Origin of the sequence: Eisenbergiella porci, assembly GCF_009696275.1 — a bacterium.
Lineage (GTDB): Bacteria > Bacillota > Clostridia > Lachnospirales > Lachnospiraceae > Eisenbergiella > Eisenbergiella porci.
The window spans coordinates 57,672-115,342 of sequence record NZ_VUMI01000012.1; the positions used below are offsets into that span (position 1 = coordinate 57,672).

Genomic DNA, 57,671 nt, shown 5'->3' on the forward strand with positions numbered 1-57,671 from the left:
GCAGCCGCTTTTTTCTGAATATGCAGTCAGGCGGGGATTAGCAGCCAGTCATGGATCAGCAGTCGGGTGGATTAGCAACCGTCTGGGATATCAGCAGCCAGGCATGAATTTTTCAATCGCTTCCGTCAGGCCGTTATGCTCATTGTCCAGTGAAGTGACAAAATCGGCAGCCTCTTTTACGCCTGGCCCGGCATTTGCCATGGCTACGCCAATTCCTGCGGCCTGCAGCATGGAAATGTCATTGGGTGCGTCGCCTGCGGCGATGCTGTTTCCCACAGGAATATTGAAATGACGGCATACGGCCAGGATGGCGTTTCCCTTACCGGCTTCATGATTGTAGAATTCCAGATATTGATCATTGGAGAACTGTGCGGTAATTTCCGTCCCGTATTTTTCCTCCACTCGTCCCTTCAGCTTAAGCAGCAGTGTTTTGTCCGTCAGATGAATGGTATGGAGTTTATAGGGCGGCCGTTCCAGTACGGATAAAATATCAGGCGCTGTAATGAGGGGAAGATGAATGCGCTTACGGTAATAAATTACCTCTTCGTCTTCTTTTTTACATACGATTTCATGATCGGTGTAGGTCTGTATATGGATTCCCAGTTCCTCCGCTTCCCGTATGATGCCGGAGGCAATGGGGAAGGGGATCGTTTTTTCCATGAGAGGAGCCCCTGCGGTGCAGTCGTAAATCAGGCTTCCGTTGTTGGAAATCACCAGGGTCCCCGGGTAAAACAAATCGGAGGCCTGCATGACTTCCAAAATACTGTCCAGGGGACGGCCTGAGGTAAGGACCAGTTTGTGGCCGTTGCGGATGAGCCGGTCCAGCGCTGCTTTCATTTCATCGGAAACGGTGCTGTTTTTAAGCAGCAGGGTACCATCCATGTCTGTAAAGAGAATTTTTATGGAATCATTGGGGTTATGCATGAAAAAGTTCCTTTCTTTTCTGACGGAGTTTTTCCAGGATATCAGCCGGTATCAGGAGCTTTCCGTAACCGGTGGCCATTTCAAGTCCGGGCTTGTTTTTGCCGTGAAAGTCGGAGCCGCCTGAAATCAAAAGGCCGTTGTGCTCCGCCAGCTGGCGCATTTCCCGTTCTTCTCCCGCATTATAGGTGGAGTAGACTGCTTCGATGCCGATAAGGCCTGCCTCCTTCAGACGGGCAACCAGCTTCTGCAGCGCGTCCTTTCCCATATGGTAGAGAGTGGGATGCGCCAGCACGGGCAGACCCTTCGCATCAAGGATAAGCCGGACCGCCTGCTCAGGCGTTACTTTTTCACGGGGGACAAAATATTTGCACCGGTCGCCCACGTAGCGGTCGAAGGCTTCGGGCATGCTTTTGACATAGCCGTGTTCCAGAAGATATCTGGCATAATGGCCTCTTGTTATCACGGAATCAGGAAAGGCTGCGGTGAGTTTTTCATAGGAAATATCAATGCCCGCCTCCTGCAGGTTGGCGCACATTTTCTGGTTCCTCAGGATCCGGGAATCCACGAAGGCCTGGATTTTCCGGCTGAATTCCGGATTATCATAATCGATAAAAAGCCCCAGGATATGAACGTCCTTTCCCATATATTCCGTGGAAAATTCAATGCCGGGAATGACTTCAATATTTTTCCCGGCAGCGTAGGAAATAGCTTCCGACAGTCCTGCGGTGGTATCGTGATCCGTGAGGGCGAAGGCGCTGAGCCCCTTTTCCAGGGCCAGGTCAACCAGTTCGGGGGGACTCATGCTCCCGTCGGATTTATCGGAGTGGACATGTAAGTCAACTGTTTTCATCTGTTACCTCAATTTCTGCGACAACAGGCCGCATTCATTTTTACTCCGGAGCATAGGGTGAAAGCCGCCGGAAGGAAACAAAAGAGGGAAGCACCTTTTCCATGATTCACGGCAGCCTTCCCCCTTTATATGCCGGGCTGCCGGATTTAACAGGCAGCCCGTTTCCAGGGGCATCCGCATGGAATACCATCCTGGTTAATTTTCATCGTCTTCCTTATTGGCAGTATAAACAGTACGTTTTCTTGCCATGGCATCGCTTGCAAGGTATTCGTCGTAGGTTGTGATCTTATCGATCATGCTGCCGTCAGGAAGGATTTCCATAATTCTGTTGGCCGTGGTCTGAACGAACTGGTGATCGCGGCAGGCAAAAAGTGCAACGCCGGGATACTTGATAAGTCCGTTGTTCAGTGCGGTTATGGATTCCATGTCCAGATGGTTGGTAGGCTCATCCAATATCAGGCAGTTGGCGCCGGAAATCATCATCTTGGAAAGCAGGCAGCGGACCTTTTCACCGCCGGACAGGATTTTGACCTTTTTCACTCCGTCTTCCCCGGCAAAAAGCATACGTCCCAGGAAGCCGCGGACATAGGTGATATCGTCCACTGGGGAATAGCCCATCAGCCAGTCGGCAATGGTGTAGTCATTATCGAACTCTTTGGAGCTGTCCTTGGGGAAGTAAGCCTGGGAGGTGGTAACACCCCATTTGAAGGTTCCTTCATCCGGCTCAATTTCACCCATGAGAATCTGGAAAAGCGTGGTTTTTGCCAGCTCGTTGCTTCCCACAAATGCAATTTTATCATTGTGCCCCACAATGAAGGAAATGTTGTTGAGCACCTTTTCCCCGTTAATCGTTTTGGAAAGCCCCTCTACAGTCAGCACTTCATTGCCGATTTCACGATCGGGACGGAAATCAATATAAGGATATTTTCTGCTGGAGGGTCTGATTTCATCCAGCTCTATTTTTTCCAGGGCACGTTTCCTGGAGGTGGCCTGTTTGGACTTGGAAGCATTGGCGGAGAAACGGGAGATGAAGTCCTGCAGCTCCTTGATTTTCTCTTCCTTTTTCTTGTTGGCTTCCTTCATCTGCTTGATGAGCAGCTGGCTGGATTCATACCAGAAATCGTAGTTGCCGGCATACAGCTGAATTTTGCCATAGTCAATGTCCGCGATATGGGTGCAGACCTTATTCAGGAAATAACGGTCATGGGATACCACGATAACCGTGTTGTCAAAATTGATGAGGAATTCTTCCAGCCAGGCGATAGCATCCAGATCCAGATGGTTGGTAGGCTCATCCAGGAGCAGTATGTCGGGATTGCCGAACAGCGCTTTGGCAAGAAGGACCTTTACCTTCTGGCTTCCGTTCAGATCCTTCATCAGGGAATAATGGTAATCGGTTTCAATTCCCAGGCCGTTTAAAAGGCTGGCGGCGTTGGATTCGGCTTCCCAGCCGTCCATTTCGGCGAATTCGCCTTCCAGCTCGCTGGCGCGGATGCCATCCTCATCGGTGAAATCTTCCTTGGCATAAATGGCATCCTTCTCCTTCATTATTTCATAAAGGCGGGAATTGCCCATAATTACGGTATCAAGAACCGTATAATCATCGTATTTGAAGTGATCCTGTTCCAGGACGGAAAGCCGCTGGCCGGGAGTGATTACCACATCGCCGTTGGTAGGCTCCAGCTGCCCGGAAAGAATTTTCAGAAAGGTGGATTTACCGGCGCCGTTGGCACCGATCAGGCCGTAACAGTTGCCTTCCGTAAACTTGATGTTAACTTCCTCAAAAAGCGCCTTTTTCCCGAGACGCAGGGTAACGTTGTTTGCACTAATCATTTTAATCCTCCATGTTTTGCGGAGCAAAATGCAATTTCTTTAGAAATTTGCCCTTTGGCGGGCAGGGGATTTTCCTCCGAATGCCGAAAAGCGGCGGTAATGACTGAAAAAGCCGGCAGAATAAGGAATCGGATTTCCTTTACGGCGACCTGCCATGGCGGCTTTCTTCTTATTTTAATTATGTCCTGTTTCATGTCGCCTTTACCTATTTTACAGAAAAAACGGGAATTTGCAAGCTATTCTTTAAAAATAGTGAGAAAATCATAACAGGGCTGCAACAGAAATTGCTGCAATATGTTGACAGACGACATATGTCGTGCTACGATATAAAAAAGTTAATATATCGTAAGACGACATAACGGAACACGATATAGTTCTGTGAGATGCACAGGCAGGACTGTGAAAGGAGAAAGGGATGGAGCCTAAGAAGGAACCGCTTACAGAGAGTTATTTTTATATACTGCTTTGCCTGTACCGGCATGCGAATCACGGATATGGGATTATGCAGGAGGCCGGGGAGCTGTCGGGCGGCCGGGTCAGGATTGGTTCGGGCACCATGTACGGAGCGGTCAGCAATATGATGAAAAAAGGCTGGATTGCGGAATGTGACGCAGAACCGGAGTATGGAACGGCAGGGGGAAGCAGGAATACAGGAGTGAGGAAAAAACTGTATGTTCTGACGGATACCGGCAGACAAGCTCTGGAGGCAGAGCTTGTCCGGCTGATTGAGATGCTCAAAAGCGCGGAAAAGATTATAGGCCGGCCGTCTGAACTTTTACTGAAAAAGTAGATTAGGAAAAATTTTCATTGAAAAAGTGGATTGGGAAAATTTTGGCCCGCAGAAATACATATCCGGCAGGCTGATGCGGAAAGGAGAATTTATGGATACCAAAGTATCATTCAGAGGTTATATGGCATGGAATTATGACAGGGAGGAGCAGGACCTTGACAGAATGTCGGAACAGGGCTGGCAGCTGATAAAAGGAGGCTGTTTTTTCAGTATTTACACCAGGCAGCCGGGAATCCTTTATCGTCACAGGATTGATTACAACCCGGACGTAATGAACGACCCGGAAGAGAAAAGACGTTATCTGGAGCTGTTTGAGGAACAGGGCTGGGAGTTCGTTGGGAAAACCTTCAATGGGTGGATTTACCTGAAAAAACAGTACATTCCGGGAACGCCGGAGGAAGAATATGAAATTTATACGGATTCAGAATCTCTGGCGGAACTTGTAAAAAGATGGAAAAAGCTGGCCTATCTGCTGAGCGCCCTGGCAATTTCACAGCTTGGGCTGTATGTGGCGCTGGGAATAAACGCTGGTTATTTAAGCCCCGTTCTCATCATAATCTTTGTAGGGATGTTCTGTTGGATTCAGTGGGGAATACACCAGCTGAAGAGGAAGCTCCTGGGAGATGGGATAAATTAACTGAGACGGGAGGCGGATGGATGAACGCAGGCATTATTGAAATCGATCTTCATGGGAAAAATGTGCTTCAGGCAAAAGCTGAGGTAGATGCCGTGCTGAAAAGGACGGACAGCAGTGTATACAGGCTGCGGATAATTCACGGGTTTCACGGAGGCACGGGCATACGGAATATGCTTCAGGAGGAATATGGCTACGGCAGAGAACCGAAAATTATCCGGGTGCAGGGAGGAAATAATCCGGGCATCACGGAGCTGGTTCTGAGGGACTACTAAATTTTCCCGTCCTGCAAATACTGCAGTAAATCATAAAAACCTGTAAAAATACTGCCTGGAAAACGAATGGGACAGAGCCAAAGTCCCGATTATCGGACTCACTATATGCTATTCTTAGACTATGGAAGGGCTCACAGAGACCTGACATTGGAAACAGAGAAACGTTTTAGTTGAGATAGCAGAAAGGAGCCGCGGTATGAAAGGTTTTTATGTTGGTGAAGGTTACATGGGATGTGTGAACGGACAGTATATGCTTTTTGCAGACGAGGCTGACTATATGGATTATGTAGAGGAGCAGGCATGATAAATGCCTGCTCCGTTTTTATAATGTAACAGTTCGGGACGGCGGGAATATTGGGCATTATAATATCAAAAGCCATTTTATGCGTCTTAAAAATTTACAAAGGAGCGGCTGTAACGATAATCAAACTATAACAACACTTCAGCCATAAGCCGGTTGAAACGGTCATTCTCGCTCCATTGCGGAAAATGACAGGACTTTTCAAACCAGAAAAACTGCTTTTCGGTTTCTATGGTTTCAAAATATTCCCTGGCTAATTCAGAGGATACATGGCTGTCATACCTGCCTTCTATAAATATGACAGGTGTGCCGAAACGGGTCATGCCTTCAAAATCCGTCTCCATCAGTTCCGGCCACAGATGCCGGATTGCCTGCAGGCTGCCTTTCTGCCGGCGGAGTAGATCGGGAAGGGAGTAGCACCCGGAAAAAAGGAAGGGAGTGATCAGCTTGTTGTAATTGGTTTTTCCATAAAGAGAACCTTTGTGCTTTACCACCTGCTTCGTAACAAAAAGCAGATCGGAAAGCCAGTTGTCACCGGTGTAGGCGCAGTCTGTTGTCCGAAGCCGTTCCAGGGCCTTACTGTCGGCATGTGCCAGAGCGTATTCATAGGCTGTGCGGCAGGATTTCTTCATGTTGACTACCTGGCCGCAGCCGATGTAGGTTTTCACCAGCTCAGGATGCCGCGCGGTGAAGGTAAGACCCAGAACGCTGCCCCATGAATGGCCCACAAGATACAGGCAGTTCTGACGGAATCGTTCCAGCAAAATGGTAGTAAGCGAGAGGAGATCCTGAAGAAAGGTTTCCATGGTGACCGCGCCGTCCTCAAAACGGTAATAGGATTTGCCTGCACCGCGCTGCTCCCAGACAACGACGGTGAAGTTCTCCTCCAGCCCGCGGTTGAATTTCATGACCAATGGAAGCGCGGCATCTCCGGAACCGCCGTGAAGATAGAGCAGCAGCGGCGCATCCTTTTTCTGTGCGCGTATGGAAACATACTGGGGCATGCCGTTGAGGCCTATTAAGGACTGTTCGTTGATAAACATATTCCCTCCCGTAAAACTATTTATTTTTATTCTAACGTCTGGAACAGGCCGTGTCAAACGGGAGAAAATCAACCGGACAAAAATCAATTTTTTCTCCCATTGCCCGGAACTGGACAAAAAGCAGGAAAAAAAGTATAATAATTTTGGCTGTACTGCTGCGCGGAAATGCTTCGTACAGCCGCGGTAAAATAACAGCAGAACGCGGGCATAAGCCGGCAGAAGGAAGGGCGAGGGTATGGCATACGGTTTGATTTCCCTGGAAAAAAGATTAAAGGAAAACATAAAATACTACAGTCTGGAAAATTTATATGATCTGGACGAGATACAAAGGCTCTTTTGCAGTTTGTGCGAGGCGCTGGGCACAGAGCTGCTGCTTACAGAGCGGCACGGGGAAAAGGTGGTTTGCGTTGGTGATTTCTCCGGATTTGAACCGGATGTGGTAAGCGATCCGGGGCGGAAGATCCGCGTGGCGGACAGAACCGTCGGCCATCTTTATGCAAAGCTGAATCAACAGGCCGCCGGACAGACGGCAGAAGCCGTTCTTGACAATGTCGCAAAGCTGTATTCTTCTTTGGGAGAAAAGCAGTACAGATTCCGGGAAACTGCCATTTATGCGGATGAACTGGAGGAAGCGCTGGAGAAGGACAGATATCAGGCAAAGCATGGGGAGCATGTGGATGCGCTGACAGGACTGCTGAGCAGACCAAGCTTTGACAGCAGGCTGAAGGAGCTGGCTGAGACGGGGACTGCGCCGGATGCGCTGATTTGTGTGAATATCAATGACTGGAAGTTTGTAAACGAAAACTACGGCGATGAAGAAAGCGACAGATTGATAAAGACTGTGGCAGGAATTCTGAAACAGGAAGCAAAACCTGAGTATGTTATGGGCCGTGTGGACGGCGATGTTTTTTATGTGGTGATAGAAGTGCCGGAGGATGGTGAGGCAGAAGCCTACTGCCGGCGGGTCAGGGAGGCCTGCAGGGCTTATGAGGATGCCATACTGGCGCCTTCCGTTGCCATTGGCATGGTAAACAGGGCGAGCGTGGAAGAGGATTTTACGGCGCTGTTTTCCGAGGCGGAGTATGAGATGTTCCGGGATAAATTTGATGAAAAGAATATGCCGGGATACAGGGAGCGTCTGGAGAAGGGGCTGCAAAGATAGGAATATGGTAACTGTGAGGGTACAGGGCAGTTATGGAATATATTAAAATATAGCCGCGGCCAGAGCAGATTTTTTTCTGCCGGCCGCTTTTTTTTGCAGGACTGCGGCAGACGGCCCGGACAAAAGCTTTGCTGCCGGAAAATAAAAGAATAATCCTCATTGTATTAAGGTTTGAAAACACCGGAATTTGTTTATAATAAATTTATAAAAAACGATGAAATTAAGAAAAAGAGAGAAAACAAGAGATAAATTAAGATATGTTGAGTAAACAACATTTTTAGTCTTGTGAAGGGCGTTGCATAAAATAAACCAAAAACATAATATATGTATAGTGTTTAGCACTCAAACAAGATGAGTGCTAACAACAAAATAAAACCGGTGAAAGAAAGAATTCATTAAGGAGGCATTTTTATGAAATTAGTACCTTTAGGTGACAGAATCGTTTTGAAGCAGTTAGAAGCAGAAGAGACAACAAAATCCGGAATTGTTCTTCCCGGACAGAACAAAGAAAAACCCCAGCAGGCAGAAGTAATTGCAGTAGGCCCCGGCGGAGTAATCGATGGAAAAGAAGTTAAGATGGAAGTGAAAGCCGGCGACAAGGTAATCTATTCCAAATATGCCGGTACGGAAGTTAAGCTGGATGACGATCAGGAATACATCATCGTAAAGCAGTCCGATGTTCTTGCAGTAATTGAATAAGCAGACACGAAACCAAAATCATAAATTCAGGAGGCGTTTGAATCATGGCAAAAGAAATTAAATACGGCGCAGAAGCCCGTGCAGCTCTGGAAGCCGGCGTAGATCAGTTAGCAGATACCGTCAGGGTAACACTTGGACCGAAAGGAAGAAACGTAGTTCTTGATAAATCCTACGGAGCTCCCCTTATCACAAACGACGGTGTAACCATCGCAAAGGAAATCGAGCTGAAAGATGCTTTCGAAAACATGGGTGCACAGCTGGTAAAGGAAGTTGCCACCAAGACCAATGATGTAGCAGGCGACGGTACCACGACAGCAACCGTCCTGGCTCAGGCAATGGTAAACGAAGGAATGAAGAACCTGGCAGCAGGCGCTAACCCGATTATCCTCAGAAAGGGTATGAAGAAAGCTACCGAATGCGCAGTGGAAGCTATTGCTAAAATGAGCGCCAAGATCAACGGCAAAGAGCAGATCGCAAGAGTTGCATCTATTTCCGCAGGAGATGACGAAGTTGGGGAAATGGTAGCAGACGCTATGGAAAAAGTTTCCGGAGACGGCGTTATCACCATCGAAGAAAGCAAGACCATGATGACAGAACTCGACCTGGTAGAAGGTATGCAGTTCGACAGAGGATATGTTTCCGCTTATATGTGCACAGATATGGACAAAATGGAAGCAATTCTGGAAAATCCCTATATCCTCATTACAGATAAAAAGATTTCCAACATCCAGGAAATCCTTCCTCTGCTGGAGCAGGTTGTACAGAGCGGCGCCAAGCTGTTAATTATTGCTGAAGATGTGGAAGGCGAAGCGCTGACCACCCTGATTGTAAACAAACTGCGCGGAACCTTCAACGTTGTAGCTGTTAAGGCTCCCGGCTATGGCGACAGAAGAAAAGAAATGCTTCAGGATATCGCTATCCTTACAGGCGGCAAGGTAATCAGCGAGGAACTGGGCCTTGATCTGAAAGAAACCCAGCTCACAGATCTGGGACGTGCGAAATCCGTTAAGGTACAGAAAGAAAATACGGTTATCGTTGACGGCGAAGGCAGCAAGGATGAAATCCAGGCAAGAATCTCCCAGATTAAGAAACAGATCGAAGAGACCACTTCTGATTTTGACAGAGAGAAGCTTCAGGAAAGACTTGCGAAGCTGGCTGGCGGCGTAGCGGTTATCCGTGTGGGCGCTGCAACCGAGACAGAAATGAAGGAAGCGAAGCTGCGTATGGAAGACGCTCTTGCAGCTACAAGGGCAGCAGTTGAGGAAGGCATTATCGCAGGCGGCGGATCTGCATATATCCACGCATCCAAGGAAGTTTCCAAACTGGCTGAAGGAATGGACGGAGATGAAAAGACAGGCGCAAGAATCGTACTCAAGGCTCTGGAAGCACCTCTGTACCACATTGCTGCAAACGCAGGCCTGGAAGGCAGCGTTATCATCAACAAAGTAAAAGAAATGGAAGTAGGCATGGGCTTCGATGCTCTGAGGGAAGAGTATGTAAATATGGTAGAAGCAGGTATTCTTGACCCTGCCAAAGTTACCAGAAGCGCACTGCAGAACGCAACAAGCGTTGCATCCACATTGTTGACAACAGAAACCGTTGTTGCAGACATCAAAGAGGATATTCCCGCAGCACCTGCCGGAGCAGGCGGAATGGGAATGATGTAACTGAACAGTTACCCTATAAGTTTAAATCCGGTCACAGAATTTTCTGTGGCCGGATTTTTGTGGTTTACGGGAATTTTAGAAGATAGTTTTTATGTAGCTGCCTTTTCCGTTTTTCTTTGCCTGGTACATGGCTTTATCAGCCGCCCGGTAATAATCAAAATAAGAAGGGGCATACTCTTTATTGATTGCGGCGCCGATGCTTACGCTGACGGGAACACAGCTTCCGTTCAGTTCCCTGGTGCGCAGAAGTACTTCTTTGCAGACACGTTCCACAAGCCCTTCGTCACAGGTCTGGTATGCGAACAACCCGAATTCGTCCCCTCCTATGCGGAAAACAGTATCTGTACGGCTGCATACATTCCGCAGAATGGATGCAAAACGGAACAGTACCTCATCTCCCTGGCAGTGTCCGTAGGTATCGTTGATGCTTTTAAAGTTGTCAACATCAAAGACGAACATGGCATTGTGCGTACAGGGGCTCTGCTGCATCAGCAGGCTCTGTATGAGCTGTCTGCCGGCGGCCGCATTGTATACTCCCGTGTGGCCGTCCATATTTGCCAGATGCTGCAGCTTCAGCCTGTGCTGCACCTCGCTGTCAATATCCTGAAAAAAACCCACTGCCTGCATATTCCCGGCATCGTCCAAATAAGAGGTAAAAACCGCCCGGTACCACCGGTAATCCCGACAGGCACCAAGCCTGGAGAGAAGCTCCGCCGACAGTGTGCATTCCTGGGACTCCAGCGAGCGGAAAACATGGGAAAGCGACGGCAGATAATCAGGATGCAGGATGCCCGACTGAACAAGCCCCTGCGCCCCGTTATGTATGACAGGCGGCAGGCCGAAGCGCTGCGCGCATTCCGTTTCCGGATATAGATCCTTTGCCTGTGTATCGTATTCCCATATTATATCTGCAAAATTCTGCAGAAGGATTTCCAGCTTCTGTGGGTTTTTCGTCCATTCCCGGCTCATTTGTCTGTACCCACCGCCTTTCTTGTTATTTCCGACACTATACATGGCACGTACATATCATAATGTTATCATTGACGCAAGCAGCAGACAACGCGTTACAGAACGTATTTTTATGACAAAACAGGACAGGAAAGGACAGAGTGTGTTAAAATAAAAAGGCCATAAAGGAAAAGATAAAAAGGAGTGTAAATAAAAATGACATATATTTTTTTTACTGTGGGGATATTGTGCCTGCTTTACTGTGCGGGAATTCTGATATCAGGAGTTTTCGGTTCCTGGTTTTTCCTGATCTGGGGAGCGGCCGGCGCGGGCTTTATGGCACTGGCCTGGATGTGGAAAAATAATATAATAAGCCGTCTTCCGGCAGCGGTAAAGCTGCTGCTTGTAATCGTGCTAGCGGCCGGAATTCTGGTGTTCCTTTTTATTGAAGGCCTGATTATCAGCAGGTTTCACAGCAAGGGGGAGCCGGGGCTGGATTATCTGATTGTCCTCGGGGCCCAGATGCGGGACAGCGGCCCGAGCAAAGCGCTTGCGCTGCGGCTGGATACGGCGGTGACCTACCTGGAAGAAAATGAAGCTACGCTTGTGGTGGTTTCAGGAGGGAAGGGAAGCAATGAGCCGGTGAGCGAGGCGCAGGGAATGTTTGATTACCTTGTTGCGAAAGGAATTGCGCCGGAACGGATTGTGATGGAGGACAAGTCCACGAATACCAAGGAAAATCTGGAATTCTCCCAAAAACTGATTCCCGAAGCAGCCAGCGTGGGGATTGTTACGAATAATTTCCATGTCTACCGGGGAACGCGGCTTGCGGTTAAGCAGGGCTTTTGTACCGTATGCGGACTGGCGGCGCCTTCAGATATTCCTATGCAGGCGAACAACATGGTCAGGGAATTTTTTGGCGTAATGAAGGACCTTCTCTATGGTAATATGACGCTGTGACAGGTCAAAAACCCTGTAAATACAGGCATTTTGGGCGGTTGACTTATACAAGGATAAATAATATAATAAATAATAGTTTTTTAGGGAAAAATGACCAGAAGGAAAAAGTCTTTCAGGAAAAGACATAAAGGGCAGGGACAATTCGGCAGCCCAGTAAAAGAAAGGCCGGTTTGCGGCGGAAAGAGGACAGAATGAAAAAGCTGGAAGAATATGTGAGATGTATTCCGGATTTCCCGGAGGAAGGGGTCATGTTCAGGGATGTGACCAGCGTTCTGCAGGATGCAGACGGCCTGCACCTGGCGATTGATACCATGCAGGAGTTAGTTAAGGATCTGGATTTTGATATTGTGGTGGGGCCGGAATCCAGAGGCTTTATCTTCGGGACCCCTATAGCCTATAATAATCATAAGCCCTTTGTGCTCATCAGAAAGAAAGGGAAGCTCCCCTGTGAGACGGTTTCCATGGAATATGAGCTGGAATATGGCACTGCAGTGATCGAGATACATAAGGATGCGATCATGCCCGGCCAGAAGATTCTGATTGTGGATGATCTGATTGCGACAGGAGGCACCACGGAGGCAATGATCCGCCTGGTGGAATCCCTGGGCGGCGAAGTGGTCGGAGTAGTGGTACTTATGGAGCTTGCAGGGCTTAAGGGCAGGGAAAAGCTGAAGGGCTACCGTTTGGAGTCCGCAATCTGCTATGAAGGAAAATAATAGAACAGGATTTAACATGTGAAGACCTTGTACATCAGGGTTTTTGGCTATAACAATAAAAGTGGCGCCGGTGATGATATGAGTATGACGGAAGAAAAGACAACGGATAGAATGCAGACCGGACTTCAGAAAGAAGCAGCGGTGCAGCCGGAAGAAAAAAGCAAAATCGTATACGAGGGCGGCGGAAATCTTGCCCGGCAGCAGAAGAAAGGAAAAAGCCTGGTGCTGGATGATGGACGGATTGAGGCCATGAAGGAATATTTAAGTCCTGAGGAGCTTTATCAGGACCTTATTTCCCGTGTGCGCAGATACCACCCGTCAGATGATATTTCCATGATCGAGAAAGCGTATAAAATTGCCTATGCCGCCCACGAAGGGCAGGTGCGTAAGTCCGGCGAGCCTTATATCATCCATCCTCTCTGCGTGGCCATTATCCTGGCGGATCTGGAGCTGGATAAGGAAACGATAGAAGCAGGCCTTCTTCATGACGTGGTGGAAGACACGATCATGACCGAAGAGGAAATCGAAAAGGAATTCGGCCCTGATGTGGCCCTTCTGGTGGACGGCGTAACAAAGCTCCAGCAGATTAATTTCCCCAGTGATAAGGGGAACGGGGACAATAAAACCGCGGATCAGCAGGAAATGCAGGCAGAGAACCTTCGTAAAATGTTCCTTGCCATGGCAAAGGACATCCGCGTCATTATGATAAAGCTTGCCGACAGGCTCCATAATATGCGTACCCTGAAGTACCAGCCTCCGGCGAAGCAGCAGAAGATAGCCAGGGAAACCATGGAAATCTATGCGCCCATCGCACAGCGCCTGGGCATTTCCAAAATCAAGGTGGAGCTTGACGACCTTTCCCTGAAATATCTGGAGCCGGATGTATACTATGACCTGGTGGATAAAATCGCAGTACGCAGAAGCGAAAGGGAAGAGTACATCCAGCAGATTGTGGACGAAGTGACCGAACACATGAAAAATGCGGGAATCAAATCCCAGATAGACGGCCGTGTCAAGCATTTCTTCAGCATCTATAAGAAAATGAAGAACCAGAGCAAGACACTGGATCAGATTTATGATCTGTTTGCCGTGAGAATTATTGTGGATTCCGTAAAAGACTGCTATGCGGCGCTCGGCGTCATCCATGAAATGTATAAGCCCATTCCGGGGCGTTTCAAGGACTACATCGCCATGCCCAAGCCCAACATGTACCAGTCACTGCACACCACGGTTATCGGCTCTTCGGGACAGCCCTTCGAAATTCAGATACGTACCATGGAAATGCATAAGGCGGCGGAATACGGTATTGCCGCCCACTGGAAATATAAGGAAGCCTCCGATGGCAAGAAGGTGGCGGCCCAGGAGGAAGAAAAGCTTGCATGGCTGCGCCAGATCTTGGAATGGCAGCGTGACATGTCGGATAATAAGGAATTTATGAATCTGCTCAAGAGCGATTTGGATCTGTTTTCCGACAGTGTATACTGCTTTACGCCCACAGGCGATGTGAAAACGCTTCCCGCGGGCAGCACGCCCATTGATTTTGCCTACAGCGTACACACGGCGGTGGGCAATAAGATGATAGGCGCCAGGGTAAACGGCAAACTTGTGACTATAGATTATGAGATCCAGAACGGCGACCGTATAGAGATACTTACTTCCCAGAATTCCAAGGGACCCAGCCGCGACTGGCTGAACCTGGTCAAGAGCACTCAGGCGAAAAACAAGATCAACCAGTGGTTCAAGAACGAATTTAAAGAGGAAAACATCGTCAAGGGCAAGGAAATGCTGCTTGCCTACTGCAAGGCAAAGAGCATTAATATTTCCGAAATCATGAAGCCTCCCTACATGGAGGCGCAGATGAAAAAGTACGGCTTCAAGGACTGGGAATCCCTGCTGGCAGCCGTAGGGCACGGCGGCCTGAAGGAAGGCCAGATTCTGAACCGCATGCAGGAGCTGTATGATAAGGATCATCCCAAGGTATTAAGCAACGAAGAGGTTCTGGCCAATGTGGCTGAAAATGCCCAGGCCAGGCAGATGCTGCCCCGCGCCAAGAGTAAAAACGGCATTGTGGTGAAGGGCATCCATGATGTGGCGGTCCGTTTCTCCAAATGCTGTTCGCCGGTCCCCGGGGACGAGATCATCGGCTTTGTTACAAGAGGAAGAGGAATTTCCATCCACAGGACGGACTGTGTGAATGTGATCAACCTGCCGGAGTCTGAGCGTGCCAGGCTGATTGATGCGGAATGGGAGGCTTCCCAGGAAAACCGTACAGATGAAAAATATCTGGCGGAAATCAATATTTACGCCAACAACCGAAGCGGACTCCTGGCCGACATTTCCAGGGCGCTCACGGAAAAAAACATCGATATTCTCGCCATGAATACACGTACCAACAAGCAGGGAATGGCAACTCTGTCCGCCTCCTTTGAGATAGCAAGCAGAGATGAATTAATCCGCATCATTGATAAAATAAGGACCATTGACAGTGTTATCGATATAGAAAGAAGTTAAATATATGGCAAAATTAAAAATTGGGCGCATGGTGCTGAGCATGTGCCAGACGAACTGCTATTTTGTTTCCCTGGAAAATCAGAAGGAAGTGGTCCTCATTGATCCTGCGGATCAGGGCGGTCAGATCTATGAAGCGCTGAAAAGCAAAGGGCTGCAGGTGGCCGCTATCCTCCTGACCCACGGACACTTTGACCATATCTGGGGCGCAAATGAACTGCGCAGGCTTTCCGGCGCGCCGATCTATGCATATGAAGAGGAAAAAGATGTCTGCGAGGACGCTTCGAAAAACGTCTCCGATCAGGCCGGACGTCCGGAAACCGTGGCGGCGGATAATTATCTGAAGGACGGCGCGCAGCTGGATCTTGCTGGTATGCATTTCCAGCTGATAGCCACTCCCGGCCACACCAAGGGCAGCTGCTGCTATTACATGGAAAAGGAAAAAGTCCTTTTTGCGGGAGACACTCTTTTTGAAGGCTCCGTGGGACGGACCGACTTCCCCACAGGAAGCATGGGACGCCTGGTTCACTCCATCAAGGAACGCCTGCTGGTGCTTCCTGAGGACACCATCGTATATCCCGGACACGGCGATGAAACTACAATCGCGGACGAGAAGAAGTATAATCCTTACTGCCAGTAATCGCTTCGATAATAAAATAAACGGAGATGTCTATGCATTATTTTAGGCAGGGACATCAGCAAAGACCAATCGGCCGAAGGGCTGGATTGGTTTTACTAATCTTGGAAAGGGTCGGACAACATGCTTGCAGTCAGACTGAACAAACCGCAATTTGAATACGACATCCATTCCATCGTCAAAGCTTTTTATCCGGCGGAGACGGTGAAGGTGTTTGAAGAAGGAACAAAAGATTTTGAATCGGACGGGGATAACCCATCCATAGCCATATGGTTTGAAGAAAGGGCTATCCGGGTAAATTTATCCGGTACGGAGCATGAGGCTGTCCTGAGCAGGCCGGAGGAACGCCCGATTGTGAAGAATGAGCTGAAACAGCTTCTTTACCGCGTACTTTCCGCCCATACGGGAAAAGAACTTCCCTGGGGCACGCTGACCGGTATCCGCCCTACTAAGATAGCCATGCAGTTCCTGGAGGAAAATGCGCCGGGGACGCAGAATCCCATGACGGACGCGGATATCCTATCCTACATGCAGGAAACCTACTATTGCAGCGAGGAAAAAGCCCTGCTGGCCATAGACATAGCAAAGAGAGAAAAGCGCATTCTGGCGGATATCCATTACGAAAAAGGCTACAGCCTTTATATAGGCATTCCGTTCTGCCCCACCACCTGCCTTTACTGCTCCTTCACCTCCTTCCCCATTTTTTTCTGGAAGGACAGAGTGGGAGAGTATCTGACAGCGCTGGAAAAAGAGATTGATTTCGTCAGGGAAGCCTGCCAGGATAAAATCCTGGACAGCGTATATATCGGCGGGGGCACCCCCACCACGCTGGAGCCGGAGGAGCTGAGAAGACTGCTGTCAAAAGTGAGAGCCTCTTTTGATTTTTCCCAGGTAAAGGAGTTTACTGTGGAGGCCGGACGCGCCGACAGCATCACGAGAGACAAGCTGAGGGTTTTAAAGGAGTTTGGCGTGACACGTATTTCCGTCAACCCCCAGACCATGAATCAGGAAACTCTTAACATAATCGGCCGCCGCCATACGGTGGAACAGGTGGAAGAAGCCTTCCGGCTGGCCAGGGAAGAAGGCTTTACCAACATCAATATGGATCTCATCCTGGGGCTTCCCGGAGAGACAAAGGAGCATGTGGAGCGGACCATGGAGGCGGTAACCAGGCTCTGCCCTGACAGCCTGACAGTCCACTCCCTCGCCATAAAACGTGCCTCAAGACTCAGCCTGTGGATAGAAGAAAACGGCATTGAGACCCTTCATAATACGGACGAAACCATGGAAATAGCAGCAGAGGGCGCCGCCCGTATGAACATGAAGCCCTATTATCTCTACCGCCAGAAGAATATGTCCGGCAACTTTGAAAATGTAGGCTATGCTACCGAGGGCAACTATGGTATTTACAACATCCTCATCATGGAAGAAAAACAGACCATCATGGCCCTGGGCGCCGGTACAATTTCCAAAGCCGTATACCCCGACGGCCGCATCGAACGCTGCGATAACGTGAAGGACGTTGCCCTCTACATCGAAAAAATTGATGAAATGATAGACCGAAAACGAAAACTCCTCGGCGGCTGATATGTAACTGTTCAGGTTCTCCAAAGCTTCAGCCTCCGGGTGGATTTCCAATTCCTCTTGAAAAGAAAAGGAAAAAAGTGTAGAATCAAAATGCTGTCTGGAAGGTTTGCGCACTTGCTGCGCGAACCGTAAAAAAACGTGGGGCACGGCAGCAAAAATCCATCGCCGAAGGCGATTTGCATGGATTTTTGCATAACTGAGAACGAAGTGAACAGTTAGAATCGAAATTGCTGCCCGGCAGGTTAGCGCACCAGCTGCGCAAACCGTAAAATGGCAGCAACAGAATGGACAGCCGCGGCAGGCGGCGGGAAAGGAATACAGGAAAATGGCTTTAAGTAAAAAACCGGTAACCGGCATGAAGGACATTCTGCCGGCTGAAATGCAGCTGAGAGATTATGTAATCAGCGTAATAAAGGATACTTATGGTAAATTCGGATTTACCTCCATCGAGACGCCCTGTGTGGAAAATATTGCAAACCTGACAAACAAGCAGGGCGGAGATAATGAAAAACTGATTTTCAAGATTATGAAACGGGGAGAGAAACTGAACCTGGAAAATGCAAAGGAAGAAGCTGATCTGGTTGACGGCGGCCTGCGCTACGACCTGACGGTGCCGCTGGTCCGTTTCTATTCCAATAATGCCAGTCAGCTGCCCACGCCCTTCAAGGCCTTGCAGATGGGGAATGTATGGCGTGCTGACAGGCCTCAGAGAGGACGCTACCGTCAGTTTATGCAGTGTGACATAGATATCCTGGGAGAGCCCTCCAACCTGGCTGAAATCGAACTGATTCTTGCCACCACAACCACACTGGGAAAGCTGGGCTTCCGCAATTTCCAGATCCGCATCAATGAACGCAGAATCCTGAAGGCTATGGCGGCATACAGCGGCTTCCCGGAGGAAAGCTTCGACACGGTATTCATTATTCTGGATAAAATGGATAAAATCGGCCTTGACGGCGTAGCGGCAGAACTGAAGGAATGCGGCTTCTCAGAAGAAAGCATAAATAAATACCTGGATTTGTTCCGCGGCCTGGAAACAGCGCAGGACGGCCTGGGATATCTTGCCGGAAAGCTGGAGGGCGTACTGGAAGCGGAAGTTGTAAACAACCTGCGTGAAATTTCGGACAGCGTGAGCGCTACCAAGGCAGCGGAATTTGAAATGGTATTCGATCCTACGCTGGTAAGAGGCATGTCCTATTACACAGGGACTATTTTTGAAATCGCAATCCCTGAATTTGGCGGAAGCTGCGGAGGCGGCGGACGCTATGATAAAATGGTTGGTAAATTTACGGGCAGCGATGTGCCGGCCTGCGGATTTTCCATTGGTTTTGAACGCATCATCCTTCTGATGATGGAAAATGGTTTCCAGATTCCGGGCAAGCCGAAGAAAATCGCTTACCTTATTGAAAAGGGTGTTGCGGGAGAAGAATTGTGCAGAGTCATTGCCGAGGCGCAGTCGCAGAGGGCGGACGGCATGCAGGTGCTGATTGCCAGAATGAATAAAAATAAAAAGTTCCAGAAGGAACAGCTGATGAAGGAAGGCTGGGAAGAATTCAAAGAGTTCTACCGGGAGCCTTTAAAGTAAATATCGGCAGCTGTGAAGGTACGGGACAGTTAAAATATTTGAGACAGAAAAAACAAAGGAGGCACATCATGTCTGAGTCAATGAAGGGGCTGAAAAGAACCCACAGATGCGGCGAATTATCCGCTGCCAATGTGGGAGAAACCGTAACCGTTATGGGTTGGGTTGCCAAGCAGAGAAATAAAGGCGGTATCATTTTTGTGGATTTAAGGGATCGTTCCGGGATACTGCAGGTTATATTTGAAGAAAGCGACGCGGGCGCAGAGGGCTTTGCTAAGGCGGAAAAGCTGCGCAGTGAATATGTGGTTGCCGTTGTGGGAAAAGTAGAAAAGAGAGCCGGTGCGGTCAATGAAAACCTGGCTACCGGAGAAATCGAGGTCAGGGCGTCCCAGGTACGTATTTTATCCGAAGCGCTTACGCCTCCCTTCCCCATAGAAGAGGACTCCAAAACCAAGGAAGAGCTTCGCCTGAAATACCGTTACCTGGATTTGAGAAGACCTGATCTGCAGAGCAAAATCATATTGAGAAGCAAGATCACCATGGCGATCCGGGAGTTTATGTCCAGGGAAGGCTTCCTGGAAATTGAAACTCCCATGCTCACCAAATCCACACCGGAGGGGGCAAGGGATTATCTGGTGCCCAGCCGTGTGCATCCCGGGAATTTTTATGCGCTTCCCCAGTCCCCTCAGATTTTCAAGCAGTTACTGATGTGCTCAGGCTATGACCGGTATATCCAGATCGCAAGATGCTTCCGTGATGAGGATTTGCGTGCGGACAGACAGCCCGAATTCACACAGGTGGATATGGAACTGTCCTTTGTGGATGTGGACGATGTGATTGCAGTGAATGAAAAGCTGCTGAAATATATCTGTAAGGAAGCAATCGGTCTTGAGGTGGAGCTTCCAATCCAGCGTATGACCTGGCAGGAGGCCATGGACCGTTTTGGATCCGATAAGCCGGATACCCGTTTTGGCATGGAGCTGACGGATGTTTCCTCCGTAGTAGCGGGCTGCGGTTTCGGTGTATTTACCTCCGCATTGGAAAAAGGCGGCTCCGTCCGGGGCATCAATGCCAAAGGACAGGCGGAAATGCCCAGAAAGAAAATTGATGCGCTGGTGGACTTTGCCAAAGGCTATGGCGCCAAGGGCCTTGCATATCTGTGCGTGCTGCCTGACGGAAGCTATAAATCTTCTTTTTCAAAATTCATGACCGAGGATCAGCTCAAAGCGCTGGTAGAAGCAATGAGCGGTGAACCGGGAGATCTGCTGCTGTTTGCCGCAGACAAGAATACGGTTGTCTGGAACGTGCTGGGCGGCCTGCGTCTTGAGCTGGCAAAGCAGATGAACCTGATTGACAACAGCAAATTCAACTTCCTCTGGATTACGGAATTCCCTCTTTTTGAGTGGAGCGAGGAAGAAAACCGTTATATGGCAATGCACCATCCTTTTACCATGCCGATGGAAGAGGATCTGCATATGCTGGAAACTAATCCGGGCAAGGTGCGTGCAAAGGCTTATGATATTGTGCTCAACGGTACGGAGCTGGGCGGCGGAAGCGTCAGGATTTCTGACGACGGGATTCAGGAGAGGATGTTTGAAGCCCTTGGATTTACAAAGGAAAGCGCTTATGAACGTTTCGGCTTCCTGCTTGATGCTTTCAAATACGGAGTGCCGCCGCATGCAGGACTGGCTTATGGCCTGGACCGTCTTGTTATGCTGCTTACCGGTGCGGACAGCATCCGCGAGGTAATCGCATTCCCCAAGGTAAAGGACGCATCCTGTCTGATGACGGACGCTCCCAATGTGGTGGATTTAAAGCAGCTGGATGAATTGGGAATTTCCATCAATCCTACAGAAGAAAAAGAAGAAGAGACAGAAACGTAACTGTGAAGGGACTGAACAGTTACACGGAAATATAAACAGCCGGTGGGGATTTTTACCTGAACCGGCTGTTTTCACTAAAATCATATCCCAAGGAGTGTGCCTATGGCGGAAAAAGAGAAGCTGAGACAGGAGTTCCTGGACGAACTGCAGAATAAGCTGGTAAGGGCATCGTGTACGGATGAAATTTATGCTCTTCTGGCAGAGGCTGCCGCCTGGCTGACGGCAAGTGAAGGGCTGTCTTTTTTTATACGCCGCGAAGACTGCTTTGAGCAGGTATGCCGTCTGGGGAAATTCCCGGAAATGGAAGGTGTAACACAGGCAGCACTCTTTGGAGGGGAGCATCCTGTTTCCTTTGAGACTGTTATGATTGGAAAGGTATGTCTGCAGGAGAAGGAAGACGGGGTTTTTATGATTTTCCGTCCAAAGCCGGAGCTTATGACGGCGCAAAACAGGGAGTGCCTGCAGTTAATCTGCGGTATGGGAGCGCTGGTGCAAAAAGAGCTTTGGATTCGCGGAAAGGCGCACAGGGATGCGATGACGGATGAAATAACCGGCGCGCTGAACCGCAGCTGCCTTTTACAGCGGCTGCAGGAGGATATGGGTACCAAAATCGGAAACGCCGCGCTCATTGATATTAATGTGGACGGTTTCAAGCTGTATAACGAAATGTACGGATATATGAACAGCGATGCGCTTCTGAAATTCGTGGCGGATGCAATTCGCAGGGAAAAGACTGGGCAGGGAGAAATTTACCGTTTTGGAGCGGATGAGTTCCTTTTGCTTGAGCCGGATATGACGGAGGAGCAGGCGTTTGATACGGCAGAGCGGATTCGCAGGCGGATCAGGGACAGCAGCCGGGAAAAGAAAGATCTGCTCCATCAGTTGACGGTAAGCTGTGGAATCGTAATTTATCCGGAATATGTGGAGGATAAGGAGGAGCTTCTGGGCTGCTGTGTCCGCGCTGCTTATTATGCGAAAACGAGGGGAAAGGATCAGACCGCCCTGTGGCGAAAAGAGGACCGTCCCAGGGAACGTTCCGGCTATTACCGGACTTCCTTTGAGCGGATTGCCCCTACTATTTATGCGCTGATGGCTGCGGTTGATGCAAAGGATCAGATTACCTTCCGCCATTCCCTCAAGGTTTCGGAGTACGCCACCCTTCTTGCCCAGGCGCTTGAACTGAAGGAGGAAGAGGTGGAAATCATCCGGGAAGCAGGCTTGCTTCATGATATTGGAAAAATTGGAATCCCGGAAAGCATTCTGAAAAAACAGGGCAGGCTGACGGAAGCGGAATACATGGTAATGAAGGAACATGTGGAAAATGCGGTGGAGATGATACGATATCTGCCGGATATGAACTATGTGCTTCCGACGGTGGTGGGGCATCATGAAAGATACGACGGAAAAGGTTATCCGGCCGGACTGGCGGGTGAAGCGATTCCCCTGGGAGCCCGCTGCCTTGCATTGGCCGACAGTTTTGATACGATGACGGCAAGACGGCCTTATAAAGAACCGATGCAGATTTCCTATGCGGTAAAGGAACTGGAAAAAGGGAAAAATACCCAGTTTGATCCGTATCTGACAGATGTGTTCCTGCGATTGATTGAAGAAGGAGAGATTCAGGTATGGGGCCGTGGGGATGACTGAAGGCCGGCGGGAATATTAATCAGAATATATGGTGGTGCTGTTGATAAATATTTCATAATCATCATAGCTTAAATCATTATAATTTACGTCATATGGAGACGAAAACTCCACAGTTGCTGATTTTCCCATATCCGAGATGAATTCATAGGCGCTGCCGATTGCGGCGCCGTCTTTAAAATAAACGCACATCAGTTCCACGGAGTCAAAGGTTTTTCCGGTGGGATTCTTGATGGAAGCGATCACGCCGCCCTGAAGCCCCTGATTTGATTTTATCTGAAAATCCTTCCCGTAGTTCGGCGTATAATATTGGGGATCGGTTTTTCTTGCAATCGTATCCACCTCATAGCGGCTGTAGGGGATATCATTGTAATCTTTATCATAGGGAAGCGTTACCTCTACGGCAGCTTTCCCTCCTGCCGGACAGCTCCAGATATAATTGTTCCGCAGGAAAAGCAGGTTATCATTTTCATCATAATAAGTAACGGTAATTTCCAGCTGTATGTCCTGCGTATTTTTGTTTTCATAAATCAGTATCAGGTTCCGGGAGGCGGCATAGTCCTGCTGGACGATATTTTCCATCAATTCGCTGCTGGCAGCTTTTTCCTCAGCTGTGGGCAGATACCTGTCCGCATCCTTAATCCCGCGGACAGAGGCGTCTTTATCCATAGCCATTACATAATAAAAGAGGAAGGTAAGCAGGATGGAAAGTACAGCCACAATCATCCCTGCAACAGGAAGCCCTTTTTTCTTATTGTTTTGGATGAGAGCGATGATGCCCAGGATGACCGCCAGTACATCCAGCGCGATTCCTACAAAAAATATGCCGCTGAGAAAGCCGAGGATAGCCAGCACAAGGCAGGCGATGGCCAGCCCGCTGTTTTTCCGGGAATCGTATACGTCTCCTGAGGCCTGGCCATAAGGCATGTTGGGCTGCCCTGCGCCCTGGTAGGGCGGGGGAAAGCCATAGCCGCCTGCTCCTGCTGCGCCCTGGCCGGTATAATAGGGGCCGGAGGCCTGGGAATTGTAATATTGGGGCGGCACGTCTGAACCTGCTCCTGGCTGTCTATTGGGATTCTGCCAGGGCTGTCCGTTCAGATTTACTTCCGGCTGCCCGGGGCCGTTTTGGCCGCCATAAGGATAACCGCCGTTATTTCCATTTTCAAAAGGGCCGAAACCCTGGTTATTTTCATTGTTATACATATGTATTTCCTCATTTTTATACAGAATCTGTTACTAATTATAAAGCAAATGCCGTTTTTTGGGAATAGGGGAAACAATTTAAAGAAAACTTCATTTTTTATTAAATATTAACTCCAATAGATCTGCTATACTTTTATACATAATTCAGAAAAAATGTCAACAAAGGATGAACAGTCATGGCGAATCGAGGGGGACAGACCGAAAGACGGAACAGACATTATGGAGACAGTGTGGGTAATACGGCTGTCAGGAATCTCCAGTTTATTGACATATCCAATATGGAAGAAGAACCGGAATACAGAGCGTCACGTAAGGCGTCAGGTGCGCGCAGGCGCGTCGGAGAAGAAGATATGCCGTACAGACGAAAAGTGGAAGAATATCCGTCAGACAGGCGTATAAAAAGAGAGAACCAGGGGCGCAGGCAGGCAAGTGCGGCGGCCATAGCGCGTAGGAGAAGACGGAAACGGCAGCGGTTACTGGCCGGAGCATTTCTTGTGGTCGGCGTTATTGTTGTGGGAGGATTGCTGGGAACGCTTCTGTGGAAAGTGGTGGGCTGCTTTCGGGATGCGGACGTGCTTTCCGGGAACACCAGGGAAGAACGGGAGCTGATCCGGGAAAATGATACGAAAAAACCGCTGATTAAAGAAGAATTTCTCACAGTGAATCCTTATTCCCGGCCGGCGGAGCCGCTCACTGAGGTGAGGAATATTTTTGTCCACTATACGGCCAATAAGGACACCTCGGCGGAACAGAACAGAAGCTATTTTGAAAACCTGGGGATTACAGGGGAGCGTTCGGCCAGCGCGCATTTTGTGATCGGCTATGAGGGCGAGATTATCCAGTGCCTGCCCCTGGATGAAATCGCCTATGCGGTAAAGACAAGAAACTATGATTCCATATCCATCGAATGCTGTTTTGTGGACGAGAACGGGAAATTTACGGACGCCACCTACCAGTCTCTGCTGCAGCTGACGGCGTGGCTGCTGCGTGAATATAAGCTTACGCCGAACGATGTGCTCCGTCACTATGATGTGGGCGGGAAAAAATGTCCGCTGTATTTTGTGGAGCATGAGGACAGCTGGGAACAGTTCAGGCAGGATTTGACAGATTACATTATGGAGGAGTAGAATATAGCGGTAAAACAAAAATATTTACCGGAGGATTATTATGCTCGCATACAAATTTGATACACAGCTTTTAATTGAAGGAGAGGATCTGTCAGAGGACGCCGTTACGGAGTACATCACTGAAAATATCGAGGGTGACTGCCTGCTCGCCGTTGGGGATGAGGAACTGATTAAGATTCATTTTCATACCAATACACCCTGGAAGGTTCTGGAATATTGCGCTTCCTTAGGCGATATCCATGATGTGGTGGTGGAAAATATGGAGCGTCAGGCTAATGGGCTTCAGGGATAATACAGTTTTTCTCAGTGACCTCTGTTTATGGCAGCTTCCGTAAACAGGGGTTTTTGTTTCCCGGGTGGGAAGGAAGGGCTTTGATGTAAAAGGACGGCCGTACAGGCAGGGCATGATTCAGCCAAAAAAGGGGGATGGACATGAGCGACAGGAAATACAAAAGAAGACGTGGAAAACGGAGGACGAAGGATACGCTGCTGATGGTCCTGCCGGTTATTTTGGCGGTGCTGGCAGTTGCCGCTGCGGTTTTTCTGATTCTGAAATTTACCACAGGCGGGAAAAAGCAGGAGACAGGGACGTTCACGGAAAGCGTTACAGAAGGTGAGAGGGAACCGGAGAGCACGGCGCCCGCGGAAAGCATTCCGGAAAGTGGCCCGGACGGCACGGAAGAAATGCAGGAAACAGTGCAGGAAACGGCTTTCGGACAGGCGGAAGATATGGGCCGGGAACCGGCTGCACAGCCTGCCGTAGCGGCCGAGGTGGGAAGCATGGAGGATAAGGAGGACCCTCAGAAGTCTTCGAATGCTTCCGGACAGGGGAACGGAGCGGCAGTAAGCATCAATATGGATACCATGTCCGCAGCCGCAGGAGAAACCGCGGAGGCAACGCTTGGGGTTGACGTTTCCAAATACCAGGGCGGCAATATCAACTGGACGAAGGTGAAGGAGGCGGGAATCGATTTTGTAATGGTGCGCGTGGGCTATCGTACGAAGGCCACGGGGATTATTTATGAGGATCCCACGGCCCGCTATAATATGCAGGAGGCCCAGAAAAACGGCATTAAAGTGGGCGCATATTTCTTTTCTTCAGCCATTACGGAACAGGAAGCCAGGGAAGAGGCTTCCTGGGTGGTGAATTTTATTGCAAAATATAAAATCACCTATCCGGTGGCTTATAACTGTGAGGATTTTTCATCGCCGGACAGCAGGCAGTACGGCCTGGACAAGTCGGTGCGCACGGGTATCGCGGCCGCCTTCCTTGATACGGTGCAGGCTTCGGGATATACGCCCATGTTTTACGCCTCCAGAAATGAAATGGAAGGCAGTAAGGAATGGGATATGAATGCATTGGAAAACAAATATAAAATATGGGTGTCCCAGTATCCTGAGAAACCTTTTCCGGAAACGCCGGCTTCCGCATATTCGGGTACGCATGCCATGTGGCAGTATACCAGCCAGGGCCAGGTGGCGGGCATCAGCAAAAAGGTGGATGTGAATGTGGCGTATTTTGGCTACAGCAGGGAGGCGGAAGCGAAGGATCCCACGCCGGCGCAGGAAGTAGGGGCCAATCCTGAGGTGGGTATTAATTTCACGGAAGTAAACGAGATGGTAACGGCCAAGATAGAGACCAACCTTCGCACTGCGCCCACTACGGCGGAAGGCTCACAGGTGGTGGCCAGGCTGGTTAACGGACAGACGGCGACACGTACCGGCGTAGGCAGCAACGGCTGGTCACGTCTGGAATACAATGGGCAGAAGGTATATGCGGTAAGCAGCTTCCTTACGGTGGATTTGGGCTATCAGGCGCCTTCTGAAGCGCAGGCGCCCGTACAGACCGGGCCGGCCTACGAACCTGTGAATGAAACCGTGACAGCCAAGGATACCACCAATCTGCGTACAGCACCCGGTACGGACAATCCAGATACCATTGCGGCAACCATCCATTACGGCGATACGGTAACACGGGTGGGCATCGGCAGCAACGGCTGGTCGCAGATCAGCTATAACGGACAGATTCTCTATGCGGTAAGCAGCTATCTGACCACGGATTTAAACTACAAATCAAACAGTACCCCTACCCCGGAGAATCCGGAGGCGGGAATTACCTTTACCCCGGTAAATGATGTGGTTACTGCGAAGAGTGAAACCAATCTGCGCTCGGTGCCAAGCACCGACAGCCCGGATACGATAGTGGGCGTGCTTCATAACGGAGAGGCGGCGGCCCGCACCGGTATCGGCAGCAACGGCTGGTCCAGGCTGACCGTAGGCGGACAGACCGTTTATGCCGTCACCAATTACCTGACTGCGGCACAGTAGCATGGAAAAGCTTTTCCTGTGGAAATCCCCTGCAGGTTGTGATAGAATGGACGGCATGGGGGGATTAAGGAAATGGACACCTTTGTTGTTTTGCAGCAGATGCTGATACTTCTTGCAATGATGGCCATCGGCTATTACAGCTATAGAAAAGAATGGATTGACAGAAATGCCTATGGCAAGCTGTCGAAAATTGTGGTAAATATACTGAATCCGCTGATTATCATCAATGGAGTGCTGGGAAGAAGCGGCGGGGAGAACGAAGAAAAGGTTTTTATAAACCTGCTGCTTATCCTCCTGTATTTTATCATCCTGATTGCGGTCAGCTTTCTGGTGGTACGCCTGCTGCGCGTGAAGCCCTCCCAGAACCATCTGTACCGTATGATGACCGTTTTTTCCAATGTGGGATTTATGGCAATTCCTCTTGTTTCCAGTGTTTATGGCGAGGAATGTGTTTTTTATGTATCTTTTTATATCCTGATTTATAATATTTTGCTTTATACGTATGGGATCCATCTGATTTCGGGCGGGAAAAAGGAAAAGACCGATTTAAAAAAGCTGTTGAATCCCGGCGTGGCCGCCTGCCTGGTATCCGTTGTGGTTTTTGCGGGGAACATACCGGCGGCGGAGAGCGTGAAAAGCTTCACAGGCTACATGGGCAATGCGGCCATTCCCATGTCCATGATGCTGATTGGGGCGTCTATCGCCCAGGCAAACCTGAAGGAGCTTCTGGGAGAGGCGAAAATATATGCTTTTCTGGCAATCAAGCTGCTTATTATTCCCATGACGGCGGCGCTGGTCATCAGGAATTTTGCGCTGCCTGCGGAGCTGGCGGGAATTTTCGTGTTCATGCTTGGAATGCCGGTGGGCAGCATCGTGGTTCCGCTGGCGGCGGAATACGGGGCGGATGAAACCTGCTGTACCAGGGGAACGGTGCTGAGTACGCTTTTCAGTATCGTTACAATACCGCTGGTATCGCTGTTTCTGTAGTGTATTTGACAGCTGCGGGCCTGGTTTGCAGGCCTGCGGCCGGGAAAAAGGAGGAGGTGCCTTATGAAATGGATACCCGGAGCGGGCAGGGCTGAAGACAAGCAGCTGGAGGCGGACTATGAGAAAAGCACGGTTCAGGGGAAATTCCGCCTGGGAGAGACTTATCTGTTTCGGAAAAAGGCTTTGGGCGTCTGGTATCTGGCGTGGCGGGAAATCTTATGGGCCTACAGGCAGGTAGAGGATGTGCAGAGCAGGCTTTGCTGCGGCACCACCAATTATGAGGTGGAGCATCTGATCCTTGTGACAGAGGGCGGCAGACGGACGGACATCCGCCTGGAAGAAAAACAGGATGTCGAGACGGTTCTTGCCTGGCTTGCCCGCAGGAACCCGGCTGCGGATATCGGGTTTTCTCCTGAGAAAAAGGAAAAATATAAGAATTGAAAAAAATACTGTGAAGCTCTACCGTATTTCAGGAGCTTCACAGTATTTTTTTTCTGTGGCAGCGAGTCGGGCGGTTACGCGGGGCATCCTGCCGGCTGTTGCAGCGAGGGTCTGATAACCGACAGACCGTTGCGGGGAATTGGACTTTGGGAAAGGAAGGCTACCAGCTCCAGAGTGTTCCTGCGATGCCGTCGGCAATCGCTCTGGCTATGGCGTCAAATTCCCGATCGAAAAGCTCGTTGTCCTTTTCGTTATTTATGAACCCGACCTCCACCAGGACAGCGGGAATATTGCTCTGGCGCAGGACGACCAGATTGGGACGTTCGTTCACGCCCAGGTTTTTGAAGCCGACCTGCTCAAGCTGGCGGTTTATGTTGGTTGCGATGGTCCCGGCAGGAAGCCATGCATTGTATACCAGGCTTTCCACACCGCTGTACTGGTTCGGATAAGGGCTGGAATTACGGTGTATGGAGATAAATACATTGGCGCCGGAGTCATTTCCCAGTGCTGCCTTCTGATAGGGAGACTGATAGATATCTTCCGTTCTGGCATAAATGACCCGGAAGCCGTAGCTTTCCAGGATTTTTCCCACGGCAAGGGTAAGGTTCAGCGTATCGTCCTTTTCCTGCCGTCCGTTGAATGTAGCTCCGGGATCAGAACCGCCGTGTCCTGCATCCAGAAATATGGTATAAGTAAATTCGGCCATATAAAATCACCTGTATTTTCTTGCTATTATTCTATGGCGCGCCCGTGTATCGGTGCGTATAAATTCGAGTAAAAAATCATCAGTAAAAAAGCATAAAATTATGGTTGCATTTCATAACGGTTTCGTGTAATATATTTTTACACCATTCCGGTGTTATTCTCATTTGGCACTATCGTGCGCGGCATCGGGCCGTTATGCACGGCAGCGCAGTCTGTTTTTCAGGGAGCATCCGCAGGAAAGCGGCAGACGGCTCCGCTCAATTATTCCCATTTTATTATCTGTTACAGTAGACATTCTGCCGGATTACCGCGCATGGATTGCGAATCCGCGCTGCGGCAGAGTTGCAGGAGAGCCCGTTTGTCTTCCTGAAAGGGGGGAATACGACAACCGAAGAAAACGGGGTGAAAAGGGCGTGTGCAGCAGCCCGACATTAGTCGTATGCCCGCAGAAAGGGGCAGATAGGAGAAGAGTATGAAAAAAGAAGAAAAAGAAATTAATAAAAAAGTAATAGAAGAAATCAGGCTGAAAAAAGCCGAAATCAGGAAGTTTAAGAGAGGCCGCGGAGGAAAAAGCGGGCGGACGCCGGGAAGAGTCAGGAAGGCGGCGGTATTTGCCGCGGCGCTGGCCGGTCTGTCACTGTGCTTTTCCCGGGAGGTATCGGCGGCACGGCCGGGCAGCAGTACCAGCGTGCTGATTTTCAGTTATTCCGGTCTGATGGAAGAGGGCGAGCCTGTTTTTGGCTTCAGGCTTTCGGCGGATACTGCGGACTGGACGAAAAAAGTGGTCCTTCACGCCGAATATGAGAAGCTGAGCGAAGCGTCAGTACCTCCGGAAAGCTACATTTGGAACGGGATTCCCGGCGGAAATGAATCGTTTACAGTAAAGGAAAATGGTATTGTTACCTGCCGGTTGAACTGCAGTGAAGACTATACGGTCCGGGAGGGAGAGCTGCAGCTGAATATTATCAATATTGATAATACGCCTCCTGTGATTACAGGCTTTGAGGATATACCGGAGGAATGGACTAACAGGACGGTGAAAGTCTGGGTGAAGGCAGAAGATCTGCAGCCATAGACAGAATTATTGCAGCCAAAGGAGGAGAAGCTGTAGTCATAGGCCTGAGCGGAAGGCCTCCCCGGGACATAAAGAAAATACATCGCCAATCTTCAGGAAAAATTGAGAAATAACCCCGCTTTTTATTTAGAAAACAGGGATATTATGGATGCAGATACAAAAAAGCGGCATGCAGTATGGAGCTACGACAGCTTTGCAGCTTATCAGATGCTGGATGCGGATGGAAACAGTTTATCGGATAAGGAACTGTATTACTGTACTTATTGCGCAGATGAAGGACAATGCGGCTATATAGTGTTGGCATATGACGGCGGCGGCCTGCAGAGAATCAGCAGTGCGGAGACCTCCTATCCGTACGATCTGGATTCCAACATGGAAGCTGTTCTGGCCGGACTGGAAGCAAACGGAATTGATCCAGCTTCAGCCCGGGCCGCCAGAGTCAGCCTGACTGTGGGGGATAATATTCAGGAAGCCATCCGCATTACGGATGGGGAGGGCCATGAGTGTATCTGCTATTTTGGGAAGGAAGGCGTTTCCTTTGAGGAATCGTCCGGGGGTTAGATTTATTTCGTTCCAGGAGGAATGCATCCATTCTTCCTTTTACATAAACCTCCCTTTTATATAGAAAAAACGGACTGCCGGCCTGCAGTCCGTTTTTGCATTGTAATTAAATCAGCTTTGCTGGTCGCCGGAATTTTCTTCCCGGCCCCCTTTATCAAAAAAGGAATCCCGGCCATTGCCGTCGCCTTCATCCTCCTGCGGTGCAGGCGGTTCAGGAAGCGTCATCAGAACTTTGGTAATTCTGTTTTGCTGCACATTTTCAGCGCGCAGCATGATTCCGGCTTCGGTGGTCACTTCATCGCCGGGAACCGGCATGCGGTCCAGAATTTCAATGATAATGCCTCCGATGGAATCATAGTCTTCGCTTTCCAGCTCCGTTCCCAGGGCGTCATTGATGTCGTCCAGCTTCATGCCGCCTTCCACAAGATACTGGCGTTCGCCGATTTCCTGAATCAGTTCATCCTCGTCCGCATCATATTCGTCCCTGATTTCCCCTACGATTTCCTCAAGCAGGTCCTCCAGGGTAATCATTCCCACACAGGAGCCGTATTCATTGAGCACGAAAGCCACGTTAAAGCGTTTCTCACGCATTTCTATCATAAGATCGGCAGTCTTTTTAAATTCATAGGTGTAATAGGCATCCCTGAGGATGTCCGTGATTTTAAAGTTTTCCCGATCCTCCACCAGGATAAAGTCCTTGATGTTGACGAGGCCGATGATATTGTCATTATCGTCCTGGTAGACAGGAATACGCGTATACATATATTCCTTGAAAACCCCCAGCAGTTCTTCATAGCCTGCTTCCACATTGATGGTGCTCATGTCGATACGGGGTATCATGATATCCTTGGCAACGGCGTCGCTGAAGTCGAACACATTGTAAATCATTTCCCGTTCTTCGGATTCAATCACGCCGTCCTCATGGCTGACATCTACGTAGGTTTTCAATTCAGATTCCGTGATCTGATCTTTTTTCTTATTCGGATCCACATGCAGCAGGAACATGATGCCTATGGAAAGCCGATCCACAATATAAATCAGCGGCGTCAGCAACTTCATCAGATAATAGATGATGCGGGCGTAAGCCAGGGATATTTTTTCCGCATTCAGGGTGGCGGCATTTTTTGGGACGATTTCGCCGCAAAGCAGGACGACCAGCGTCAGGACGCCGGTGGCGATGCTCACCGCATAATTTCCCCATAGTTTCATTGCAAGTGTGGTGGTGAGAGCGGAAGCGGAGAGGTTTACCACGTTGTTGCCGATAAGAATGGAACTGAGCATCTTGCTGTAGTTGTCCAGGACCTTCTGGAGCACCGCAGCGCGCCTGTTCCCTTCATCTATCAGCGTACGCACACGCACCCGGTTGACGGTGGTGAGGGCGGTTTCCGCAGAAGAAAAGAATGCCGACAGGGCAATAAGAACAATCAGAAAAATAAATTGTAGGACCGACGATGAATCCACGTAAAATTTCACTCCTTTTTTTAATAAGTCCTGGGAGCATTCCACTCCGAGGATAAATTTTCCTAAGTATTTGTAAAAATTCAGGACAGGATGTCGCCTGAATTATTATGAGTAATTATAGGAATCTTACATAAAACTGAGCGAAATGTCAAGCACATCACTAAGGAAGAGAAAGGAATCGCCGAGGAAGAGAAAGAAAGTAAGGCACCCGTTTCCTGACAATAGCCGTTTCCGGGCTAAGAAGCCACTGTACGAAGCTGCATTTGGCCGGACAGTAATGAGGAAAAAGGAATAAATCGGAGGGGGAAGGGAATATACATGTTTCAAGGAGGAGAGGAATATGGACAAAAAAGAAATCAGGAGTTCCAACATACTGTTTCTGCTGAAGTGCCTGCTGTTTTCCTACATACTGACAGGAGGTTTCCTGCTGCTGCTGGCGCTGTTTCTCTACAAATTCCAGCTGTCTGAGAAAATCGTATCCATTGCCATCATCTTCATCTACGTGATTGCCGTGTTTTTTGCCGGGTTTATGACGGGAAAAAGAATGGGAAGCAGAAAGTTCCTCTGGGGGCTTGCGGTGGGACTTGCCTATTTCGCGGTGATGGCGCTGATATCGCTGGCGGTGAACCACGAATTTAAGGATCTGGGCACACACTTTTTTACCACGCTGTCAATCTGTGCGGCCGGCGGGATGCTGGGCGGGATGCTCAGCTGAGACGATGCATTTTGCGAGGCAGCGGTTATCAGCCGGCAGCAGTTGAGCTCTGACCGGTCCGGACCGTTACATCATCTTTCATGATTACCCCTTTTTTTACAGCACTTTTTTGACAAAAAATACTTTCCCTCAATAAAAAACTATGATATACTAGCTTAGACAATGGCGCCTGGGGTTCAGGCCGACCTCTGTCCAGATAAAGAGCATCCGTTTCCGCGGATTTTCTCATGCAAGGAGGCAATGATATGAAACATATTAAAACACTGACCACAAGAGACTTAAAAGAATCCATGAAGAAGGGCGGCTGCGGCGAATGCCAGACATCCTGCCAGTCAGCCTGCAAGACATCCTGCACAGTAGGAAACCAGAGCTGCGAGAAAATGAAATAAGCAGCTCCGAAAGAAACCGCATAAGGTTTTTATAAGCAGCGATACCCATCGCTGCTTATTATACGTGAAGACATGGCCGAGGCGGGGCGCAGCTTTTTTACTTGCGGCCTGAGAGGGCGGACGGAAATGGATAAAGGACTGTTTGGGGATTGGCGTTCGGAGTCCGGCCCCGGACAGTTTCTATAAAACAGAAAGGAAGTTTTCCAGTGATACACCAGTACAAAAACAACGGCTACAACATCGTAATGGATGTGAACAGCGGAAGCGTACATGTTGTGGACGATTGTGTCTATGATGTGATACCACGGATTGAGGAATGCATCAATAACGGAGTAAAAGAAAAAGAGGGTATCCTTACAGCGCTGAAAGCGGAGCGCTCCGGTGAAGGACAGCAGTCTGGAAAAGAGCGGCTCTCTGAAAAAAAGCTTTCTTATACAGAACAGGAGCTGGAGGAAGCTGTAGAAGAAATTCTGGAGCTGTATGAAGCCGGACAGCTGTTTACGGAGGATATTTACGAAAATTATATCGGGGATTTCAAGAACAGGCAGACGGTGGTAAAGGCGCTGTGCCTGCATATTGCCCATGACTGCAACCTTGCCTGCCGCTACTGCTTTGCGGAGGAAGGGGAATATCACGGCAGACGCGCCCTGATGAGCTTTGAAGTGGGGAAAAAGGCCCTGGATTTTCTGGTTGCCAATTCCGGCAGCAGGGTGAATCTTGAGGTGGATTTCTTCGGCGGCGAGCCTCTGATGAACTGGCAGGTGGTAAAAGACCTGGTAGCTTACGGCAGGAGCCTGGAGGAGCCCAATCATAAGAAATTCCGTTTTACCCTGACGACCAACGGAATCCTGCTCAACGATGAGGTTCAGGAGTTTGTTAATAAAGAAATGTCCAATGTGGTCCTCAGCATTGATGGACGTAAGGAAGTAAATGACAAAATGCGTCCTCACAGAGGCGGACAGGGAAGCTATGACATCATTGTTCCCAAGTTCCAGAAGCTGGCGGAGAGCCGTGAACAGTTCAATTATTATGTGCGCGGCACCTTCACCCACAATAACCTGGACTTTGGCGAGGATGTAAAGCATCTGGCGGATCTGGGCTTTGAGCAGATTTCCGTGGAGCCGGTGGTGGCGGAGCCTTCGGAACCCTATGCCCTCAAAGAAGAGGATCTTCCCGTGCTGCTTGAGGAATATGACAAGCTGGCAGCAGAGCTTTTAAAGCGGCAGAAGGAAGGCAAGGGCGTTAATTTCTTCCATTTTATGATAGATTTAAGCGGCGGCCCCTGTGTGGCAAAGCGGCTTTCCGGCTGCGGCTCAGGGACAGAGTATCTGGCTGTGACGCCGTGGGGCGATTTTTATCCCTGCCATCAGTTCGTGGGCAAGGAAGAGTTCCTCATGGGAAATGTGGATGATGGAATCGTCAGGACGGATATCCGGGATGAATTCAAGACCTGCAATGTTTATGCCAAGGAAAAGTGCAGGAACTGCTTCGCCAAGTTTTACTGCAGCGGCGGCTGTGCGGCAAATGCCTATAACTTTACGGGCAATATCAAAGGCACCTATGATTTGGGCTGCGAACTCCAGAAAAAGCGTATCGAATGTGCGATTATGATAAAAGCGGCACTGGCCGACTAGAATGAAGGAGAAAAAAGCAATGAACAAGAAAAAAGGAATCTTTACCCTGATTGCGTTCATCGTCATCTTGGCCGGATTGGGCTATGTGTCCATTTTTGGTGTAGGCGAGAACAAATCAGGCTCCGCTTCCAGCGTTAAGCAGGGACTTGACCTGGCGGGCGGCGTCAGCATCACCTATCAGGTGGTTGGGGACGAGGCACCCAGCGCCGCTGACATGAATGACACCATCTACAAGCTGCAGAAGCGTGTGGAAAATTACTCCACAGAGGCGCAGGTATACCAGGAGGGTTCAGATCGTATCAATATTGAAATCCCCGGTGTATCCGATGCCAATGCGGTTTTGGAGGAGCTGGGCAAGCCCGGTTCCCTTTCCTTCCAGGATTCCCAGGGAAATGTGGTTCTGGAAGGCACGGATGTGGCGGATGCACAGGCCGGCTACCAGAAGAACAGCCTGGGCAACCAGGAGGCGGTAGTTCAGCTGACGCTGACGGAAGAAGGAAAAGTCAAATTTGCAGAAGCCACCAAGAAGGCGGCTCCCACACGGGACATTATTTACATCATTTATGACGGTTCCGTGGTAAGCGCGCCGGCAGTACAGTCTGAAATTACGGACGGTTCTGCGGTAATTACCGGTATGGGCACCTTTGAAGAGGCGGAAACGCTGGCTTCCACCATCCGTATCGGCGGACTGAAGCTGGAGCTGGAAGAGCTGCGTTCCAATGTGGTCGGCGCACAGCTTGGTTCTGCGGCCATCAGGACAAGCCTTATGGCAGGAGCTATCGGCATGGCTATCGTTATGGTATTCATGATCGCCGTTTACTGGATTCCCGGTGTGGCAAGCTCCCTGGCGCTGTGCATGTACGTAGTGCTGATGATCCTGCTGCTCAACGGTTTTGAAATCACCCTGACACTTCCCGGTATTGCAGGTATTATCCTGTCTATCGGTATGGCGGTGGATGCCAACGTTATTATTTTCGCTCGTATCCGTGAGGAAATCGCCACCGGCAAGACGGTGAAATCTTCTATAAAAATCGGTTTCCAGAAGGCGCTTTCCGCAATTCTGGACGGAAATATTACCACACTTATCGCAGCTGCGGTGCTGGGCTTCATGGGCTCAGGTACGGTCAAGGGCTTTGCGCAGACACTGGCTCTTGGTATCGTGGTCTCCATGTTCACGGCGCTGGTGATAACGCGATTGATTCTGAATGCTTTCTATGCAGTGGGCATGCAGAACGAAAAGCTGTACGGACGCGCAAAGGAAAAGAAGCCTGTGAACTTCCTTTCCAAAAAAGCGGTATTTTTTACAATTTCCATCGTCCTGATTGTTGCAGGCTTCGTATTTATGGGTGTGAACAAGGGAAGAACCGGCCAGAGCCTGAACTACAGCCTGGAGTTCATCGGCGGTACCTCCACCAACGTTACCTTTAATGAAAATATGTCCATTGAGGATATCGATGCCAATGTGGTTCCCATGATCGAGAAGATTACCGGCGACGGAAACGTGCAGACCCAGAAGGTACAGGGAACCAATGAGGTAATTTTCAAAACCAGGACACTGGATGTGACGGAAAGAGAAGAGCTGAATAATACCCTGGCGGATAGCTTCGGCGTGGATCAGGAGAAGATTACGGCAGAAACCATCAGCTCCACCATCAGCGGTGAAATGAGAAGGGAAGCAGTCGTTGCGGTAGTGATAGCAACTGTCTGCATGCTGATCTATATCTGGTTCCGTTTCAAGGACATCCGTTTCGGCGCCAGCGCTGTTGCAGCCCTGATTCACGACGTACTGGTGGTACTGGCCTTCTATGCGGCGGTGCGGGTATCCGTGGGCAGTACCTTCATTGCATGTATGCTTACCATTGTAGGTTACTCCATCAATGCTACCATCGTTATCTTCGACCGTATCCGTGAAAATATTAATCTGGAAGGAAAGAGTGAGCTGAACGGGCTGGTGAACAAGAGTATCACACAGACACTGTCCAGAAGTATCTTTACTTCGCTGACAACCTTCATTATGGTTGCAGTGCTTTATATCATGGGCGTAAGCTCCATCCGTGAATTTGCACTGCCTCTGATGGTTGGTATCGTCTGCGGTACTTATTCTTCCGTATGCATTACCGGTGCGCTGTGGTTTGTCCTGCGTACCAGGATTGCGGGAAAGAGCAAGAACACAGCGGTGAAAGTCAAGTCTAGATAAAAGCTGATTGATAGGAAAGGCGTTCTGCTTGTCAGAACGCCTTTTTAACCCCATAAATGTAAGAGAAACTGTATTGTTCGGGGCGGATTTTTTGAATGGTTCTGCCGCTCTGGATTATAACGGAGAATGTTGATATGGCAAAATGGTTCGTAGCCGCAAAGAGAGCGGACTTTCAGAAAATTGGTGAAACCTTCGGCATTAGTCCGGTACTCGCCCGGATTATCAGAAACAGGGATATTGTGGAGGAAGACGATATTCGGAAATACCTGCAGGGGACCGTGGAGGAAATGTATGATCCCGGGCTGCTTTTGGGCATGGAGTGCGCGGTGGAAATTCTGGAAAGAAAAATCAGGGAAAATAAGCAGATCCGGATTATAGGAGACTATGATGCGGATGGTATCTGCTCCACCTTTATCCTGCATAAGGGCCTGCTCTATGCGGGGGCCTTAGCGGATACCGCCATTCCGCACCGGATGAAGGACGGCTATGGCCTGAATGAGCATCTGGTGGAGGATGCGTGGGAGGCAGGAGTTGATACCATCATTACCTGCGACAATGGCATCGCCGCCGCGCCCCAGATTGAGCTGGCAAAGAAGAAAGGAATGACGGTGATCGTCACGGATCACCATGAGGTTCCCTATGAAGAAAGCGGCGGGGAAAGACGCTATCTGATGCCTCCGGCGGACGTGGTAATTGACCCGAAGCAGGAAGGGGATAATTATCCCTACAAAGGTATCTGCGGCGCTGTGGTGGCTTATAAGGTGATTATGAGCCTTTTCAGGAGGCTGGGGCTGGAGAAAAGGGAGAGTGCGCTTCTGGAAGAACTGCTGGAGCTGGCGGCATTCGCCACGGTATGTGACGTTATGGAGCTTCTGGATGAAAACCGGATAATTGTGAAATTCGGCCTTTCCCACATGCAGAGTACTGTTAACCAGGGGCTTCGGGCGCTGATGGAGGTAAACGGCATCGATAAGAAAAAGCTTTCTGCCTATCACATCGGTTTTGTCATGGGGCCGTGCCTGAATGCCACCGGGCGGCTGGATACGGCGGTAAGAGCCCTTCAGCTGCTGGAAGCTGAGGACAGAGGGGAAGCAGTGCGGATAGCGGCCGATCTGAAGCAGCTTAACGACAGCCGGAAGGAAATGACCGATATTTTTGTCAAAAAGGCGGTTAAGCTGGTGGAAGAAAGCGGGCTTGGAAAGGATCGGGTGCTGGTGGTGTACCTGCCCGACTGCCATGAAAGCCTGGCGGGAATCATTGCCGGAAGGGTGCGGGAAAAATACTACAAGCCCGTTTTTGTCCTCACAAAAGGGGAAGAGGGGGTGAAGGGAAGCGGACGTTCCATCGAAACCTATCATATGTTTGAGGAAATGACGAAGGTAAAACAGCTTTTTACCAAATACGGCGGACATAAAATGGCGGCCGGCCTTTCCCTGGAGGAAAAGGATGTGGAGAATTTCCGCAGGGAAATCAATGCTGTCTGCACCCTGACGGAAAGCGATCTGGAGGAAAGAGTACATATCGACGTACCGATGCCTGTTTCCCATGTATCCATGGATTTTGTGCGGGAACTGGAGCTGCTGGAGCCTTTTGGCAACGGAAATCCCAAGCCGGTATTTGCCCAGAAGGATATGGCCTTCCTTTCAGCCCGCATTCTGGGGAAAAATGGGAATGCCGTGCGCTTTACCGTGCTGGATGACTGCGGAAAGAGATGGGAGATGATGGCTTTCGGCGATCCGGCGCCTTTGAATGCATACATGGCTGCACGGTTCGGGCAGGAAGCTGTGGACAGGCTTTATCTGGGAAAGACCCAGGATATACGCATGTCCGTAACCTATTATCCTTCCCTCAATACCTATCAGGGAAATACGAAGCTCCAGCTGGTGATGCAGCAGTATCAGTAAGCAAGCCGCCGGAAAAACAGATTTTGGGTAACAGGCGGGCGGCTGCTGGCTGTTATAAAATTTCTCCATATAAGATGCCGTGAAACGGGGAAGTATGATAAAATAGGAATGAAGAAGGATTTGCAGTAACTGTGGTGGGACGAAGCAGCTGCAATTTACAGAAAATAACAGAAGGCCCGCAGGAAAACGGAAGCCGGCGGGCGGAACGGAAGGCAGATATGATTTTGACGGTAACATTGAATCCGGCGGTGGATAAGACCTACAGGACAGGAGAGCTTTTTCCCGGCCGTGTGAACAGAATGCGGTCGGTGGATAATATCCCGGGCGGAAAGGGAATCAATGTAAGCAAAATCCTCAGGCAGTACGATTATGAGGTGACTGCCACCGGTTTCCTTGGAGGCTATCAGGGAAAATGGATGGAGGCCCAGCTGGACAGGCTGAAAATACGCAGCGCATTTGTCCATGTGGAGGAAGAAACACGCAGCAGTATGAATATTGTGGCGGATAACGGCTATGTAACGGAGATTCTTGAGCCGGGACCGCACATAAGTGAAGCGCATCTGAAGGAGTTCGGCGCAAGCTTTATCCGGCTGGCGGAGGAGAGCAGCCTGATTATCCTTTCAGGCAGCGCGGCGCCGGGCATTTCTGCAGATATATACGCAAGGCTGATACGCAGCGCGGCCGCGATGGGGAAAAAAGTGATTCTGGATACCAGCGGAGAGCTGCTGAAGGAAGGGATTCAGGCTGCTCCCGCTGTTGTGAAGCCCAACCGTAAGGAGCTGGAATACATTATCGGAAGACGGCTGCAGGATCGGGAGGATGTGAAGGATGCTGCCAATGTGCTTTTGGCTTCCGGCATCCGGATGGTCATGATTTCCCTGGGGGACAAGGGGCTGATACTGGCAAGGGAGGGACGCTGCCTTTACGCCAGGGTGCCCAGGGTTATGGCGATGAACACGGTGGGCTGCGGGGACAGCGTGGTGGCTTCCCTGGCCATGTCCATGACGGCTGGCATCGGGGAAGAAGAACTGCTGCAAAGAGCGGCGGCTGTTTCCGCGGCCAATGCGACCACGTTGGAAAGCGGGAATGTGCCTCTGAAGCTGGCGGAGGAAATGATGAAGGATATTGAGATTATGGAAATATAACCGGAATTGTAGAGTATCGGGAATAATATCCGTCCGGATAATAAGCGGCCGGCTGGCCGTGAAAAGATAAGATAAAAAGGCGCCTGTCCGCAGGCGCCTTTTTATCTTATCTTTTATGAGGGGGAGATAGGTGTTGTTCATCTATCTGAAATTTATAATACCCGAAAAATGTGTCGGGAGTATGACTATTTTCATAAAAAGCTATAAAATTTATTAACTGTTTCTTTATAAAACATAAAAGAAATCGAATGGACAACAAATTTTTCCAATGTGTTCAAAAGCTGCACAACTGGCGTGGAACTGTCCATTGTAGAGAAAAAAACAGGTTGATATAATAAAGTAAAGGGAACAGTTCAAGACGATATGCCGTCCTGAACTGTTACAAATAAAGAAAGAAATCAGATGTTTTATTTCCGTATTGAAACGTCGGTTAATACCCTGGTGCAAACAGACTGGCATCAGACGGGATGCGTTGCGGCCTGAGGAAAATTATTCTGGATTGGGAGGTTCACCATGAAGAAAATGTATATCGTCACGGGCGCGGACGGACATCTTGGGAACACGATTGTCCGTATGCTTGCAAATGAAAACTGTCAGGTGAGGGGACTGATACTGCCGGGACAGGAGGAGAGGGAGCTTAAAAATGTCACCTACTATAAAGGGGATGTAAGGGAAAAAGAGTCGCTTCTTCCCCTTTTTGAAGGTTTGGAGGGAATGCAGATTTATGTTATTCATACGGCGGGAATGATTGATATTTCCGGTGAGGTGACCCCGTTGATCTATGATGTGAATGTGAATGGAACGAAGACAGTAGCCGGGCTGTGTCTGGAAAAGCATGTAAAACGTCTGGTTTACGTGAGCTCGGTCCATGCCATTCCGGAAAACGGAAGCTTTGGGGTTATGCAGGAAGTAACGGATTTTTCTGAAAAGAAAGTGTTCGGCGGCTATGCCAAAACCAAGGCGGAAGCGACCAGAGCGGTGCTTGATATGGTAAAGCAGGGGCTGGATGCGGTGATTGTCCATCCGTCGGGAATTCTCGGCCCCTTTGGCGGCACGGGAAATTACCTGGTACAGCTGGTAAGCGATTATATTCAGGGACGGCTTCCGGCCTGCGTCAAAGGCGGTTATGATTTTGTGGATGTGCGTGATGTGGCAACGGGCTGCCTGCTGGCGGCGGAGAAAGGCAGAAAGGGGGAATGCTATATTCTTTCCAACCGCCACTACGAAATCCGCGAGGTGCTTGCCATGGCTAAAAAAACCTGTAAATGCAGAAGCGTCCCGGTGCTTCCCATGTGGCTGGCGAAGGCGGCCGCCCCTCTGCTGGCGGGTTATGCCAGATGGAAAAAGAAACGTCCGCTGTACACGGTTTATTCATTGTATACGCTAAGAAGCAATGACAGGTTCTCACATGATAAGGCTACAAAAGAATTAGGCTACAGCCCGCGTGACCTGATGCAGACCATTCAGGATACGGTGCAGTGGCTGAAGGAAGGGAAGCGGCAGACATGCTTGGATTAAATTTCAGTTCCAGAAAGAACGGCAATTGCGGAGATTTTCTGTTGTTTCTGCGTCAGCAGACGAATAACCGGCTTGTGAGCCGGTCAATTCATGATTTCAGCCTGGAGGGCTGCGGACCATGTGAATATGAGTGCATCCACGGCAGCTGCCCGAAAAAGGACGGGCTGACCGCGCTGACGGCATGGATGGATAAGGAAGAACAGAGCATTTTCGTCATGCCGCTTTACAACGGTAATTTACCGTCGGCTTTCTACCGGCTGCTGGAACGCATGTCTCCCAGGCTTCATGATGAAGCGGAAGAGAAGCGTTTTTGGAAAAAGGTGAAAATTATTCTGGTTGGGAATCCGGAACATGGCCTGGAACCGGCCGTTCAGACGCTGAAGGATATATATGAAAACGCCGGGGTGAGACCGGCTGTAACGGCCTTTTCTTCAGTGAAGTATGGAATGAAGGCCACACAGGACAGGATGATTGAGAGCCGGGAGGTGAGAAGCAGGCTGGTGGAGCTGGCGTGGGAATGGATGGAAGATCCCGGAAGGTAAGTATAAAGTATGTGGGGGAGGTAAAAAAATGACATACGGCAGGCATGGGGGATGTGGCCGTATGTCATTTTTTCTGCGTTATACAAACGAAAAAGCTGCCGGCGGAAATCCGCATGACAGCTTTTCGTTTTCTTATGAGGGGGGAGATAGTTTTGAGTTGTTTAACTATCTGAAATATATGATAACGGAAAATTGTGACGTGAGTGTGTCTATTTTAGAAAAAGAAAATAAAAAGTCTTAAGGTTTTCTTTAGAAAAAGAGAAGAAGATCTTGCGGTGGGGGCGAAGGAGAGTCCTGCGTGTCCCTGTGTCTCCCTGGGAAGGGCTGTATGGGGGGATGGTCTGTCAGGGGGATACCTGCCTGCCGGGCCGGACTTCTCTTCCTCCGGGGCCGTCGCGGCCAGCCTCCCTTTTTCCCAGGCGGGGTGGGGGTGTTTACTGTTCCAGTCTCAAAAACGGGGTATTTCTAACTGTCCCGGAAGTCAGGAATTCTGCCAACGCGACCGGAACTCCTCACGCAGCGACTGCGTCGGCTGCGTTCGTCAGACAGGTCGCTAAGGGCGGCAGGATTCCTGCCTTCCGGGGCAGTAAGAAATATCTCCGTTTTTTCCAATGGAGCAGAAAACACCCCCCACCCCGCCTGGGAAAAAGGGAGGCTGGCCGCGGCTGTCCCGGAGGAAGAGAAGTCCGGCCCGGCAGGCAGGTATCCCCCTGACAGACCATCCCCCCATACAGCCCCCAGGGAGACACAGGGACACGCAGGACTCTCCTTCTGTAGGGCAGGTTATGAGGGGCGTAAGGGTAGAGGAGAGAAGAAATGATATAATAAATAAAGGGGGAGGTGGCTGGAAAGGGTGAAGCGGTGGAGGAAATCTTTCTGTTTTCTTAATAATTCCTTCAGGGAATTAAGAACTTTTTTAAAGTTTCATCACAGAATGAACACATTTTCCCGGTATCATTAGTGTCAGATAGTTGAAAAACAACTCACTAAACTATCTCCCCCCTCATAGTCAATAAGCTCTCACGAAAGTGAGGGCTTATTGTTTGTATATCAGGCATGGCATTAATCTGGCTGGTGTAAGTTCAGCCACGGGAATTTACGGCCAGGTGTAATGAACTAAAACTGGTATCAGTAATGGTATAGATGAAAGAAGGGGTGTGGCAAAGTTCTTGTGCTTTGTACAGAAACTTGCAGGGAGATTCGGGGGATGAGGTTGGTAAGTATGATATCTATATGAATTGGCCTGAATTTATTTTTGTGAAACATCCTTCAACCAACAGAGTTTTGTGTTGATATTATTGAATTAGTATGTTATTATTATTTCGTCACACAGCGGTATCTATGCTGCTGTAGTATCCGGCCGTCCGGCCGTTCTTTCATTTCGGCGCTTCCTTTTCGAAGCAGTAATCCGTAAATGGCAAAAAACTTAATACAGGAGGAATATTTATGGAAAACAGGCTCAGGAATTATTTTCTGCTTATCAGGGAAAGAAAGGAGGTGTTGAAAGAAATTGGTGAAAGCAGCGGGCTGAAGGCGCTGTTTCAGAGCTGGACGCCTGAACGGCAGGAAGAATTCCTGGATTTCTGCACGGGTATGAAGGGCGTAAAGATCCTTTATGATTCTTTTTTCAAGGAAATCATGAGTCCGGAATATACGCCCGGCAGGCTGAACCGTTTTCTGTCGCTGCTGCTGGGGAAAAAGGTAGTGATCCGTCAGGTGCTTCCCAATGAGGGAGGCAGGATTGCGGACGAAAATACCTTATTAGTCACGGATATCCTGGTGGAATTCGAGGACGGAAGCCTGGCGGATGTGGAGATTCAGAAGCTGGGCTATGCCTTTCCGGGAGAACGCAGCGCCTGCTATGCTGCGGATCTGCTGCTGAGGCAGTATAAAAGGGCACGGGATAAGAGGAACAGGGAAAAGGGTAAGTTCAGTTATAAGGACATCAAAAACGTATATGTCATAGTGCTTTTTGAGAAAAGCCCTGTGGAATTTCATTCTATGGAAAAGGAATATCTGCATAAATCGGACTGGAGCTTTGATACAGGGCTGGAGCTGGATTTGTTACAGAATTTTATCTTTATTACGCTTGACATATTCCAAAAAAACATGGAAAATAAAAGTATAGAAAACGAACTGGAGGCGTGGCTGATGTTTTACAGCACGCAGGATCCGGAACGGATAATCGAGCTGATAAGTCAAACACCCCGTTGCAAGCAACGGGGCATTTGACCCTCGCGGCAGTCGCCAAGTGGATGCACAAGTGCATCCGTTTGGCTCGTTGCTCGCGGAAATAAATACCCGATGTTCAGACAGATGTATGGGGACGTATATGAAGTCTGCCGGAATATGGAGAAGGTGATGGGAATGTTTTCGGAAGAGCTAAGAGAGATGGATCGGAATACAGTGCAGTATATGATTGACGAGATGCAGGCAACGATAGATGCACAGTCTGCTGCCTTGGAAGAAGAGCAGAAAAGGCACGAGGAAGAAAATAATAAACTGCAGGAGCTGATTGCCGCTCAGGCTGCCGCGCTTGATAAGGCCATGAAGCGGATAGAAGAACTGGAAAGAAAAGTCGGTTCTGAACCCGTAAAATAAGCCGCCGCAGTGTGTGGTGGAAGCTGATGTTTCCTGCAGGATGCGGGATATCAGGCTCAAAGGAGCGCAGCCGTGAACGAGGTGCAGGCGATTTACATTTAAAAAAGCTATAAAGAGCAGCGTCCAGACTCTGCGTGACATGCGGGTAGGTATGCTGTTTCTTTTTTAACCTTTTGTTTGCCTGAATATAAAGAACTGCAAAAACTACTGATAACAGGGTTAAAATATATAACCATGGCGAGGGGAGGCCATGGCGCGGAGCACATCCTTGGTTGAAAATGGGATCCTTTTGTGCTATTCTTATGTAAGTATTACGCTTAAATATCCATTTTTCAAAAAGAAAAGAGGAAATGATATGGCAGCTTTAAAAACGTTACTTGAGAATCTGGATGTCACGGTGGTAAGAGGCCGGCTGGAGCTGGATATTACCGATGTGGTTTATGACTCCAGGAAAATTACAAAGGGATGTCTGTTTATTTGTATAGAAGGAGCTAATTTTGACGGGCACAGCGCAGCGGCGCAGGCAGTAGAGCAGGGAGCTGCGGCTCTTGTGGTGCAGAGGCCTGTTAAGGTGCCGGAGGATGCGCAGGTGGCCATTGTGCAGGTGGAGAGCACGCGGTATGCCATGGCGTTTATTTCGGCGGCCTGGTTCGGGCATCCGGCAGAGAAGATGAAGACCATCGGGATTACCGGGACGAAGGGAAAGACGACCTCAGCTTATCTGGTAAAGTCGATTCTGGAGAATACCGGCCTTAAGGTGGGGCTGATCGGTACAATAGAAGCAATTATCGGCGATAAGCACATTCCTGCTGAGAATACCACGCCGGAGTCCTATATTCTGCAGAGCTATCTGGCGCAGATGGCTGAGGCCGGCTGTGATGCGGTGGTGATGGAGGTTTCTTCCCAGGCGCTGATGCAGCACAGAAGCCAGGGATTTGTATTTGACTTCGGTATTTTTACCAATATAGAGCCGGATCATATCGGGCCTAATGAGCATGGCAGCTTTGAAGAATATATGCGCTGCAAGGGAATGCTTTTCAGGCAGTGCCGCGTGGGAATTGCCAACCGGGACGACAGTCATTGGGAGCAGGTTATGGAAGGGCATACGTGCAGGCTGGAAACCTACGGGCTGTCTGAAGAGGCGGATCTGCGGGCCGAAGGAATGCGGCTGACCAACAGGAACGGGCATCTGGGTGTGGCGTTTCAGGTTAAGGGACTTATGGATTTTGACGCTGAGATAGCTATGCCGGGACGGTTCAGCGTATATAATGCGCTGACGGCCATCGCTATCTGCCGTCATTTCGGCGTCCCTGTGGAGGCGGTGAAGAAGGCGCTGCAGGAAGCGCGTGTAAAGGGCAGGATTGAGCTGGTGAAGGTATCGGATGAATTTACCCTGCTGATTGATTACGCCCATAATGCCATGGCGCTGGAAAGCCTGCTCACCACGCTGAAGGAGTATGACCACGGCAGGCTGGTATGTGTATTCGGCTGCGGAGGCAACCGTTCCAGGCTGCGCCGTTATGAAATGGGGGAGGTGAGCGGGAGACTGGCGGATTTAACCGTAATTACCTCAGATAATCCCCGTTTTGAGGAGCCTCAGGCTATCATTGACGATATCAAGACGGGAATTGGCAAAACGGATGGGAAGTATATCGAAATTTGTGACAGAAAAGAAGCGATTGCCTATGCGATTGACAATGGACGGCCGGGAGATATTATCGTGCTGGCAGGCAAGGGGCATGAGGATTATCAGGAGATCCGGGGAGTGAAGCACCCCATGGATGAAAGAGTGCTGATTGCGCAGATACTGAAGGAGAGAGGAATTTCCTTCTGATGGAGGGATACATGCAGGGCAGATTTGCAAATATTATAGTGGATATTTCCCATGAAAAAGTGGATCGCCCGTTTCAGTACCGTATTCCGGAGGCGCTGCTGGGGCTTCCGGAGCCGGGGATGAAGGTCAGAATCCCCTTTGGCAGCGGTAATAAGCTGCGCACAGGCTATATTATAGAAATAACGGATGAGCCGGAATTTGATGTTTCACGGCTGAAGGAAATTGACTCTGTAATCGAAGAAGGAGTTCAGGTGGAAAGCAGGCTGATCCGCCTGGCCTTCTGGATGAAGGAGCATTACGGTTCCACCATGATTAACGCGCTGAAAACGGTTTTGCCGGTGCGCCAGAAGCTGAAGCAGCAGGAAAAAAAGGAAATCTGCCTCCGGGTGGGGAAAGAGGAAGCCCGGGCGGAGATGCTTCAATGTGAAAGGAAGCATCAGGGAGCCAAGGCCCGCGTCCTGCGGGAGCTGATAGCGGAGGAACGGCTGCCCCAGACACTGGTGGCGAGGAAGCTGAATATTTCTCCCTCCACCTTCCGCAGTCTTCAGGAGGCCGGGCTGATTGCCATTAACAGCGTGCCCTATTACCGGAATCCGGTAAAGCTGGATGCGCAGCGGGAGGCCGGCCACCGCCTGAGTGAACGGCAGCAGTTCGTTGTGGACAGCGTGTTGAAGGATTATGACGACGGCATCCGGCAGACCTATCTGCTCCGGGGAATTACCGGAAGCGGGAAAACGGAGGTCTACATGGAGCTGATAGCGCAGATGATTCAGAGGGGCCGCCAGGCCGTTATGCTGATTCCGGAAATTGCGCTGACCTACCAGACAGTGCTCCGTTTTTATAAAAGATTCGGGGATCGTGTGTCCGTGATGAATTCCACGCTGTCTCCCGGAGAAAAATATGATCAGTGCGAGCGGGCCAGAAAAGGGGAAATCGATGTTATCATCGGCCCCCGTTCCGCGTTGTTTACACCGTTCCCGGATATCGGGATCATTATTATAGATGAAGAGCATGAAAACAGCTATAAAAGCGAAACCATGCCGAAATACCATGCCAGGGAAACGGCGGAGGAGCTTGCGGCGCTTCATGGGGCAAGCGTTTTTTTAGGATCCGCAACTCCCTCGCTGGAGAGCTTCTACCGGGCAAAGCAGGGAAAATACAAGCTGTTTACCCTAAATGAACGTCTCACGGGAGGCGTGCTCCCCACCGTGTATGTGGAGGATTTAAGGCAGGAGCTTAAAAACGGCAACCGTTCCATTTTTTCCAAAAGGCTGCAGTCGCTTCTGGAGGACCGGCTGGAAAGGGGAGAGCAGAGCATGCTCTTTTTGAACCGGAGGGGTTACGCCGGGTTTGTATCCTGCCGGATGTGCGGGCATGTGATGAAATGTCCCCATTGTGACGTTTCTTTGTCCGAGCACAGAAACGGGACGCTGGTCTGCCATTACTGCGGCTTCACCCAGCCTGCCGTGAAGCTGTGTCCGGAATGCGGTTCCAAATATATACTGGGTTTCCGGGCCGGTACGGAGCAAATCGAGGAACAGCTGCATAAGCTGTATCCGGACAAAAAAGTGCTCCGCATGGATGCGGATACCACGAAAACAAAGGACAGCTATGAAAAAATCCTGTCCGCATTTTCCGCGGGAGAAGCCGATATCCTGGTGGGAACACAGATGATTGTCAAGGGGCATGATTTCCCCAATGTGACGCTTATGGGAATTCTGGCGGCGGATATGTCGCTTTCCGTGAATGATTACCGTGCGGGGGAGCGGACCTTTCAGCTGCTGACCCAGGCGGCGGGAAGGGCAGGCAGGGGAACCAGGCCGGGAGAGGTGGTCATACAGACCTATCAGCCGGAGCATTACAGCATTCTGCATGCGGCGGCGCAGGATTATGAAGGCTTTTATGAAGAGGAAATCCTTTACCGGCAGATGCTTTCCTATCCGCCTGTTTCCCATATCCTGGCGGTGCAGGTAACCTCCGCTGCCCAGGAAGGCGGCGAAGTGCTGGCGGGTCAATTGAAGCGGCTCTGTGTGGGCGCGCCGGAGGGACGGGTGGAGAAAACGATCATTATCGGTCCCGCGCCGGCATTTATCGGCAGAATTAATGATATTTTCCGTTATGTGCTTTATGTGAAAAATCCGGATTATGAGGTTTTAATCCGTCTGAAGAACAGAATGGAGCATTTTTTGAAGGAAGAGGATCGGAAGGACGAGAGTGTGCAGTTCGATTTCGATCCCATGTCATCCTTTTAATTATAGCAAAAGAAGAAAGGTGGAAAAGAAAAATGGCTATCAGGAATATAAGAATTATGGGAGATCCGATTCTTGAAAAGGTCTGCAAGGAAGTGAAGGAGGTGACGCCCCGGACGCAGGAGCTGATTGACGATATGCTGGAAACGATGTATGATGCCAACGGTGTGGGTCTTGCGGCGCCGCAGGTAGGCATTCTCAAAAGAATCGTTGTAATCGATGTTACGGGAGAGGATCCGATTGTACTCATCAATCCCCGGATTCTGGAAACAAGCGGAGAGCAGACCGGCGGGGAAGGCTGTCTTAGCCTGCCGGGGAAAAGCGGTACGGTAACCAGGCCCAACTATGTGAAGGTAAGGGCTTACGACAGAAACATGAAGCCCTTTGAAATGGAAGGTACAGAGCTGCTTGCCCGAGCCTTCTGCCATGAAATCGACCATCTGGACGGCCACATGTATGTGGAGAAGGTGGAGGGTGAGCTTACGGATGTGGAAGAAGTGGAAGAATAGGGACCGCGGAGACGTTTTCGGGTTTTTGTTAAATTATGGTTCGTAACTGTTGGGCACCCTCACAGTTACCACGGTTCACAGATCAGGAAAGGCAGGCATCATGAAAGTAGTATTTATGGGAACTCCCGATTTTTCCGTGGGAGCATTGGAAGCGATATGGAAGGCCGGACATGAGATAACCGCTGTGGTGACACAGCCGGATAAGCCTAAGGGAAGAGGCGGTAAGCTGCAGATGAGCCCTGTCAAGGAGTTTGCTGTTTCCCGGGGATTACCCGTTTTCCAGCCGGTTAGAATCAAAAGGCCGGAGGCCGTGGAGCAGCTGAAAACCTATGAAGCGGACATTTTTGTCGTGGCCGCTTTCGGACAGATCCTTTCTCAGGAAATATTGGACATGCCACGTTTCGGGTGCGTGAATATTCATGCCTCCCTGCTGCCCAGATACCGCGGCTCGTCGCCGATCCAGTGGGCGATCATCAATGGGGACAAGATGACCGGAGTAACCATCATGCAGATGGATGCGGGCGTGGACACAGGCGACATGCTTATGAAATCAGAGGTGGAAATCGCGCCCTCTGACACCTATGCGAGTCTTAGCGACAAGCTGGCGCAGGCGGGAGCACAGCTGATTATCCCTGCGCTTGCCGCGATAGAAAAGGGAGAGGTCACGCCGACTCCCCAGGACGATTCCTTAAGCTGCCATGTGGGCATGATCGACAAAAATATGGGCAAAATTGATTTTTCCAGATCGGCTGAGGAAATAGACCGGCTGATTCGGGGATTAAATCCCTGGCCCAGTGCGTATACTTTCTATAAGGGAAAAACGCTTAAAATATGGGAAGCCTTCCCTGTGCAGGAAAGTGCGGACGGGGAACCGGGAAGCATTCAAAGGACAGAAAAGGACGCCGTATATATCAATACGGGAAATGGCGTCCTTAAGGTAACGCAGCTGCAGCTGGAAGGGAAGAAACGCATGCAGGTAAGGGATTTCCTTCTGGGCTGCAGAATAGAAAAAGGAGAAATGCTGGGATGTTAGGATATGGTTATTATTTTGATCCAACTTATTTTCTGGTGATTATCGGCGCGGTGCTCTCTATCTGGGCAAGCGCCAGAGTCAACAATACGTTCAGCAAATATTCCAGGGTGCGCAGCATGACTGGAATGACGGGTGCGGAAGCGGCCAGGATGATACTGAACTACAACGGTCTGGGAGATGTGCAGGTGGAACACGTCAGCGGAAGCCTGACCGATCATTATGACCCCAGGACAAGAGTGCTGCGGCTTTCGGATTCCACCTATGCGTCCGGAAGCGTGGCGGCAATCGGTGTGGCGGCTCACGAATGCGGCCATGCGGTGCAGCATAAGGAAGGTTATGTGCCGCTGAAAATCAGGGGCGCACTTGTGCCGGTAGCCAACTTCGGATCCATGCTGGGTCTGCCTATCGTGGTTTTAGGCCTGGTATTTGGTCTGAGCTATACGTTTATCCAGATAGGAATCTGGATTTTTGCGGCTTCCGTTTTGTTCCAGATAGTGACGCTGCCCGTGGAATTCAATGCCTCGGGACGGGCCCTGAAAATGCTTCAGGGATATAATATCCTGACGGAGGAAGAGACAGGATACTGCAGAAAGGTGCTGGGCGCGGCAGCGCTTACCTATGTTGCGGCAGCGGCTTCTTCCATCCTGCAGCTGCTGAGGCTTTTGCTTCTGTCCGGCGGAAGAAGAGACCGGGATTAAGATAAATAGTAATTGTTCAGGACGTTCCGGTTCCCTTATGGCCGGTAACGGGGAAACGCCGGGGAGGCTTTGCGGAGCCTTCACAGGAGAGGATTGGAATACGGATGAAAACGGAAAATGGAGTCAATACAAGAGGCCTTGTGCTGGATATGCTTCTGGAGCTTGAGAGAGGCGGCGAATACGGTAATCTTCTGTTGAAAAATGTACTGGATAAATACGATTATCTGGACGGCAGGGACAAAGCCTTTATCAAGCGCCTTACGGAGGGTGTTTTGGAGCGGCGCATCCAGCTGGATTATGTGCTGGGGCAGTTTTCAAAGTCACCCGTAAATAAATGTAAGCCGCTGATCCGCTGCCTTCTCAGAATGGGCGCCTACCAGATTCTTTTTATGGATTATATTCCTGATTCCGCTGCCTGCAACGAGGCGGTGAAGCTTGCGGAGAGCAGGCATTTCCATCAGCTGAAAGGTTTTGTCAACGGCGTCCTGCGCAGCATTTCCCGCGGAAAGGATACGCTGGCGTGGCCGGATCGGGAAAGGGAGGCTGTCAGGTATTTTTCCGTGATGTATTCCATGCCGGAATGGATCGTGCGGATGTGGCTGACCGATTATGGCGGGAAAGTCACGGAATGTATGCTGCAGGCGCTTTTAGAGCCGCGGCCTGTGACCATACGGCTTTCGCAACGGATTTCCGCGCAGGAAAAGGAGGCCCTGCTTACGGCGCTGGAGGAATGCGGCGCGCATCCTGTGGTGCATCCCTACCTGGACTATGCCTATACCCTGGGCAAAACTGAAGGGATTGCTTCGCTTCCGGGCTTTGAGAAGGGACAGTTTGCCGTACAGGACGTGAGCAGTATGCTGGTGACGGAATGCGCCCTTGCCGGACGGGACAGCACGCAATTCCTGCTGGATGTGTGTGCCGCGCCGGGCGGAAAGGCCATCCATGCGGCAGACAGACTGTATGGCTCAGGACGCGTACAGGCGCGGGATATTTCCGGTTATAAAGCGGGACTGATTCAGGAGAATGCCCGCAGGATGGGGCTTGAAAACCTGGAGGTCCGTATTTGGGACGCCACGGTGCCGGATGAGAGCATGAAGGAAAAAGTGGATGTGGTGCTGGCGGATCTGCCTTGCTCCGGGCTGGGAGTTATCGGCAGAAAACCGGATATCAAATACCGGGTGACGCTGGAGAGCCTGCAGGAGGTTGCGGCGCTGCAAAGGCGTATCCTGGCCAATGCTGCCATGTATGTTAAGCCCGGCGGGCGGCTGGTTTACAGCACATGTACTATTAATAAGGCGGAAAATGAAGAACAGGCGGCCTGGTTTGCTTCCCATTTTCCCTTTACCCTGCAGAGCCTTAACAACGGGCTGCCGGAAGCGTGCCGGAATGCGGAAACGGAAGCGGGGATGTGTCAGCTTCTTCCGGGGATCCATGCGGCGGACGGTTTTTTTATCGCATGCTTTGTCAGGAAAGAGTAAGGCGCGTTTTTTGACGGCTGTGCACATCTGGTGGGCAGGCCGCAGAAATAAATGAGTAAAAACAAAGGAATCGGTGGAAACGTTGAACATACGGACAGATATCAAATCCATGACGCTTACGGAACTGAAAAAGGAATTGGAGCAGGCGGGAGAGAAAAGCTTCCGCGCAGCCCAGCTGTATGACTGGATGCACTGCAAGCTGGCTGCAGGTTATGATGAAATGACCAACCTGCCTCTGTCTTTGCGCAGTAAGCTGAAGGAAAATTACCCCTACACCAGCCTGCTGCCCATCGAGGTTCAGGAATCCCGGCTGGACGGCACAAAGAAATTCCTGTTCGGCCTGGCTGACGGAAATGTGGTGGAAAGCGTATGGATGAAATATAAACATGGGAATTCGGTGTGTATTTCTTCCCAGGTGGGCTGTAAAATGGGCTGCCGCTTCTGTGCTTCCACATTGGATGGCTGGGAAAGAAACCTGCTTCCTTCGGAAATGCTGGATCAGATTTACACCATCAGCAGGCTGACGGGGGAACGGGTTTCCAATGTGGTGGTCATGGGTACAGGGGAACCGATGGATAATTACGACAACCTGCTCACCTTCATCCGTATACTTACAGAGGAGCACGGGCTCCATATCAGCCAGCGCAACATCACCGTTTCCACCTGCGGCATTGTGCCGAAGATGAAAGAGCTGGCGGAGGAAAAGCTGCAGATTACCCTGGCGCTTTCCCTGCATGCCACCACGGATGAAAAGCGCAGAAAGCTTATGCCGATAGCCAATACATGGCATCTGGATGAATTGATGGAGGCCTGCGCATACTATTTTGAAAAAACAGGCAGAAGGATTACCTTTGAGTACAGTCTGGTAGGCGGTATGAACGATACGCTGGAGGACGCAGCCCAGCTGTCCGCGCTGGCAGGCCGCCTTAATGCCCACGTGAACCTCATCCCTGTAAACCCCATAAAGGAGCGGGATTACAGGCAGTCCGGGCAGTCTGAAATCCTTGCCTTTAAAAATAAACTTGAAAAAAACAAAATTAATGTTACTATTAGAAGGGAAATGGGCAGAGATATTGACGGTGCCTGCGGACAGCTGAGACGCAGACACATTTATGAAGAAAAAAGCTGGTAATGTTATGGATCGTTACGCCTCGTCGTTGAATCCTTAAAAAAAGAATAGTTATCATCTTCGGGAGTTAAAGTTTTTAAGCTGACTCCCTTTTTTTATACATAAAAAAAGACAGTTTGTAGCCTGCCTGCCCCTGCTGGTGCTGATGCTTGCGGGAGATAGGGACGGGGAAGCATGCAGCCGCTTTGCCAGGAGCTGCTTATGGAACAGCAGCGAGTAAAAGTTCTATAAAACATTCCCTTGAATTTGGCTCCCCTTTTCGTGTATCATAAAATAAACGATTACATGTGGAAAAATGATTAAGCCTGGGAGCGGTATACTACGAACCGCATATACCGTGATATTTTAAAGGCTCTCATCTCACGAAAAGGAGGCTGCCCTATGCATAAACTTAAAATAAGGCAGCAGTTTGCGCTGGTACTGCTCATCATATTATTGACTATTTTATGCATCGGCTATGCAGTTTCCGTTCTGGCAGGCAAAATTGTCCTCCAGAAAAATATCGTTTATGTAGGCAGCATGCTTGAGAAAATCGAGCAGGAAGCAAATTACGTCGATGATAAAGGGAGTGCGGTAATTAACTTTTTACAGAATGACGGACTGCTGCAGGATTATTTTGAAGGAGAGATGGGTGGAGAATATTATGAGCTGGCAAGGCAGATGGATCAGCTTCTGACCAGCATTAAAATTATCTATCCGGAAACCAGTGATATCGTACTGTGCGGAAAACGTATTTATGCTAATATAACCACGAAACGCCAGGTGGATGAGCTGCTTAGCCGCTTCGGCAGGGAGAAGGCTGTTGTCTGTACGGGTATTGAGATGCAGACGGACGTCCAGAATGAATATAAAGCGATCCGTTATATGTCTCCCATTTACTCCAGCAGATCCGGAGAAAATTATGCCAATCCCATCGGTACCTGCATGGTATCCTTTCGGCTCAGGAATTTTAACTGGAACAACGAATTTGCGGAAATGGGAACCAATTATGTGCTGATGGATAATTTTGGGCAGTATTACCCCATTAATTGTGAGGAAGAGAGAGCTAAAATGATAACCGGTATTTTTCTGGATCATCCGGGCAGCAATACGGTGGATACCCGGGAATATTATCTTTCGGTGAAGAAAAACCATAGTAACAATCTGTATGTGATCAGCTATACGGATAAGCAGGAGCTGTTGATGGATGTCACCTATGTGCAGCGTTTGATTTTTATATTCGGGGCTGCGGGTATCGCTGCACTGCTGCTTGTATGCGGGCTGCTGTACCATAGTATTGTTTCTCCCATTTATATATTGGAACAGTATATGGGAAGAATAGCGGCGGGAAATTTTAAGGAAGTGAAGAATCATGTGACTGTCAGGGGCAGCTGTGAAATGATACGCCTTGCCCGTGTTATGAACGAAATGACAGATGAACTGGAAGAACGGTCGCGGAGAATTATCAATACTACGAATACGCTATATGAGGTGGATATTGAAAAGCAAAAAGCGGAAATTGCTTTTCTGCGCAGTCAGATTAATCCGCATTTCCTTTATAATGCGCTTGAGATTATCAAGGGGATTTGTATGAAAAACAACCTCCCGGAGGGGGCAATGGTTGCAGGGAATCTGGGCAAAATATTCAGATACAGCATTAAAGGCGGGGATGTGGTTTTGCTTGCGGATGAGATCGGCATGGCGCGGGCGTATATAGATATACAGAAGACGCGGTTTCCCTATAAAGTGGATGTTGTGTATAATTTAGCGGAGGAGACGCTTAAGATGCCGGTAGCAGGTATGATTCTGCAGCCTATTCTGGAAAATGTTTTCCTGCATTCTGTGGAAAAGACCACCGCGATGACTACCTTGTACCTTGCCAGCAAGCTGGAGGGGGAGGAACTGTACTTAACGGTGCAGGATGATGGGGTTGGCATACATAAGGAGACTCTGGAGGAGCTTAAGAGGCTTATGTCCGCAGGAAGTGTTCACCAGTCCCAGCATGTGGGTCTTGCCAATGTAAACTTCCGCCTGCGTCTGATGTATGGGGAAAATTACGGGCTTATTGTGGAAAGCCGTTGGGGAGAGGGAACAAAGGTGGTGGTGCATATGCGCAGTACACCGCTTTACCGTTCCGACAAGGAATAGGAGGAAGGGACAATGCCTGTATCAGTAGTGATTGTAGATGACGAGCCAATGGTGATAGAGTCGATACGCTGGGGAGTGGATTTTGAAGCGCTCCATGCAAAAGTATGCGCAGCCTTTACAGACAGCAGGGAGGCGCTGGAATATATCCGTGAGAATCCGGTGGATATTGTTATAACCGACATTAATATGCCTCCGTTTAGCGGCCTGGTGCTCTGTTCACGCATACTGGAGCTGGGCAGCGGCACGCAGTTAATCATTATAAGCGGCTATGCAGATTTCTCCTATGCACAGAAATGTATTGAGTATGGAGCCTTGGGATATTGCCTGAAGCCCATAGACTATGATGATCTGACTGCCTGTGTGAAAAAGGCGGTTGGAAATATAAACAACGGAAACGGCATGGCGGTACAGGAATTTATTGAAGCGTTGTACGAGGGCAATAAACAGGCTCTGCGGGGCTATCTGGATGAAGAACATATCAATGAGACTTTTTATATCGCAGTATCCGTCAGTAAAGGACCGGTGTTTTGTTGTTACTCGCAAAATATCGGGCTGAATGAATATCTGTATCTTTCCAATGAACCGATCCCGGCACTGGATGAAGAATGGCTGGCAGGTAACCCGGATATTTTCGGGGTCAGCCGGAGCGCGGAAATGGTGTCCTGTAAAGAACTGCAGCAGAAGGCATGCCAATTGGTCTATAATAGCTACCAGTTTTTCTTTTATCAGAAGGAGAAAGAATTTACAGAAAATACAGTCTATGATTCTCAGGTTATGCAGAAGGCCAGAGCATTTTTTGCCTGTCCGGATGAACTGGAGCATTTGCTGCTTGACGGCGCAGGTATGAACCATATCCGGATGGCGGCGGATCTATATAACTTGGCTTTGCAGTACATGGATGAGGAAAGCTGCCTGTATTCCTATAACCAGATCGTGTACCGTTTTAAGAACTTTAGGGGGCTGGCAGCATATATTGTGAAGGAACTGCGCAGGGAAAACGAACAGGAAACGGAGTATGAGAGCGGAAACAGAAAATTTCTGGAACTGATAAAATTCGTAAATGCAAACTATTCCCAGGATATATCCGCACAGAGCCTTGCTGAGAAGCTGAATCTGAACCCCTGCTACATCAGCCAGCTTTTTAAGAAAGAGACAGGCACCACATTTGTCAAATACCTGACAGAGCTAAGAATAAGCCGGGCGAAGGAGCTGATGCTGAAAACCGATATGTCTGTTAATGAGATCGGCGAAGCCTGCGGCTTTCATGATTATTTTTATTTTATTAAAATCTTTAAGAAATTTACCGGTAAAGCACCCACTGTTTTCAGGCAGGAGAGGTAGATAATATAAAAATATTCCGGCAATATGTCTTGTTTTAAGATGCAGTTATGGAAATATAAAAAAATTATTTGTGCAATATGTATTTGCTCCATACCAA

General features: G+C 49.6%; 48 protein-coding genes and 1 pseudogene. 41 read left to right on the plus strand and 8 right to left on the minus strand.

Going from position 1 to position 57,671, the window contains the following annotated elements; all coding sequences use genetic code 11:
• Window positions 1-90: 90 nt before the first annotated feature.
• The 3 genes from FYJ45_RS09325 to FYJ45_RS09335 all read right to left on the minus strand — a co-directional run bounded on the left by FYJ45_RS09325 (window position 91) and on the right by FYJ45_RS09335 (window position 3,607).
• Window positions 91-924, minus strand: coding sequence for an HAD family hydrolase (locus tag FYJ45_RS09325; protein WP_154464379.1), 834 nt, complete (start codon window positions 922-924; stop codon window positions 91-93).
• Window positions 917-1,774, minus strand: coding sequence for a PHP domain-containing protein (locus FYJ45_RS09330; protein ID WP_154464380.1), 858 nt, complete (start codon window positions 1,772-1,774; stop codon window positions 917-919). Before FYJ45_RS09330 ends, FYJ45_RS09325 begins: the two co-directional genes overlap by 8 nt.
• Window positions 1,775-1,969: 195 nt before the next feature.
• Entirely contained in the window at window positions 1,970-3,607 is a 1,638-nt protein-coding gene (locus FYJ45_RS09335; protein WP_035320718.1) for an ABC-F family ATP-binding cassette domain-containing protein, read from the minus strand.
• 415 nt (window positions 3,608-4,022) lie between these two features.
• Here FYJ45_RS09335 and FYJ45_RS09340 point away from each other — a divergent pair, with 415 nt between their 5' ends.
• From FYJ45_RS09340 to FYJ45_RS09350, 3 genes are all read left to right on the plus strand, one after another.
• Window positions 4,023-4,397 (plus strand): PadR family transcriptional regulator, encoded by a 375-nt coding sequence (locus FYJ45_RS09340; protein WP_154464381.1) that lies wholly within the window; start codon window positions 4,023-4,025, stop codon window positions 4,395-4,397.
• Window positions 4,398-4,488: 91 nt separating this feature from the next.
• Complete coding sequence (locus FYJ45_RS09345; RefSeq protein WP_195841751.1) at window positions 4,489-5,034, plus strand: DUF2812 domain-containing protein; 546 nt, start codon at window positions 4,489-4,491, stop codon at window positions 5,032-5,034.
• Between the two features lie 20 nt (window positions 5,035-5,054).
• Window positions 5,055-5,306, plus strand: coding sequence for a Smr/MutS family protein (locus FYJ45_RS09350; RefSeq protein WP_154464383.1), 252 nt, complete (start codon window positions 5,055-5,057; stop codon window positions 5,304-5,306).
• Window positions 5,307-5,735: 429 nt separating this feature from the next.
• On the opposite strand, the gene FYJ45_RS09355 is transcribed toward FYJ45_RS09350, so the two are convergent.
• Window positions 5,736-6,650 (minus strand): alpha/beta fold hydrolase, encoded by a 915-nt coding sequence (locus FYJ45_RS09355; RefSeq protein WP_154464384.1) that lies wholly within the window; start codon window positions 6,648-6,650, stop codon window positions 5,736-5,738.
• A 235-nt stretch (window positions 6,651-6,885) separates the two neighbouring features.
• Here FYJ45_RS09355 and FYJ45_RS09360 point away from each other — a divergent pair, with 235 nt between their 5' ends.
• The 3 genes from FYJ45_RS09360 (at window position 6,886) to groL (ending at window position 10,178) form a co-directional block, all read left to right on the plus strand.
• Entirely contained in the window at window positions 6,886-7,812 is a 927-nt protein-coding gene (locus tag FYJ45_RS09360) for a GGDEF domain-containing protein (protein ID WP_154464385.1), read from the plus strand.
• A gap of 411 nt (window positions 7,813-8,223) precedes the next feature.
• Window positions 8,224-8,511 (plus strand): co-chaperone GroES, encoded by a 288-nt coding sequence (locus FYJ45_RS09365; protein ID WP_021634073.1) that lies wholly within the window; start codon window positions 8,224-8,226, stop codon window positions 8,509-8,511.
• A gap of 44 nt (window positions 8,512-8,555) precedes the next feature.
• Window positions 8,556-10,178, plus strand: coding sequence for a chaperonin GroEL (groL, locus tag FYJ45_RS09370; protein ID WP_154464386.1), 1,623 nt, complete (start codon window positions 8,556-8,558; stop codon window positions 10,176-10,178).
• 75 nt (window positions 10,179-10,253) lie between these two features.
• On the opposite strand, the gene FYJ45_RS09375 is transcribed toward groL, so the two are convergent.
• Window positions 10,254-11,147 carry a GGDEF domain-containing protein gene (locus FYJ45_RS09375; protein WP_195841752.1) on the minus strand — a complete coding sequence of 298 codons (894 nt, stop codon included), beginning with the start codon at window positions 11,145-11,147 and terminating at the stop codon, window positions 10,254-10,256.
• A 195-nt stretch (window positions 11,148-11,342) separates the two neighbouring features.
• Here FYJ45_RS09375 and FYJ45_RS09380 point away from each other — a divergent pair, with 195 nt between their 5' ends.
• The 8 genes from FYJ45_RS09380 (at window position 11,343) to FYJ45_RS09415 (ending at window position 22,646) form a co-directional block, all read left to right on the plus strand.
• Entirely contained in the window at window positions 11,343-12,086 is a 744-nt protein-coding gene (locus FYJ45_RS09380) for a YdcF family protein (RefSeq protein ID WP_154464388.1), read from the plus strand.
• Window positions 12,087-12,277: 191 nt separating this feature from the next.
• Complete coding sequence (locus FYJ45_RS09385) at window positions 12,278-12,802, plus strand: adenine phosphoribosyltransferase (protein ID WP_154464389.1); 525 nt, start codon at window positions 12,278-12,280, stop codon at window positions 12,800-12,802.
• A gap of 249 nt (window positions 12,803-13,051) precedes the next feature.
• Window positions 13,052-15,313 carry a RelA/SpoT family protein gene (locus FYJ45_RS09390; RefSeq protein ID WP_235930743.1) on the plus strand — a complete coding sequence of 754 codons (2,262 nt, stop codon included), beginning with the start codon at window positions 13,052-13,054 and terminating at the stop codon, window positions 15,311-15,313.
• Between the two features lie 4 nt (window positions 15,314-15,317).
• Window positions 15,318-15,950 carry an MBL fold metallo-hydrolase gene (locus FYJ45_RS09395; RefSeq protein WP_154464390.1) on the plus strand — a complete coding sequence of 211 codons (633 nt, stop codon included), beginning with the start codon at window positions 15,318-15,320 and terminating at the stop codon, window positions 15,948-15,950.
• A gap of 120 nt (window positions 15,951-16,070) precedes the next feature.
• A complete protein-coding gene (gene hemZ, locus FYJ45_RS09400; RefSeq protein WP_154464391.1) occupies window positions 16,071-17,534 on the plus strand; it encodes a coproporphyrinogen dehydrogenase HemZ in 1,464 nt (487 codons plus the stop codon).
• Window positions 17,535-17,859: 325 nt separating this feature from the next.
• Complete coding sequence (gene hisS / locus FYJ45_RS09405; protein ID WP_154464392.1) at window positions 17,860-19,119, plus strand: histidine--tRNA ligase; 1,260 nt, start codon at window positions 17,860-17,862, stop codon at window positions 19,117-19,119.
• A gap of 68 nt (window positions 19,120-19,187) precedes the next feature.
• Window positions 19,188-20,999 (plus strand): aspartate--tRNA ligase, encoded by a 1,812-nt coding sequence (aspS, locus tag FYJ45_RS09410; RefSeq protein ID WP_154464393.1) that lies wholly within the window; start codon window positions 19,188-19,190, stop codon window positions 20,997-20,999.
• 102 nt (window positions 21,000-21,101) lie between these two features.
• Window positions 21,102-22,646, plus strand: a complete 1,545-nt coding sequence (locus FYJ45_RS09415; protein WP_117545447.1) for a bifunctional diguanylate cyclase/phosphohydrolase — start codon at window positions 21,102-21,104, stop codon at window positions 22,644-22,646.
• A 15-nt stretch (window positions 22,647-22,661) separates the two neighbouring features.
• Here the strand turns inward: FYJ45_RS09415 and FYJ45_RS09420 are convergent, their stop codons facing one another.
• Window positions 22,662-23,846 (minus strand): DUF4190 domain-containing protein, encoded by a 1,185-nt coding sequence (locus FYJ45_RS09420; protein ID WP_102288250.1) that lies wholly within the window; start codon window positions 23,844-23,846, stop codon window positions 22,662-22,664.
• 176 nt (window positions 23,847-24,022) lie between these two features.
• Here FYJ45_RS09420 and FYJ45_RS09425 point away from each other — a divergent pair, with 176 nt between their 5' ends.
• From FYJ45_RS09425 to FYJ45_RS09445, 5 genes are all read left to right on the plus strand, one after another.
• Complete coding sequence (locus FYJ45_RS09425) at window positions 24,023-24,973, plus strand: peptidoglycan recognition protein family protein (RefSeq protein ID WP_235930739.1); 951 nt, start codon at window positions 24,023-24,025, stop codon at window positions 24,971-24,973.
• 40 nt (window positions 24,974-25,013) lie between these two features.
• Window positions 25,014-25,265: a hypothetical protein gene (locus tag FYJ45_RS09430; protein WP_021634058.1), complete on the plus strand. Its 252-nt coding sequence runs from the start codon at window positions 25,014-25,016 to the stop codon at window positions 25,263-25,265.
• A 140-nt stretch (window positions 25,266-25,405) separates the two neighbouring features.
• Window positions 25,406-27,301, plus strand: a complete 1,896-nt coding sequence (locus FYJ45_RS09435; protein WP_195841753.1) for a GH25 family lysozyme — start codon at window positions 25,406-25,408, stop codon at window positions 27,299-27,301.
• Between the two features lie 72 nt (window positions 27,302-27,373).
• Window positions 27,374-28,288, plus strand: a complete 915-nt coding sequence (locus tag FYJ45_RS09440; RefSeq protein ID WP_154464395.1) for an AEC family transporter — start codon at window positions 27,374-27,376, stop codon at window positions 28,286-28,288.
• Window positions 28,289-28,351: 63 nt separating this feature from the next.
• Window positions 28,352-28,729 carry a DUF6709 family protein gene (locus FYJ45_RS09445; protein ID WP_154464396.1) on the plus strand — a complete coding sequence of 126 codons (378 nt, stop codon included), beginning with the start codon at window positions 28,352-28,354 and terminating at the stop codon, window positions 28,727-28,729.
• 166 nt (window positions 28,730-28,895) lie between these two features.
• Here FYJ45_RS09445 and FYJ45_RS09450 read toward each other — a convergent pair.
• Window positions 28,896-29,435, minus strand: a pseudogene (locus FYJ45_RS09450) (N-acetylmuramoyl-L-alanine amidase family protein); the annotation flags it as partial.
• 471 nt (window positions 29,436-29,906) lie between these two features.
• On the opposite strand from FYJ45_RS09450, the gene FYJ45_RS09455 reads away from it, so the two are divergent.
• Entirely contained in the window at window positions 29,907-30,509 is a 603-nt protein-coding gene (locus FYJ45_RS09455) for a hypothetical protein (protein WP_154464397.1), read from the plus strand.
• 144 nt (window positions 30,510-30,653) lie between these two features.
• Window positions 30,654-31,070, plus strand: coding sequence for a hypothetical protein (locus FYJ45_RS09460; protein ID WP_154464398.1), 417 nt, complete (start codon window positions 30,654-30,656; stop codon window positions 31,068-31,070).
• Window positions 31,071-31,181: 111 nt separating this feature from the next.
• Here FYJ45_RS09460 and FYJ45_RS09465 read toward each other — a convergent pair whose 3' ends face one another.
• Entirely contained in the window at window positions 31,182-32,531 is a 1,350-nt protein-coding gene (locus FYJ45_RS09465; protein ID WP_276891798.1) for an HlyC/CorC family transporter, read from the minus strand.
• 340 nt (window positions 32,532-32,871) lie between these two features.
• On the opposite strand from FYJ45_RS09465, the gene FYJ45_RS09470 reads away from it, so the two are divergent.
• The 20 genes from FYJ45_RS09470 to FYJ45_RS09560 all read left to right on the plus strand — a co-directional run bounded on the left by FYJ45_RS09470 (window position 32,872) and on the right by FYJ45_RS09560 (window position 57,574).
• A complete protein-coding gene (locus FYJ45_RS09470) occupies window positions 32,872-33,246 on the plus strand; it encodes a TIGR04086 family membrane protein (protein WP_154464400.1) in 375 nt (124 codons plus the stop codon).
• 245 nt (window positions 33,247-33,491) lie between these two features.
• Entirely contained in the window at window positions 33,492-33,635 is a 144-nt protein-coding gene (scfA, locus tag FYJ45_RS09475) for a six-cysteine ranthipeptide SCIFF (RefSeq protein ID WP_009250044.1), read from the plus strand.
• A gap of 206 nt (window positions 33,636-33,841) precedes the next feature.
• The gene (gene scfB, locus FYJ45_RS09480) at window positions 33,842-35,269 is read left to right on the plus strand and encodes a thioether cross-link-forming SCIFF peptide maturase (RefSeq protein ID WP_276891817.1); all 1,428 of its coding nucleotides are present in this window, start codon (window positions 33,842-33,844) and stop codon (window positions 35,267-35,269) included.
• 19 nt (window positions 35,270-35,288) lie between these two features.
• The gene (gene secD, locus FYJ45_RS09485; protein WP_154464402.1) at window positions 35,289-37,466 is read left to right on the plus strand and encodes a protein translocase subunit SecD; all 2,178 of its coding nucleotides are present in this window, start codon (window positions 35,289-35,291) and stop codon (window positions 37,464-37,466) included.
• Between the two features lie 134 nt (window positions 37,467-37,600).
• A complete protein-coding gene (gene recJ / locus FYJ45_RS09490) occupies window positions 37,601-39,370 on the plus strand; it encodes a single-stranded-DNA-specific exonuclease RecJ (RefSeq protein ID WP_154464403.1) in 1,770 nt (589 codons plus the stop codon).
• Window positions 39,371-39,588: 218 nt separating this feature from the next.
• Window positions 39,589-40,515, plus strand: a complete 927-nt coding sequence (gene pfkB / locus FYJ45_RS09495; RefSeq protein ID WP_021634043.1) for a 1-phosphofructokinase — start codon at window positions 39,589-39,591, stop codon at window positions 40,513-40,515.
• A 513-nt stretch (window positions 40,516-41,028) separates the two neighbouring features.
• Window positions 41,029-42,033, plus strand: coding sequence for an NAD-dependent epimerase/dehydratase family protein (locus FYJ45_RS09500; RefSeq protein WP_154464404.1), 1,005 nt, complete (start codon window positions 41,029-41,031; stop codon window positions 42,031-42,033).
• Window positions 42,021-42,575 carry an NAD(P)H-dependent oxidoreductase gene (locus FYJ45_RS09505; RefSeq protein ID WP_154464405.1) on the plus strand — a complete coding sequence of 185 codons (555 nt, stop codon included), beginning with the start codon at window positions 42,021-42,023 and terminating at the stop codon, window positions 42,573-42,575. Before FYJ45_RS09500 ends, FYJ45_RS09505 begins: the two co-directional genes overlap by 13 nt.
• 28 nt (window positions 42,576-42,603) lie before the next feature.
• Window positions 42,604-42,816, plus strand: a complete 213-nt coding sequence (locus FYJ45_RS09510; RefSeq protein WP_035320706.1) for a hypothetical protein — start codon at window positions 42,604-42,606, stop codon at window positions 42,814-42,816.
• Between the two features lie 1,205 nt (window positions 42,817-44,021).
• On the plus strand, window positions 44,022-44,807 hold the full coding sequence (locus FYJ45_RS09515; RefSeq protein ID WP_235930740.1) for an Rpn family recombination-promoting nuclease/putative transposase: 786 nt from the start codon (window positions 44,022-44,024) through the stop codon (window positions 44,805-44,807).
• 72 nt (window positions 44,808-44,879) lie between these two features.
• Window positions 44,880-45,176, plus strand: a complete 297-nt coding sequence (locus FYJ45_RS30590) for a hypothetical protein (protein ID WP_235930741.1) — start codon at window positions 44,880-44,882, stop codon at window positions 45,174-45,176.
• A 355-nt stretch (window positions 45,177-45,531) separates the two neighbouring features.
• On the plus strand, window positions 45,532-47,010 hold the full coding sequence (locus FYJ45_RS09520) for a UDP-N-acetylmuramoyl-L-alanyl-D-glutamate--2,6-diaminopimelate ligase (protein WP_154464406.1): 1,479 nt from the start codon (window positions 45,532-45,534) through the stop codon (window positions 47,008-47,010).
• Window positions 47,011-47,021: 11 nt separating this feature from the next.
• The gene (priA, locus tag FYJ45_RS09525) at window positions 47,022-49,262 is read left to right on the plus strand and encodes a replication restart helicase PriA (RefSeq protein WP_154464407.1); all 2,241 of its coding nucleotides are present in this window, start codon (window positions 47,022-47,024) and stop codon (window positions 49,260-49,262) included.
• Window positions 49,263-49,294: 32 nt separating this feature from the next.
• The gene (gene def / locus FYJ45_RS09530; RefSeq protein ID WP_021639087.1) at window positions 49,295-49,768 is read left to right on the plus strand and encodes a peptide deformylase; all 474 of its coding nucleotides are present in this window, start codon (window positions 49,295-49,297) and stop codon (window positions 49,766-49,768) included.
• Window positions 49,769-49,868: 100 nt separating this feature from the next.
• Window positions 49,869-50,801: a methionyl-tRNA formyltransferase gene (fmt, locus tag FYJ45_RS09535; protein ID WP_154464408.1), complete on the plus strand. Its 933-nt coding sequence runs from the start codon at window positions 49,869-49,871 to the stop codon at window positions 50,799-50,801.
• A complete protein-coding gene (locus tag FYJ45_RS09540; RefSeq protein ID WP_021639089.1) occupies window positions 50,795-51,499 on the plus strand; it encodes a zinc metallopeptidase in 705 nt (234 codons plus the stop codon). The genes fmt and FYJ45_RS09540 overlap by 7 nt, the downstream gene beginning before the upstream one ends.
• Window positions 51,500-51,603: 104 nt before the next feature.
• On the plus strand, window positions 51,604-52,977 hold the full coding sequence (gene rsmB / locus FYJ45_RS09545) for a 16S rRNA (cytosine(967)-C(5))-methyltransferase RsmB (protein WP_154464409.1): 1,374 nt from the start codon (window positions 51,604-51,606) through the stop codon (window positions 52,975-52,977).
• Window positions 52,978-53,059: 82 nt separating this feature from the next.
• On the plus strand, window positions 53,060-54,109 hold the full coding sequence (gene rlmN, locus FYJ45_RS09550) for a 23S rRNA (adenine(2503)-C(2))-methyltransferase RlmN (protein ID WP_154464410.1): 1,050 nt from the start codon (window positions 53,060-53,062) through the stop codon (window positions 54,107-54,109).
• Window positions 54,110-54,487: 378 nt separating this feature from the next.
• Window positions 54,488-56,233, plus strand: a complete 1,746-nt coding sequence (locus FYJ45_RS09555; RefSeq protein ID WP_154464411.1) for a sensor histidine kinase — start codon at window positions 54,488-54,490, stop codon at window positions 56,231-56,233.
• 12 nt (window positions 56,234-56,245) lie between these two features.
• Complete coding sequence (locus FYJ45_RS09560; protein ID WP_154464412.1) at window positions 56,246-57,574, plus strand: response regulator transcription factor; 1,329 nt, start codon at window positions 56,246-56,248, stop codon at window positions 57,572-57,574.
• The last annotated feature ends 97 nt before the right edge of the window (window positions 57,575-57,671 follow it).

What these genes read in the sequence shown, in the direction of transcription:
- FYJ45_RS09460 (WP_154464398.1), top strand. Translation starts at nt 30,654, where the DNA reads ATGGATGCAGATACAAAAAAGCGGCATGCAGTATGGAGCTACGACAGC.
- FYJ45_RS09515 (WP_235930740.1), top strand. Translation starts at nt 44,022, where the DNA reads ATGGAAAACAGGCTCAGGAATTATTTTCTGCTTATCAGGGAAAGAAAG.
- FYJ45_RS09555 (WP_154464411.1), top strand. Translation starts at nt 54,488, where the DNA reads ATGCATAAACTTAAAATAAGGCAGCAGTTTGCGCTGGTACTGCTCATC.
- scfA (WP_009250044.1), top strand. Translation starts at nt 33,492, where the DNA reads ATGAAACATATTAAAACACTGACCACAAGAGACTTAAAAGAATCCATG.
- recJ (WP_154464403.1), top strand. Translation starts at nt 37,601, where the DNA reads ATGGCAAAATGGTTCGTAGCCGCAAAGAGAGCGGACTTTCAGAAAATT.
- FYJ45_RS09390 (WP_235930743.1), top strand. Translation starts at nt 13,052, where the DNA reads ATGAAGGAATATTTAAGTCCTGAGGAGCTTTATCAGGACCTTATTTCC.
- FYJ45_RS09420 (WP_102288250.1), bottom strand. Translation starts at nt 23,846, where the DNA reads ATGTATAACAATGAAAATAACCAGGGTTTCGGCCCTTTTGAAAATGGA.
- FYJ45_RS09380 (WP_154464388.1), top strand. Translation starts at nt 11,343, where the DNA reads ATGACATATATTTTTTTTACTGTGGGGATATTGTGCCTGCTTTACTGT.
- fmt (WP_154464408.1), top strand. Translation starts at nt 49,869, where the DNA reads ATGAAAGTAGTATTTATGGGAACTCCCGATTTTTCCGTGGGAGCATTG.
- FYJ45_RS09425 (WP_235930739.1), top strand. Translation starts at nt 24,023, where the DNA reads ATGGCGAATCGAGGGGGACAGACCGAAAGACGGAACAGACATTATGGA.
- FYJ45_RS09395 (WP_154464390.1), top strand. Translation starts at nt 15,318, where the DNA reads ATGGCAAAATTAAAAATTGGGCGCATGGTGCTGAGCATGTGCCAGACG.
- FYJ45_RS09375 (WP_195841752.1), bottom strand. Translation starts at nt 11,147, where the DNA reads ATGAGCCGGGAATGGACGAAAAACCCACAGAAGCTGGAAATCCTTCTG.
- FYJ45_RS09435 (WP_195841753.1), top strand. Translation starts at nt 25,406, where the DNA reads ATGAGCGACAGGAAATACAAAAGAAGACGTGGAAAACGGAGGACGAAG.
- def (WP_021639087.1), top strand. Translation starts at nt 49,295, where the DNA reads ATGGCTATCAGGAATATAAGAATTATGGGAGATCCGATTCTTGAAAAG.
- FYJ45_RS09385 (WP_154464389.1), top strand. Translation starts at nt 12,278, where the DNA reads ATGAAAAAGCTGGAAGAATATGTGAGATGTATTCCGGATTTCCCGGAG.
- priA (WP_154464407.1), top strand. Translation starts at nt 47,022, where the DNA reads ATGCAGGGCAGATTTGCAAATATTATAGTGGATATTTCCCATGAAAAA.
- FYJ45_RS09500 (WP_154464404.1), top strand. Translation starts at nt 41,029, where the DNA reads ATGAAGAAAATGTATATCGTCACGGGCGCGGACGGACATCTTGGGAAC.
- aspS (WP_154464393.1), top strand. Translation starts at nt 19,188, where the DNA reads ATGTCTGAGTCAATGAAGGGGCTGAAAAGAACCCACAGATGCGGCGAA.
- FYJ45_RS09520 (WP_154464406.1), top strand. Translation starts at nt 45,532, where the DNA reads ATGGCAGCTTTAAAAACGTTACTTGAGAATCTGGATGTCACGGTGGTA.
- FYJ45_RS09505 (WP_154464405.1), top strand. Translation starts at nt 42,021, where the DNA reads ATGCTTGGATTAAATTTCAGTTCCAGAAAGAACGGCAATTGCGGAGAT.
- FYJ45_RS09455 (WP_154464397.1), top strand. Translation starts at nt 29,907, where the DNA reads ATGAAAAAAGAAGAAAAAGAAATTAATAAAAAAGTAATAGAAGAAATC.
- FYJ45_RS09355 (WP_154464384.1), bottom strand. Translation starts at nt 6,650, where the DNA reads ATGTTTATCAACGAACAGTCCTTAATAGGCCTCAACGGCATGCCCCAG.
- groL (WP_154464386.1), top strand. Translation starts at nt 8,556, where the DNA reads ATGGCAAAAGAAATTAAATACGGCGCAGAAGCCCGTGCAGCTCTGGAA.
- FYJ45_RS09445 (WP_154464396.1), top strand. Translation starts at nt 28,352, where the DNA reads ATGAAATGGATACCCGGAGCGGGCAGGGCTGAAGACAAGCAGCTGGAG.
- FYJ45_RS09510 (WP_035320706.1), top strand. Translation starts at nt 42,604, where the DNA reads ATGACATACGGCAGGCATGGGGGATGTGGCCGTATGTCATTTTTTCTG.
- FYJ45_RS09470 (WP_154464400.1), top strand. Translation starts at nt 32,872, where the DNA reads ATGGACAAAAAAGAAATCAGGAGTTCCAACATACTGTTTCTGCTGAAG.
- FYJ45_RS09540 (WP_021639089.1), top strand. Translation starts at nt 50,795, where the DNA reads ATGTTAGGATATGGTTATTATTTTGATCCAACTTATTTTCTGGTGATT.
- FYJ45_RS09340 (WP_154464381.1), top strand. Translation starts at nt 4,023, where the DNA reads ATGGAGCCTAAGAAGGAACCGCTTACAGAGAGTTATTTTTATATACTG.
- FYJ45_RS09325 (WP_154464379.1), bottom strand. Translation starts at nt 924, where the DNA reads ATGCATAACCCCAATGATTCCATAAAAATTCTCTTTACAGACATGGAT.
- FYJ45_RS09440 (WP_154464395.1), top strand. Translation starts at nt 27,374, where the DNA reads ATGGACACCTTTGTTGTTTTGCAGCAGATGCTGATACTTCTTGCAATG.
- FYJ45_RS30590 (WP_235930741.1), top strand. Translation starts at nt 44,880, where the DNA reads ATGTTCAGACAGATGTATGGGGACGTATATGAAGTCTGCCGGAATATG.
- FYJ45_RS09365 (WP_021634073.1), top strand. Translation starts at nt 8,224, where the DNA reads ATGAAATTAGTACCTTTAGGTGACAGAATCGTTTTGAAGCAGTTAGAA.
- FYJ45_RS09335 (WP_035320718.1), bottom strand. Translation starts at nt 3,607, where the DNA reads ATGATTAGTGCAAACAACGTTACCCTGCGTCTCGGGAAAAAGGCGCTT.
- rsmB (WP_154464409.1), top strand. Translation starts at nt 51,604, where the DNA reads ATGAAAACGGAAAATGGAGTCAATACAAGAGGCCTTGTGCTGGATATG.
- FYJ45_RS09330 (WP_154464380.1), bottom strand. Translation starts at nt 1,774, where the DNA reads ATGAAAACAGTTGACTTACATGTCCACTCCGATAAATCCGACGGGAGC.
- FYJ45_RS09430 (WP_021634058.1), top strand. Translation starts at nt 25,014, where the DNA reads ATGCTCGCATACAAATTTGATACACAGCTTTTAATTGAAGGAGAGGAT.
- FYJ45_RS09415 (WP_117545447.1), top strand. Translation starts at nt 21,102, where the DNA reads ATGGCGGAAAAAGAGAAGCTGAGACAGGAGTTCCTGGACGAACTGCAG.
- FYJ45_RS09360 (WP_154464385.1), top strand. Translation starts at nt 6,886, where the DNA reads ATGGCATACGGTTTGATTTCCCTGGAAAAAAGATTAAAGGAAAACATA.
- secD (WP_154464402.1), top strand. Translation starts at nt 35,289, where the DNA reads ATGAACAAGAAAAAAGGAATCTTTACCCTGATTGCGTTCATCGTCATC.
- FYJ45_RS09345 (WP_195841751.1), top strand. Translation starts at nt 4,489, where the DNA reads ATGGATACCAAAGTATCATTCAGAGGTTATATGGCATGGAATTATGAC.
- hemZ (WP_154464391.1), top strand. Translation starts at nt 16,071, where the DNA reads ATGCTTGCAGTCAGACTGAACAAACCGCAATTTGAATACGACATCCAT.
- FYJ45_RS09350 (WP_154464383.1), top strand. Translation starts at nt 5,055, where the DNA reads ATGAACGCAGGCATTATTGAAATCGATCTTCATGGGAAAAATGTGCTT.
- FYJ45_RS09560 (WP_154464412.1), top strand. Translation starts at nt 56,246, where the DNA reads ATGCCTGTATCAGTAGTGATTGTAGATGACGAGCCAATGGTGATAGAG.
- hisS (WP_154464392.1), top strand. Translation starts at nt 17,860, where the DNA reads ATGGCTTTAAGTAAAAAACCGGTAACCGGCATGAAGGACATTCTGCCG.
- pfkB (WP_021634043.1), top strand. Translation starts at nt 39,589, where the DNA reads ATGATTTTGACGGTAACATTGAATCCGGCGGTGGATAAGACCTACAGG.